Origin of the sequence: Mesorhizobium sp. WSM4307, assembly GCF_007003945.1 — a bacterium.
Classification (GTDB): Bacteria; Pseudomonadota; Alphaproteobacteria; order Rhizobiales; family Rhizobiaceae; genus Mesorhizobium.
The window spans coordinates 54,091-111,761 of the sequence record NZ_VFTB01000008.1; the positions used below are offsets into that span (position 1 = coordinate 54,091).

Sequence of the window (57,671 nt, forward strand, 5' to 3'; positions counted from 1 at the left end):
GGGGTAGGCGAGGAACGGGTGCTTGCCTTCGAAAATGTGGTAGTCGGTGCCACAGATGCCGACATGGCTGACCGCGACCAGCGCCCAGCCGGCAGGGGGCGCGCCGGGCGCGGGGCGGTCTTCCAGGATGAGTTCCCCGGGCGAGCGGCAGATAACGGCTTTCATGTCTCAGTCCGATTAGGTTTCCGACCTGTCTTCACGCCGGGCCGGAGATCGATTTCAGCAATGGTCACTTGCCGCCGCGGCGGCGCAGACCGTCGAAATAGACGATGACGATGATCAGCACGCCAGTGATGATGCGCTGCCAGAAGGCGTTGACGTTGAGCAGGTTGGCGCCGTTGTTGATGGTGGCGAGAATGAAGGCGCCGAGCAGCGGGCCATGCACCGAGCCGACCGCTCCGAACAGCGAGGTGCCGCCGATGACCGAGGACGCGATCGCCTGCAGTTCCCAGCCCTCGGCCTGGGTCGGGTTGCCGATGCCGATGCGCGAGGCCAGGAGCACGCCGACAAAAGCCGCGCACAGGCCCGACAGCGTGTAGGCCATGTAGATGGTGCGCTGGACATTGACGCCGGAGAGGCGCGAGGCCTCGGCATTCGAGCCGACCGAGAAGAGGTAGCGGCCCCAGCGGCTGTGATGCAGGAAAATGTAGGCCGGAATGCCGACCAGGATAACCATCCAGAACAGATTGGGCACGCCGAGGAAGGAGTTGCGCGAGAATTCCTGGAAGGCGTCATTGTTGATGGAGATCGAGTTGCCGTTGGTCATCAGAAGGCCGATGCCGCGCAGCGAGGTCAGCGTCGCCAGCGTGATGATGAAGGGCGGCAGGCCCATCTTGACGATGCCGAAGCCGTGGAACAGGCCGATGGCAACGCCGACCAGCAGCGTGATCGCGATGGCGAGGAAGACCGGTATGCCGGCGTTGATCAGCATCGCGGCAATGACGGTGGCAAAGCCGACCACAGCGCCGACGGACAGATCGATGCCGCCGGTGATGATGACGAAGGTCTGGCCGACCGCCAGGATGGCGATCATCGAACCCTGACGCAAAAGGTTCGAGATGTTGTTGGCCGAGGCGAAGCTCGATGTCGACAGCGACAGGATGACCCAGAGCAGCACCAGCAGCGCCAGCAGCGTCAGCCCGAACAGGGCGTTGTAATTGCGCTTGGATTTTTCGGCAGGGATCGCCTCGGTGCTCATATCTTTCCTCCCAGCTTTTCTTGTTTCTCGGCGAGCGCCTGTGTGAGAATTTCCTCGTGATCGGCGGTGCGGAATCCGTGTGTCGCCACCAGCTTGCCGCGGCGGAACACATGCAGCGTGTCGGCCAGCTCATAGACTTCCGGCAGGTAGGACGAGATCAGGATGATGCCGGCGCCCTTCGACAAGAGCGCGCCGAACAGGCGGTAGATTTCGGCCTTGGTGCCGACATCGACGCCGACTGTCGGCTCGTCGAAAATGAACAGCTTGGCGCCATGCGCCAGCCATTTGCCGATGACGATCTTCTGCTGGTTGCCGCCCGACAGGCTGGAGGCCAGCGCATGGCGTGTCGGCGTCTTGATGCGGAGATCGGCGATCTGGCGGTCGGCCTGGGCCTTCTCCTGCGCGCCGGAGATCAACAGGTTTTTGGAGATGCGCTTGTAGATCGGCAGGTTGAGATTGAGGCCAACCGGCAAATTGAGGCAAAGGCCCTGGTCGCGGCGGCTTTCCGGCGCCAGCGCCATGCCGAGCCTGATCGCATCGTGCTCCGAATTGACCTGAACCGGCTTGCCTTCCCACAGGATCTGGCCGGCCGATTTGCGATGGCGGCCGTAGAGCGTGGTGACGAATTCGCTGCGCCCGGCGCCGATCAGCCCGTAGAGCCCGACGATCTCGCCGGCGCGGACGGTCATCGAGACATTTTCGAAGCCCTTGCCCGACAGGTTCCTGGTCTCCACGATCGCGGCACCCGGCGTGAAGTGCTCCTTGTGATAGACCTGCTCGATCGAGCGGTTGATCATCAGCTTGACCAGTTCGGCATCGTTGGTCTCGGCGATGTTTCTGGTGCCGACCAGCGTGCCGTCGCGCAGCACGGAGACGCGATCGGCGAGCTCGAAGACCTCCTCCATGCGGTGGCTGATGTAGATGATGGTCACGCCCTCGGACTTCAGCCGACGGATCAGCGTGAAGAGCTGGTCGGCCTCCTTGCGGGTCAGGTAGGCGGTCGGCTCATCGAAGATCAGGAATTTGGTGCCGCGCACGGTGGCGCGGGCGGCGGCGATCAGCTGCTGCTGGCCGATGGTGAGGTCGCCGAGCATGACATGCGCCGGCAGGTCGAAGCCGAGATCGTCGATGATCTTCTGCGCTTCCTTGACCATGACGCGCTGCTGCAGGATGCCGAAGCGCGAATTCTCCTCGCCGAGGAACATGTTGGCGGCGACCGTCAAATGACGGCAGAGCACGACTTCCTGGTGCACGGCGTTGATGCCGAGCGCCATCGCCTCATGCGGGGTCGCCAGCGCCGCCGGATTGCCCTCCCAGATGACCTCGCCGGAGGTGCGCGGCATGACGCCGGTGAGAAGCTTGATCAGAGTGGATTTGCCGGCACCGTTCTCGCCGACGATGGCGTGGATTTCGCCCGACTTGAAGGCCAGCGTCACCGGCTTCAGCGCATGGGTGCCGGGATATTTCTTTTCGAGGCCGCGCAGTTCGAGGATCGTCCTGCCAGGCTCCAGCACAGGGGCGGGGTGCAGGTCTTGAGCCGTCGATGTCATGACAATCCTCCCTGATTGGCCTCACGATCTGGGCCCGCGGCGGGCTTCGAAATGCCTGCCAGGGCAACCTAGCCCAGGTTGCCCTATTTCCAAACGACGTCGCTGTCGTTTCCGGGGCACGAGGCCCCGGAAACAGTGCGTCTCAACCGAGGCTTAGTTGAGCTTCGGATTGAGCAGCGCGTCGATCTTGGGATCCTTCATGTTGGCCTTGGTGACAAGGTTGGCGCCAGTGTCGACATTGGCCTCGACCTTCTCGCCCTTCGAAGCGGCGAGCGCGGTCTTGATGCCGTCATAGCCCATCCGGTAGGGATCCTGGACGACGAGGCCGGAAATGACGCCGTCATTCAGGAACTTGATCAGCTTCTCGTCGCTGTCGAAGCCGATCAGGCCGACCTTGCCGGCAAGCTTGTTCTCGGCGATCGCCTGGCCGACGCCCTGCGCCATGATCAGGTTGGAGGCGAAGATGCCCTTCAGGTCCGGATTGGCGGTGATCAGGTCGGTCGCGATGTTGAGGCCGGTGGTGGCCTGGCCGTCGGCATATTTGTCGGCGATCAGTTCGAGGCCGGGATACTTGGCCTTGAGCTGTTCCTTGAAGCCCTGGGCGCGCTGCTCGAGCGAGCCGGCGCCAGGCAGTGCGGTGATCAGGGCAACCTTGCCTTCGACCTTGCCGCCATTGGCCGCGCCGATGGCTGCCGCAAGACCGTCCGCGGCGACGCGGCCGCCCTGGACGTTGTCGGTGGTCAGGAACGAGGTGAAGGCCTTGGAGTCGGCGCCGGAGTCGATGCCGATGACCTTGACCTTGGCCGCTGCCTCGTCGATCGGCTTGCCGAGCGCCTTGGCTTCGGTCGGCGCGATGACGACGGCGGCCGGGTTGCCGGCGACGGCGTTCTCGAGGATGGAGATCTGGCCGTTGACGTCGGTTTCAGCCTGGGCGCCGAGTTCCGGCACGTTGACGCCGAGATCCTTGCCGGCCTTGCGGGCGCCGGCGAGCACGATCTGCCAGTAGAAGGACGTGGTGTCCTTGACGATGATCGGAATGGTCACATCCGCCGCCGAAACCGGCGCTGAGTGCATGACGCCGGCGAGCATCGACGCTGCTGCCAGGGCCATGACGGCGCGGCGGTTGAGAATGCTGGTCACGAATTTCATAGGATACCTCCCTAAGTCGCCCGGTGAACGTTACGGAAGCTCCGTTCGGATAGGCGTGGCCCAAACAGAACTTTATCAATAAAAAACATTTACGCTGTTTTGATAGTGCATCGATCTGGACGATGCAAGCGGTGTTTCGCACCTGATTCCCATGTCAGGCACGGACACAATCACGCGCCCTTCCTCCCTGGACGCAGCCGAACGCTCCCGTTTCGTGAATACATGGAATATTAATTCCATCTGTTAGTCAATATGGAACATTCATTCTTTCCGCGGAGTCGCGCATTTGTGAAGCCGAGCCTCGCCCGTCAACGCTGGCGGACGCCGGCTTCACGCCAGGCCCTGCACCACCGTGTAGGGACGATATTTGGCGTATTCCGTCTCCGCCACGTTGATGTCGAGCAGTTCGAGGTTACGTGTCAGGTTTGCCAGTTTGGCGGTACCGGTCAGTACGGTGGCGACCACCGGCTCGTGCAGGGGAAATTGGAAGGCGGCGGCGGCCAGCGGGTAACCGCCTTCGCCGGCGATCTTCTCCATGGCGTCGACCCGATCGAGCATATCGCGGCTGGCGGGCTGGTAGTCGAAATGCGCGCCTTGCACCGGCCCGGTCGCCAATATGCCGGAGTTGAAGACGCCGCCGATCACCAGCGACGTCTGTTGCGCCCGGCACAGCGGCAGCAGTTCGGCTTCGGCGCTGCGGTCGAGCAAGGAATAACGGCTGGCAAGCAGGATGCAATCGAGCGGCGCCCGGCGCATCACGTCGAGGCAGATCTGGACTTCGTTGACGCCGAGACCATAGGCGGAAATCGTGCCGGCCCGCTTCAACCCCTCGAGTGCCTTGAGCCCGCCATCCATGAACTGGCGAAAGTGCTGCTTGGTCTTCTCGACGCCATGCGTGTAGGCGCCGATGTCGTGCACATACAGGATATCGATCTTGTTCAGCCCAAGCCGCGCATAGCTGAAGTCGACCGACCGCATGATGCCGTCATAGGAATAGTCGTAGTCGAGCGCGAAGGGCAGCGGATCGACATAGGAGTGGTCGGGCACCTGGTCTTCTGGCACCGGCCGGAACAGGCGGCCGACTTTGGTGGACAGCACGTAGGAATCGCGCGGCTTGTAGCGCAGGAAGTCGCCGAAGCGGCGTTCCGACAGGCCGAACCCATAGAAGGGCGCGGTGTCGAAATAGCGCAGGCCCGCCTCCCAGGCGCCTTGCAGCGTCTCCATCGCCGCCTCGCGTGAACAGGCGCGGTAAAGGCCGCCGATCGCGGCGCCGCCGAAGCTGACTTCGGTGACTTCGAGCGCCGTGCTGCCGATGCGGCGTTTTTCCATGCAAAACCCTCCCCGTTGCCGGCCGCTGTCCCGCCCGGCAGTTCTACCACATATGCGTTGAATTCAGAGCGTCGCGCCGAGATGCCAGGGCACGAACTCGTTGTCGCCATAGCCGAAATCCTCGCTCTTGGTCTTGCGGCCGGAAGCCGTCTCGACGATGAGTTCGAAGATCTCGCGGCCCATGCCGGCGATGGTCTTTTCGCCCGAGGCGATGACGCCGCAATTGACGTCCATGTCCTCTTCCATCTGGTGATACATGGTCGAGTTGGTGGCGACCTTGATCGACGGTGTCGGCCGGCAGCCGAAGCAGGAGCCTCGGCCGGTGGTGAAGACAATGACGTTGGCGCCGCCGGCGACCTGGCCGGTGGCCGAGACCGGGTCGTAGCCGGGCGTGTCCATGAACACCAGTCCGCTGCCGGTGACTTTCTCGGCATAGCCGAACACGCCATTGAGCGGCGTCTGGCCGCCCTTGGCGACCGCGCCGAGCGACTTTTCCAGGATGGTGGTGAGGCCGCCGCGCTTGTTGCCGGGCGAGGGGTTGTTGTCGATCGAGGCGCCATGCTTGGCGACGTGATCTTCCCACCACTTCACGAAACCGTCGAGCTTCTGCGCGATCTCCGGCGTTGCCGCGCGATAGGCGAGCAGATGCTCGGCGCCGTAGATTTCCGTGGTCTCGGAGAGGATGCCGATGCCGCCGACGCCGGCCAGGATATCGACGGCGGCACCCAGCGCCGGATTGGCGGTGATGCCCGACATGCCGTCCGAGCCGCCGCATTGCAGACCGACGACGATCTCGCTGACCGGAATCGGCTCGCGCTTCAACTGACCGACTTCCTCGGCGATCTCGGCCAGCACGGCCATCGCCTTCTCCACCGATTTGCGCGACCCGCCGGCGTCCTGGATGTTGAAATGGCGTTTTCCCGTGGCAACACCCTTCTGGCCATAGAGGGTGAGCTGGTTGACCTCGCATCCCAGGCCGACCATCAGCACGCCGCCGAAATTCGGGTGGCGGGCATAGCCGGCAAGCGTGCGGTGCAGCACCATCATGCCGTCGCCAGTGCCGCTCATGCCGCAGCCCTGACCGTGGACGATCGGCACGAAACCGTCGATGCCGGGATATTTCGGCAGCAAGGTCCGGTTGGCGGTGTCGGCGATGGAATGGCAGACCGTGGCCGAGCAATTGACGCTGGCGATGATGCCGATGAAGTTGCGCGTGCCGGCGCGGCCATCGGCGCGGCGATACCCCATGAAGGTGCGGGCGCGGTCGGCCGCTGTCGCATGCTCGGCCTCACTCGGCGGCACCACCGGCAGGCGGCCGGCCTCGAACACCAGATTGTGCGAATGGACATGCTCGCCCGGTGCGATGTCCTGCGTGGCGCGGCCGATCGCCTGGGCGTATTTGACCACGGCTTCACCGGCGGCAATCGGCTTGATCGCCACCTTGTGGCCGGGCTCGATGACGGCGGTGGCAAGCGCGCCGCCCGGCAGAGCCGTGCCGATCTCGATGCGGCCATTGGCAACGGCGACATTGTCGGCGGGGGACAGAAGAATGGTGTTCGAGACGTTCACGGGCGGTTTCCTGGGTGATCCTGGGATGCGCGGATTGACACGCGCTTGTTAAGAGTTAATGTCTTTTATCGTGAAAAAACAGTTTTGCGTCAATTGTTTTTTCGCGGGCGTTCAGCACGCCTCTGGCTGGCGGCGGCGCTGCAAACAATGGACCGTGCCCTGGCGAAAGCAATTCCTGCTTTTCAGGGTCATGGGAACGTCATATTGCGCTTCAAGCCGGCCGCCGCAAGCGCCGGCATGAATGGGTCAGGGGATGTCGAAGAGCAACAACGTCTACAAGGACGCCTATAACAGGTGCCTCAGGCTGCTCGACGAAACGCGCAGCCTGCCGTCGGAACCGGAACTGGGCACGCTGCTGGGCGTCAGCCGCACGACCGTGCGCAGCATCCTGGCGCGCATGGAGGAGACCGGGCTGATCGCCTGGAACAAGCGTGCCAAGACAGTGCTGCGCGATCCGCGACCCGACGATTTTTTCCCCGAGGAAGAGACAGACACACTGGCCGAAATCATCGAGCGGTCGTTCATGCGGCGCCTGCTCGCCGGCGGCGCCGAGGCCGGCATGCAGATCAACGAGCTTGAACTGGCGCGCGAGATCGGCGTCGGCACCACCAGCGTGCGCGAGTTCCTGATCCGCTTCTCGCGCTTCGGCCTGATCGAGAAGCGCCGCAACAGCCATTGGGTGCTGAAGGGCTTTACGCGGGCTTTCGCGCTCGAACTGACCGAGATCCGCGAGATGTTCGAACTGCGCTCGGCGGCTGCCTTCGCCGCCCTGCCGCAGGACAGCCCGGTTTGGGCCGATCTCGACCGCCTGGAGGACGAACATCGTCTGCTGGCACGAGAGATCGCCACGCGCTTCAACGCGTTTTCCGAGCTGGACGAGCGCTTCCACCGGCTCATCCACCGGGCCTCGCACAACCGTTTCATCGTCGATTTCTACGACGTCATCGCCATGATCTTCCATTACCACTACCAGTGGAACAAGGCGCAGGAGCGCGAGCGTAACGAAGTCGCGGTCGGCGAGCACCTTGCCTATATCGAGGCGCTCAAATCGCGCGACCTCGGCAAGGTCGACGCCGCCTGCCGCAAGCACCTGAAGTCGGCGCGCCAGACGCTGTTGACCTCCATCCCCTTGCAGAAATCCTGATCGCGCCGCGTTGCCGCAGCATCGAATTGGCGATTTTCGACCTGCCGCTGCCATGATAGGTATCCTTCCAAGAGTTGCTTGAAGAGGCAGATGGCTTGAACCGCCGGGGGAGACGCTGGAGCATGCCGACCGCGCTTGTCGCGGTCTGCCTGCTGCTGCTTCAGTCGACGCTCGGCGCGTTCGCCTTCGTAACCGGGCCGAATGCCTCGCAGCTCGACGCCTTCGGCAATGTCATCTGTACCCACGACGGTGCCACCCAGCTTCCCGGCGGTGACCAGCACCCGTCGCATCTGCCGGCCTGCTGCGCGCTTGGCTGCGGCATGTTTTCATCCGCCTTTGCGCCGCCGCCCGACGCCGGGCTGGCCCTGGCCAGCCTTGCATTCGAAGCGGTCGCCTTCGTTTTTCCGGCGAGCATCCACCTCGACTTCGCGCGCGAACGCTCGCCGTCGAATCCGCGCGCGCCGCCACTGGTGGCCTGAGCTTGCTCGCCCGGCGGAACCTTTCGCGGGCGCACCCATCCAAAGATCAAACGGCTCGCGACCGGCAACGGCGCGATAATCACTTCATGGAGCAATCATGTCCCATTCTTCCCCCATAGCGGCAGGCACTCTGTTCAGCCGCATTCTGTCCCACGTCCAGGAGCGTCTCGGCACTGCCGTGGTGGCCTTGGCAATCATGCTCGCCGGCGCCCAATCCGTCCTGGCGCATGAGTTCAAGGTCGGCGATATCGAGATCGGCCATCCCTGGTCACGCGCCACGCCGATGGGCGCCAAGGTGGCCGGCGGCTATTTCACCATTACAAACAACGGCAGCGCACCGGACCGGCTGCTGTCGATTTCGTCCGACATCTCGGACAAGGCCGAACTGCATGAGATGGGTGTCAAGGACGGCGTCATGACCATGCGGCCCGTTGTCGGCGGCCTGGAGATTCCACCCGGCGGCAAGGTCGTTTTGGGTCCCGGCAGCTATCATGTGATGTTCATGGATTTGAAGCAGCCACCCAAGCAAGGCGAGATGTTCGCCGCCACGCTGACCTTCGAAAAGGCCGGGACGGTGACGATCAAATTCGCCGTGCAGGCCATTGGCAGCGCGGCGCCCCAAGAAGACAACGACTGAACCGGCCGTCGTACCGATCAGAATTCTAGAGGGACCATCATGAACAAGTATCTTTTGGCGGCCGGGGCGATTCTGGCTTTGGGGACAAATGCCGCCTCCGCGCATATCACACTCGAAACCCAGGAAGCGGCGGTCGGCTCGACTTACAAGGCGGCGCTGCGGGTGCCGCATGGTTGCGACGGCAAGGCGACGACCGCCGTGCGCGTGCAGATCCCGGAAGGGGTGATCGCGGTGAAGCCGATGCCGAAACCCGGCTGGACGCTGCAGACCAAGAAGGGCAAATATGAAAAGTCCTATCAGCTCTATGGCCAAGCGGTGACCGACGGCGTCAAGGAAGTCGACTGGAGCGGCGGCAATTTGCCGGATGAATTCTATGACGAGTTCATCTTCCGCGCCACGCTGACGGCGGATCTGCCCGTCGGCCAGAAGCTCTATTTCCCAGTGGTGCAGGAATGCGGCGATGCCGTCGACCGCTGGATCGAGATCCCGGCGGCAGGGCAGGATGAAGACGCGCTGGAGACCCCGGCGCCCGGCATCAAGCTCACATCGAAGAAATAGTTTGTCCCCTGGCGCGCTCTGCTTGCCGGAGCGCGCCGCAGCCTCGTGGCCTGGCATGACCGCAACATCTTCCCGGATGGTCGATACCAATAGCAACCGCGTCGGCCGGATTGCCGGCGGACTGCTGGGCTTGCTCATGGCGGTTATCTTCGTAGCCTCGACCAGCCAGGCCTTTGCCCATGCCGCGCTGATCAAGACCGACCCGGCCGACGGCGCCGTGCTGGCGCAGGCTCCGGCACAGTTCTCACTGACCTTCAGCGAACCGGTTTCGCCCTTGGTGCTGACATTGGTGAAACCCGACGGCACGCCGGTTGGGCTGACATCCTTCCGCCTCACCGACCAGACGCTCGAGATCGACAATCCGCAAGCGCTCAAATCCGGCACGCATGTGCTGAGCTGGCGCGTCATTTCCGCCGACGGCCATCCGGTCGGCGGCTCGCTGCTGTTTTCGATCGGCGCACCAAGCGAACCACCCGCCGTGTCCGAAGCAGTCGACTGGCCGTCGCGGTCGGCGATCTGGATCGGCAAGATCTTTCTCTACATCGGTCTTTTCCTCGGTGTCGGCGGCGCCTTCGCCCTTGCCTGGCTGGCGGGCAACGGACGCGCCGGCCAGCGTTTTGTCGCGGCCGCGATCCTGTGCGGCCTGATGGCGGCACCCCTGTCGCTCGGCTTTCAGGGGCTCGATGCACTCGGAGCACCGCTCTCCCATCTGGCGCAGCCGGTGATCTGGCGGACCGGGCTCGGCACCTCCTTCGGCTGGACGGTGCTGGCCGCCCTGACCGCGCTGGGGCTCGGTTTGCTTTCGTTGGCCGGACCGCGTGTACTCGCCAGGCCATTGGCGCTCGCCGGCCTCCTTGGCGTCGGCGTCGCGCTTGCCGCCAGCGGCCACGCCAGCGCGGCCGAGCCGCAATGGCTGACGCGGCCGATGGTGTTCGTACACGGTATCGGCATTGCCTTCTGGGGCGGCGCGCTGGTGCCGCTCGCTCTCGCGCTGAAGCGCCAGACGCCGGGCGCCGTCGCGTTCCTGCGCCGGTTCTCCTGCGCGATCCTGCCTGTGGTCGCCGTGCTTGCCGCGGCCGGCATCGTGCTTGCCGTCATTCAGGTGCAGACGCCCTCGGCGCTGGCCGGCACCGCCTATGGCCGGCTGCTGCTGGTCAAGTTGGCGCTGCTGGTCTTTCTGTTCACGCTGGCCGCGGTCAATCGCTGGAAACTCACCGCTTCCGCCGAGGCGGGCGCTACGGAGGTGCAGCGCAGGCTCACCCGTTCGATCGGCGTCGAAATGCTAATCGTGCTGGCGATCTTCGGCGTTGCCGCGGGCTGGCGCTTCACGCCGCCCCCACGGGCGCTGGCGATCGCGGCGGCGCAGCCGGTCTCGCTCCACATCCATGCGCTGGAGGCGATGGCAGATCTCAGCATCACGCCAGGCCATGCCGGGCCTGTCGCGGCCTCGATGATCATCATGACCGGCGATTTCGGGCCGCTTGACGCCAAGGAGGTGACGCTGGTGCTGTCGAAGCCCGATTCCGGCATCGAGCCGCTGAAGCGCGCGGCGACGAAGCCCGGCGACGGCAGCTGGCGTGTCGACAACCTCGTCATTCCGGTTCCCGGGCGCTGGACTGTGCGCATCGACATCCTGGTCTCGGATTTCAAGATGGTGAAGATCGAAGCGCCTGTGGACGTCCGGCCGTAGCCGACAGATGTGATTGTTGTCGAACGGCCTGCATTGTGCAACCGCAACACAATTCGGCGAGGCGGTTGACGCGGCCCGAAAGGCCCGTCAATCATCCCGGGAAGAACGGGCATCCGGCAAAATCGCGGGCTCCAACCAACAAGATCCGAAAGCAGGGAAGAAACGATGGAAAAAGCCGAAATCGGCCTGATCGGCCTTGGTACGATGGGCTCCAACCTGGCGCTGAACATCGCCGAGCACGGGCACCGCATTGCCGTCTTCAACCGCACCCGGGCACGCACCGACGCCTTCGTCGAGAATGCCGGCGCGCTGAAGAACATGGTTGTGCCCTGCTACAGCCTGGAAGAACTTGCCGCCGCGATCCGGCCGCCGCGCCCGATCATCATCATGGTGCTGGCCGGCAAACCGGTCGATGAACAGATCGAAGCCTTGCGCGGCGTGCTGTCCGGCAATGACATCGTCATCGATGCCGGCAACGCCAATTTCCGCGATACGATGCGGCGCTTCTCCGAACTGTCCGGCTCGGGCCTGACCTTCATCGGCATGGGCGTGTCCGGCGGCGAGGAGGGCGCGCGCCATGGCCCGTCGATCATGGTCGGCGGCACGGAGGATTCGTGGAAGCGGGTCGAAAAAGTGCTGACCGCCATCTCCGCCAAGTTCAAGGACGAACCCTGTGCCGCCTGGCTCGGCACCGATGGCGCCGGCCACTTCGTCAAGACGATCCACAACGGTATCGAATATGCCGACATGCAGATGATCGCCGAAATCTACGGCATTCTGCGCGATGGCCTGGGCATGGGCCCGAAGGACATCGGCGCGGTGTTCTCCAACTGGAACAAGGGCCGGCTGAACTCCTACCTGATCGAGATCACCGCCAAGGTGCTCGCCGCCGACGATCCCAAGACCGGCAAGCCGGTGGTCGACATCATCCTCGACCGCGCCGGCCAGAAGGGCACCGGCAAATGGTCGGTCATCGAGGCGCAGCAACTCGGCATTCCGGCGACCGCGATCGAGGCGGCCGTGGCGGCCCGTGTGCTGTCGTCGATCAAGGACGAGCGGCTGGCGGCCGAGAAAGCCTATGGCAACATCGGGGTATCGAAGATTTCCGGCGACAAGGATGCGCTGCTGAAAGATCTCGAACTGGCGCTGTTCGCCGGCAAGATCGCGGCTTATGCGCAGGGTTTCGCGGTGATGAGCGGCGCCTCGAAGGAGTTCAACTGGAACCTGCCGATGCCAACCATCGCCAGGATCTGGCGCGCCGGCTGCATCATCCGCTCGCAGATGCTGGATACGATGGCCGAGGCCTTCAGCAGCGGCGGCGCTTCGACCAATCTCTTGATGGCGCCCGCTTTCATCAGCTTGATGCAGGAAGCGCATCCGTCTCTGCGGCGTATCGTGGCGAGGGCTTCCGAGGCCGGTGCGCCGGTGCCGGCGCTGTCTTCCGCACTTGCCTATTTCGACAGCTATCGCCAGGGCCGCGGCACCTCGAACCTGATCCAGGCGCAGCGTGACTTCTTCGGCGCGCATGGCTTCGAACGCATCGGCGAGCAGGGTGCCTTCCACGGTCCGTGGGGCAGTGGCGCTGCCGGTTAGTCCGGGGAGCGATTGTAGGCCAGGACCTCGCCCGGCACGCTGAGACTTTGCAGGGAGCCGGGTGCGGCGCCGCTGATCCAACCGAGCACGGAGCGGGCGAGTTCGGAGCCCGCCAGCCGGAAGTTCTCATTGACGATCAGCAGTTCGGGCCGGAACAGATGCAAAAGGTCCGATGACTGCTTGGAGACGATGTCGACGTCGCGGCCAAGCTTGAGGCCGGCATCCTCGATGCCGGCGACGAGCGCAAGGGTGGCGGCGGCGGCGCTGCTGACAAAGCCGTCCGGCCTGATGTCGCGGCGCATCAACTGCGCGGTCCTCGTCCTGATCTGTTCGATCGAATGGTCGATCGATACGGTGCTGAACGGGATCTCGCTGGCGCCAACCTCGCTCAGCGCATCGGCAAAGCCGTTTACCGTATGGCCGTAATAGGTCAGTCCGACGGGTGGCGTCAGCAAAGCAAGCTTGCGGCGTCCCATGCTCGCAAGGCGCCGTACGGCTTCGACCGCGAAGGCGTGATTGTCGAAATCATGATAGGGGTGGACCAGCCCCATCTCGGTGCGGCCATGCGTGGCAAACGGAATGCCGCGCTCCAGCATGTAGCGGGCCCGGGGATCGTTCGGCTGCGTGCGTGAAATGATGACGCCGTCGGCCGAGCCGGTCTCGACCAGGTAGCGTATCGGGTCGAGCGGATCCTGCGAGCGCGAATAGGGCGTGACGATCAGATGGTAGGGCGTGTCGGCAATGACTTCCGAGACGCCGTAGATGATGTCGGAGACGAAACTCATGATCTCCTGCTCGGTGTTGAGCACGAGGCTGATGACATTGGTCTTGCCGGTTCTGAGCCTGACGCCGGCGCGGTTCGGGCGGTAGCCGATCTGCTTGGCGACGAGCTGGACGCGGCGCCTGGTTTCGGCGCCGATCTCAGGGGCATCCTTCAAGGCGCGCGACACGGTGGTGACGCCCAGCCCGGTCATGAAGGCAAGCGTCTTCAGCGTTGGCCGCTCCTGCGCCGACGCTTCCTCGTTCTTTTCCGTATTCCGTCTGTCCATTCGTCCCGCCCATCAGGCGCATAGCAGCCGCAGGCCGGGTCGGCAATCGCCGTGATTGGCGGCGTGGCATGATTTCAAGCCCGGCAATCCGTCAATATACTGAAACGTTACAGATTGCCAATTGCACCGCGCTGGCGGGCGAATTCGCAGGACGACATGGAGTCGCGAATTCCCTTGAGAATCCAGAGCGAAACGCCGTCTTGGCGACGCTCTTTGCCGGCTTTCACGAACCTTTTCCTATTTTGCACGGCAATTGCTCATATTGCGGCGCACAACGACAAGCTCGCTCGGCAGATTTTATTCGCGACTCGAAAAAATATCGAACGGTCTCCACGCCTGGGGTTGCGTCATCCACGCAATTGCCGTATCGAAAATCTGTAACGTTTCAGATTCTGGGAGGAACCGAAATGCGATACAAACTTTTGACCGCTGCCCTGGCGGCCACGGCAGCGCTGCAGTTCGCCGGCCCGGCCGCCGCGACGGACCTGGAAGTCACTCATTGGTGGACTTCCGGCGGCGAGGCGGCGGCGGTTGCGGAACTCGCCAAGGCATTCGACGCCACCGGCAACCACTGGGTCGACGGCGCCATTGCCGGCTCCGGCGGCACGGCACGGCCGATCATGATCAGCCGGATCACCGGCGGCGACCCGATGGGCGCCACCCAGTTCAATCACGGCCGGCAAGCGGAAGAACTGGTGCAGGCCGGCCTGATGCGCGACCTGACCGATGTCGCCACCAAGGGCAAGTGGACAGAGGTCGTACGACCGAAGAGCCTGCTCGACAGCTGCACCATCGGCGGCAAGATTTATTGCGTGCCCGTCAACATCCACTCCTGGCAGTGGCTGTGGCTCTCGAACGAGGCCTTCCAGAAGGCCGGCGTGCCGGTGCCAAAGGACTGGAATGAGTATGTGGCCGCCGCCCCGGCGCTCGAGAAGGCAGGCATCGTGCCGCTGGCGGTGGGCGGGCAGGCCTGGCAGTCGTCCGGCGCTTTCGACGTGCTGCTTGCAGCGGTTGGCGGCACCGACACCTTCCTCAAGGTCTACAAGGACAAGGACGCCAAGTTCGCAGCCGGCCCCGAAGTCGCCAAGGTGTTCAAGGCGGCCGACGATGCGCGCAAGATGGCCAAGAACACCAATGTGCAGGACTGGAACCAGGCCACCAACATGGTCATCACTGGCAAGGCCGGCGGCCAGATCATGGGTGACTGGGCGCAGGGCGAGTTCCAGGTTGCCGGCAAGACCGCCGGCAAGGACTATACCTGTCTTCCCGGCCTTGGCCTGAACGAGGTCATTGCCACGGGTGGTGATGCCTTCTATTTCCCGGTGCTCAAGGATGCCGACAAGTCAAAGGCGCAGGAAGTCCTGGCCGAAACCTTGCTCGATCCCAAGACCCAGGTCGCCTTCAATCTCAAGAAGGGCTCGCTGCCGGTGCGTGGCGACGTCGACCTTAACGCTGCCAATGACTGCATGAAGAAGGGTCTCGCCATCCTGGCCAAGGGTGCCGTGATCCCATGGACCGATCAGCTGCTTTCGCAAGACAGCCAGAAGCAGAAGGAGGACCTGTTCTCCGAGTTCTTCGCCAAGCCCGAGATGACCGTGGAAGAGGCGCAGAAGCGCTTCGCCGACATCATCGCCACGGCGGACTGATACCGCCGGCAACTCCCTTCCTCCCGGTCCGGTGAACTCCAGGGCCGGGAGGGCGGGCTCGTACCCGATCCAGCATGGCTGCACCGATGAGCAAGAGCGAACGCCCGAGCCGACTGTTTCGCAATCTCAATGCGAAGGTCGCGTCGATCCCCATGATCCTCACCGCGCTGGTGGTATTCGTCGGCGGCACGGCGTGGACGGTGCTCTATTCCTTCACCAATTCGAAGCTGTTGCCGCGGCTGAATTTCGTCGGCCTCGACCAGTATTACCGGTTGTGGGCGACCCCGCGCTGGCTGATCTCGATCGAGAACCTGCTGATCTACGGTGTGATCTCGCTGGTTTTCTCGCTGGTGATCGGTTTCATCCTCGCTGCCCTGCTCGACCAGAAGATCCGTTTCGAGGATACGTTCCGCACCATCTTTCTCTATCCCTTCGCGCTCTCCTTCATCGTCACCGGCCTTGTCTGGCAATGGCTGCTCAATCCTGACTTCGGCATCCAGGGCGTGATACGAAACCTCGGCTGGACGAGCTTCGCTTTCGATCCGCTCTACAATTCCAGCATCGTCATCTACGGCATATCGATCGCCGCGCTCTGGCAGGGCACCGGGCTGATCATGTGCCTGATGCTGGCCGGCCTGCGCGGCATAGACGAGGATATCTGGAAGGCCGCGCGGGTGGACGGGATTCCGATGTGGAAGACCTATCTGTTCATCATCATCCCGATGATGCGACCGGTCTTCATCACCACGCTCGTCATCATCGCGTCCGGCATCGTCAAGGTCTACGACCTTGTCGTCGCCCAGACCAGCGGCGGACCCGGCATCGCCTCCGAAGTGCCGGCAAAGTATGTCTACGACTACATGTTTTTCGCCCAGAATCTCGGCCAGGGTTTCGCAGCCTCGACCATGATGCTGCTCTCGGTGATGATCGTCATCGTGCCGTGGGCCTATCTCGAATTCGGAGGCAGGAAGCGTGTCTGACCAAGCCGTTTCCCTGTCCGCGCCGTCCGGCGCCGTCCAAGCCGATGCCTCGGGACCGAGCGGACCGAAGCCGCGTCACATCTTCTCGCGCCGCAACATCTTCCTCTATGGCACGCTCATCGTGGCGGCGCTCTACTACCTCCTGCCGCTCTATGTGATGATCGTCACCTCGCTCAAGGGCATGCCGGAAATCCGCCTCGGCAACATCTTCTCGCCCCCGCTCGAGATCACTTTCGAGCCCTGGGTCAAGGCATGGTCGACGGCCTGCACCGGCCTTAACTGCGACGGACTTTCGCGCGGCTTCTGGAACTCCGTTCGTATCACCGTACCTTCGGTGATCCTGTCGATCGCGATCGCCTCGGTAAACGGCTATGCGCTGGCCAACTGGCGCTTCAAGGGCGCCGACACGTTCTTCATCATCCTGATCGTCGGTGCCTTCATCCCCTATCAGGTGATGATCTACCCGATCGTCATCATCCTGCGCGAGATCGGCCTCTATGGCAGCCTGAGCGGCCTGGTGATCGTCCATTCCATTTTCGGCATGCCGATCCTGACATTGCTGTTCCGCAACTATTTCACCTCCATGCCGGAGGAATTGTTCCGGGCAGCGCGTGTCGACGGGGCCGGTTTCTGGGGCATCTATCTGCGCATCATGCTGCCGATGTCGCTGCCGATCTTCGTCGTCGCCGTCATCCTGCAGGTGACAGGCATCTGGAACGACTTCCTGTTCGGCGTCGTCTACACGCGTCCCGACACCTATCCGATGACGGTTCAGCTCAACAACATCGTCAACTCCGTGCAGGGCGTGAAGGAATACAACGTCAATATGGCGGCGACCATCCTGACCGGGCTGGTGCCGCTCGTTATCTATTTCATTTCCGGCAGGCTTTTCGTGCGTGGCATCGCTGCCGGCGCGGTGAAAGGGTGATGATGGCTGAAATCGCGAACCCCAGCGTATCGATCCAGAACCTGTCGCTGAACTATGGTGCGGTGTCGGTCCTGCAGACACTCGACCTCGATATCGCCGAGGGCGAGTTCATCGTGCTCCTGGGACCCTCTGGCTGTGGCAAGTCGACCTTGCTCAACTGCATTGCCGGGCTGCTCGACATTTCGAAGGGCCGCATCTTCATCAAGGGGAAGAACGTCACCTGGGAAGAGCCCAAGGATCGCGGCATCGGCATGGTATTCCAGTCCTATGCGCTCTATCCGCAGATGACGGTGGAGAAGAACCTGTCCTTCGGCCTGCGCGTCGCGGGCCTGCCCAAGGACGAAATCGCCAAGCGCATCGCGCGCGCCGCGGAGATCTTGCAGATCGAACCGCTGCTGCAACGCAAGCCCTCCGCGCTGTCCGGCGGCCAGCGGCAGCGCGTGGCGATCGGGCGGGCGCTGGTGCGCGATGTCGATGTGTTCCTGTTCGACGAACCGCTGTCCAATCTTGACGCCAAGCTGCGATCCGAATTGCGCGTCGAAATCAAGCTGCTGCATCGCAGATTGCAGAACACCATGATCTACGTCACCCACGACCAGATCGAGGCGATGACCCTGGCCGACCGGATCGCGGTGATGAAGGGCGGGGTCATCCAACAGCTCGACGCGCCGCAAACGATCTACAACCGTCCGGTTAATCGCTTTGTCGCCGGATTCCTCGGTTCGCCGGCAATGAATTTCGTCGAGGGTCAACTTGCAGCCGGCGATGCCGCGGCGTTCACCGCCGACGGGGTTTCGATACCGCTCGCCCGCTATGAGTTCGACAAGGATCGCGGCAGCGCGGGCAAGCCCTGTGTGTTCGGCATCAGGCCCGAGCACGTCGCCTTTGGAGATGCGGCCAAGGCCATGCCGTTCACCGCCGAGTCATCCGTCGAGATCGTCGAGCCGATGGGCTCCGACACGCTGGTGTGGACCAAGCTCGGCGGCCGCAATTTTTCCTTCCGCGTCGAGGCGGAAAAGACGCTGCGCACCGGCGATCCAATCCGGATCGGCTTTGACCCCGCCCGCGCCTCGCTGTTCGACACCCCATCCGGCAACCGCCTATAGCCCCCCAAGCCCTCCTCCCAAGAACCCACCCTACCAAGCAGAACGGACAGAGACGATGAACTGGTCATTCCAACTTTACAGCGCCCGCAATTTTCAACCCTGGGAGGGCGTGCTCGCGACGCTCGGCAAGCTCGGCTACGCGCAAGTCGAAGGCTTCGGTGGCGTCTATGAAAATCCCAAGGCCTTCCGCGCGGAACTCGACAAGAACGGGCTTTCGATGCCGACCGGGCATTTCTCCATCGATGCGCTGGAGAAGGATTTCGACGGCGTGCGCAAAACGGCCGAAGCGCTGGGCATCAAACTTCTGATCTGCCCCTATCTGATGGCCGAGGACAGGCCGTCCGACGCCGCCGGCTGGCGCGGCTTTGGCGAGCGCCTGGCCAAGGTCGGCGAGGTCGCCTCGAAAGCCGGCTACGGCTTTGCCTGGCACAACCATGATTTCGAGTTCAAGGCCCTCGCCGACGGTTCGGTGCCGCAGGATCACATCCTGTCTTCCGCTCCCGATATCGGCTGGGAGATGGACCTTGCCTGGGTGGTGCGCGGCGGCGCCGATCCGCTGCCCTGGATCGAAAAGCACGGCAAGCGCATCGTCGCCGTGCATGTAAAGGATATCGCCAGGCCGGGCGAAGGGCTGGACGAGGATGGTTGGTCGGACGTCGGCCACGGCACGATCGACTGGGCCAACCTGATCAAGGTGTTGCGGGCCAAGAGCGCTGCAAAATACTTTGTCATGGAGCAGGACAACCCCAACGACATCGAGCGCTTCGCCAGCCGCTCGATCGCATCCGTCAAGGCTTACTAGGAACGATCATCATGGCAAAGAAACTGGGTATTGGCGTCATCGGCTGCGGCAACATCTCGAAGGCGTATTTCTCGCTGGCGCCGCTGTTTCGCGGCATCGAGATGCGCGCTTGCGCCGACATCAACATGGACGCGGCCAGGGCGCGGGCGAAGGAGTTCAACCTGCGCGCCGAAGCCGTCGAGGATCTGCTCAAGGCCGACGACATCGACATCATCGTCAACCTGACGATACCGGCGGTGCATTACGAGGTGTCGAAACGCGTGCTCGATGCCGGCAAGCACGTCTATTCGGAAAAGCCGTTCGTGCTCTCGCTCGAAGAGGGCCAGGACCTCAAGGCGCGGGCTGAAAAGAAGGGGCTGCGCATCGGCTCGGCGCCCGACACGTTCCTCGGCGGCGCGCACCAGCTGGTGCGTGAGCTGATCGATGAGGGCAAGCTCGGCAAGATCACCAGCGGCACCTGCCATGTCATGGGTCACGGCATGGAGCATTGGCACCCCAATCCGGATTTCTTCTTCCAGCCGGGCGCCGGACCGGTGCTCGATATCGGACCGTATTACATCACCAATCTGATCCAGCTGATCGGGCCGGTAAAACAGGTGGCGGCCTTTGCGACAACCCCGGCCAAGGAGCGGACGATTTCATCGAAACCGCGTGCGGGCGAAAAAATCCCGGTCAACACGCCGACGACGATCCATGGCCTGCTGGAATTCGAGAATGGCGCCGTGGTGACGTTGAACACCAGCTGGGACGTCTGGGCTCACGGCCACGCGCCGATGGAACTCTATGGCGAAGCCGGCACGGTGTTCGTGCCGGATCCGAATTTCTTCGGTGGCGACGTGCGCTTCACCGAAGAGGGCAAGCCGGTCAAGAAGCTGCCGAAATGGAAGCACCCGCTTGGCGTGCCCAACGAAATGCACGGCCAGGGCATGATGGCCAACTACCGCACGGCGGGTCTCGCCGACATGGCATTGGCAATAGTCGAGGGCCGGCCGCATCGTTGCTCGATGGAGCTGGCGCTGCATGCCGTCGATGTCATGACCGGCATCCTGCGTTCCGGCGAAACCGGCAAGTTCGTGGCCATGCAGACCACTTGCGAGCGGCCGGCGGCACTTGGCGTCAAGGCGGCCAAGGAACTGCTGGCGAAGAAGTAGGCGCAAGGATTATCGATAATTTTGAGTTGTCCCTCTCCCCGTTCGGCCGGGGAGAGGGTAAAAGGGCGCCGGGCCGTCTCACCGCCTTTGCGATGAAGCTGCCCGGTCTGTTCAGTTTCGAGGATCTTTTCCCATGCCCTATGTCGCCGCCGAAAATCGCTACGAAAAAATGATCTACAACCGCTGCGGGCGCTCCGGCCTCAAGCTGCCGGCGATCTCGCTCGGCCTGTGGCACAATTTCGGCAATGACACGCCGCACAAGACCAAGCAGGCGATCGTGCGCAAGGCGTTCGATCTCGGCATCACCCATTTCGACCTCGCCAACAATTACGGACCGCCGCCCGGCTCGGCCGAGACCGCTTTCGGCGAGATCCTGCGCACCGATTTTTCCGCCTATCGCGACGAGCTGATCATCTCGACCAAGGCCGGCTACGAAATGTGGGCCGGCCCTTACGGTGAATGGGGCGGGCGCAAATACATGCTGGCCAGCCTCGATCAGAGCCTGAGGCGGATGGGGCTCGACTATGTCGACATCTTCTACTCGCACCGCTTCGATCCCGACACGCCGCTGGAGGAAACCATGGGGGCGCTCGACCATGCGGTGCGCTCGGGCAAGGCGCTCTATGCCGGCATCTCGTCCTACAACTCGCAGCGCACCCGCGAAGCCGCCGACATCCTCAAGCGGCTCGGCACGCCCTGCATCATCCACCAGCCGAGCTATTCGATGCTGAACCGCTGGGTCGAGGAAGACGGCCTGCTCGACACGCTGGAGGGGCTCGGCGTCGGCTCGATCGTGTTCTCGCCGCTGGCCCAGGGCATGCTCACCGACAAATATCTTGGCGGCATCCCCGAAGGTAGCCGCGCCTCCCAGGGCAAGTCGCTGAAGTCGGCCTTCATCAACGACCGCACCATCGCCAACATCAAGGCGCTCAACGCCATCGCCGGCAAGCGCGGCCAGACGCTGGCGCAGATGGCGCTGGCCTGGGTGCTGCGCAAGGGCAAGGTGACGTCGGCGCTGATCGGCGCCAGCCGGCCGGAGCAGGTCGAGGACTGCGTCGGCGCCCTGAAGGTGCTCGACTTCAGCGATGCCGAATTGGCCGAAATCGATAGCTACGCGCGCGAATCCGACATCAATCTGTGGGCAGCCTCCGCCGAGCGCAAAGGCCCGCCGAGGAAATAGAGCTGTCGGACAAACCGGCAAATGAAAACGGCCCGGCAAATGAAAACGGCGGGAATCTCTCCCGCCGTTTTCACGACAAGCAAAATGTCGGGCAAAATGGCCAGGCCTTCAGGGCGTCTTCGGCTTCTGCGCGGTGCCCAGCCCGGCTTTCGGCTTTTCCGGCGCGGGAGCAAGGGTCTTCATCTTCGCCTCGATCCAGCCGCCGTAGTTGGCCAGCCGCGTGTAGATGCCATAGGCGTCCTTGTGGCCGCAGGCCGCACTGCCGTCGGCGGGACCTTCGCCCCAGCTGACGACGCCGACCTGAACCGGGCCGTCGGCGCCGGTCATGAACAGCGGGCCGCCGCTGTCGCCATTGCAGGCATCGCGCACACCGCTGGTGGTGCCGGCGCAGATCATGTTGCTGGTCAGGGGATCGGTCATATCGGCGGCAATCGCATTGGCGGCCGCATCGATGCCCTTTTCCGAATAGCGCATGCGGTGGGACAGATCGCCTAGTGCCGCCTTCAAATCATGCGCATAGATGGCCTTGATGCCGGTGTTGCAGGCGCTGTTCGGCTGCAGATCGAGGTCGGCGACCATCAGCGTTGTCGGGAACGTTCCGTCCTGCATCTTGCCCCAGCCGGTGACGGTGGTCTTGCCGGTGTCGGGTGTCGCCTCGCGGGTAAGCTTGATGGTCGGCGCATCGGCCGGCTCGGCAAGTCGGAGCAGGCCGAGGTCGTTGTCGAGCGTCTGCTCGCTGTAGCCCTCGTTGACGATAACCTCCACCACCTTGTGGCGCTTGCCTTCGCTGAGGTCGGTGGCGCCGGTCAGCACGGTCACTGAATCCGGTGAGATCGGCCGGCCCTTGTCGTTGAGGCAGTGCGCCGCCGTCAGCACCCATTGCGGGGCGATCAGGCTGCCGCCGCAGAATTGCGCATTGGCCTGCGACGCCGGGTTCTCGTCCAGCCTGGCGGTGGTGAGCAGCGCGACCTGGAACGGATAGGCGCCCTTTTCGGCCTGGTTGCCGCCATAGACCCGGTCGGCGCCGTCAGGATTCTCGGCGGCCGCCTTGGCCCTGGCCTCGGTCACCCGCTGCATCGGCGAGACCGCCGCTTCGGGTCTCGCGGTGCTTTCATCCGCCCGGCCTTGGTTGATCGATACGAAGGCAGCGGCAATGCCAAGCAGCGATGCGGCAACGATTGACCCGAACCGATTTGTGATGTGCACCTGAACCTCCTCAGACAGTTCTCCCGCGCGGATCGGACGCAGGGCATTTGTGCAAGGAGGTGTTGCCGGTTCAGCGACCCGCACGCGTGCCGTATCGAAATGGCGCGCGATCGGTCACGAAACCGAATCCCACTTTTGCTAACCGTGCCCGCGAGCAGAACCCGCACAAAATCCTATAGCCCCCCACGGGCTACGTGGAAGCGATTTGTCATTGCCAATCTTGGATTATTTTAGGCAGTATACCGTTGCAGAGTTTTTTTGGCGGGGGCCTTGAAAATGACAGCCTAGAACAACGCTCGCGGGGAATGCCAGCGAGCAGACTCATTTTTCGGCGTCACCACGATCTCGACAATATTTCTGTATTTTGATCCAGTCCTTGCTGACTTTTGGGAGAGTCTCACCATGACAAAACTGACAAACGCACTCATTGCGTCCGCTTTGCTTTCCACCGCAATGTGGACGGTCCCGGTTTTCGCCGCCGACCCTGGGTCCGCCAGTGCCGGCAATGGCGAAAGCATGCGGGACGTTACTTCGGGCGACTTCAAGGCGGGCCGAGCAAAACCGATCACGACACCACAGCTTACTGATGAAGACAGCCGCGCCGCGCCGCTCACCGACGAGAAGGCGGCTGTCAAATCCTATGGCATCGTCGGGCGTTCCGCCGATGGCAAGGAGATCAAGATCGAACCAAGCGAAGCGCTGCGCGAGCTCATCATCAAGGAACTGAACGCGCCGGCCAATGGCGGGGACGGGGCTGAGCGCAAGACCGAGGACCCCGGGCTCGGCGAAGGCGAGGCGGGGCGCCAGGTTTTCGGCCCCGATGATCGCGAGCAGGTCAAGAACACCAAGACCTACCCGTTCTCGGCCATCGGCTATCTGGAAGCCAAATCGACGAAGACGGGCAGCTATGGCAGCTGTTCTGCAACGCTGATCGGCCCGCGCACGGTGCTCACCGCGGCGCATTGCCTCTACAGCCATGAGGACAAGGACTGGCTCTCCGAGTATCTGTTCGTGCCAGGCCTCAACGGCAGCACTGCCGACGACGCACCGTTCGGCGCCTTCACCTATGAAAGCGCCTATGTGCTGCAGGGCTTCATCGACAACTACCAGGGCTATTACGGCTCGGTGATCCCGTGGGATCTCGGCATCATCACGCTGAAGCAGGATGTCGGCACCAACCTCGGCTGGCTGGGCTACGCCAATTATGACGATCTCGGCGACTTCACCGCCAACCTCGTCGGCTATCCCGGCGACAAGCCGATGGGCACGATGTGGAAGGCCAGTTGCGAAGTGCATGCCGAGAACATCGCTCCGGAGTATTTCCAGTATGACTGCGATACGTTCCCGGGATCGAGCGGCAGCTCGGTCTATGCCTACGACACCAAGTCCAAGCAGCGCATCATCACCGGCGTCAACGTGGCGGAAAGCCCCGACGCGAACACCGCCGTGCGCCTGAACGCCGCCAACGTCCAGTGGATCAACAGCCTGTACAAATAGGCGCTGCGCGCTCGCAGTGAAGACAAGGCGGCGGGTCAATCCTGCCGCCTTTTTCGTGCCGTTCCTTGCGCAGGGCTTCCCTTGCACGAGGCTCGCGCCCCGACTACGCTTGGCTTGCCAGGGGCGAGGCGTCCAGGGGGCTCAAGGGATGGGGCGGACAAGGGCAGTGTTCGGGATCGCGGCCGCAGCGATGCTGGGCGCGATGATGCTTTCACCGGCTTTTGCCGATCCCGCCCCTGTCGGCGGCGCCTGGGGGGAGCGCGTGCAGATCCTCTATCAGGCCGACACACGCTCGGTGCTGCGCAGGGCCGTGCGTGTCTGGGATTTCCATCCCGAGAAGAACCTCGACTTCGTCTGGGAGCCGGCGGTGGGCCAGTCGCCCGACAAGACGATCGCCGAGGACGGCACCGTCAACGGCAAGGGCAGGCTGGTGTGGCGGGTGCGCGGCTCCGCCAGCTATGATCCGAAGACGGTCTACTCCAGCTATTTCGGCGATGTCAGGAACGGCCGGCCCGACGGGCAAGGCAGGCTCGAACTGCGCTCGGGCGAGGTTTTCGAGGGGCATTGGCTTGGCGGAGAACTCAACGGCAAGGGTATCCATATCGATGCCGACGGCAACCGCTATGAGGGGCAGTTCGTTGACGGTATTGCGAATGGCGAGGGCCGGTTGCTGTCGAAGGCAGGCGAGATCTTTGCCGGCTCTTTTGTCGGCGGATTGAAGAATGGCAAGGGCACCACGCGGCTCGCCGGCGGCACGGTCTATGAATCGCAATGGGTAATGGGCAAGGAGGTCGGCGGCACGCGTCCCGACGTTCTGGCCGATGCCAGGGTCGGAGGCCTGCTCAAGGCGCAGGCCGGCGGCGGCGATGCCGACAAGGTCGAGATCGGCGTCATCGTCGACCAGCGCATGACCCAGCAGGCCGACATGAAATACCAGCACCTGGTGCGCGACGAGGACATCGCGATCTATCCGGAAGACAGCCTCTACAACGACGCCTGGAACGGCACCGGCACGGTCAACACCACAAATGTCTATGAAGGTGCGGACTGGGAGGACACGCCGGCCTTTGCCGAGGTCGACCTGAAGACGACGGACGAGTCCAGGGTCAAGCTCGACAGGCTGGAAATGAAAGTCGCCGCCAGCGACGCCTACCGCAAACCGATGCTGTCGATCTCGGAGCATTTCGGCTGCATCGGCTTTCGGCCCGATTTCTCGATCGTCAACAATGGCTGGGGCGACGCCAAGGGCATGAAGATGTCGATCCAGTTCACCACGGTGGACGAGGAAGGCAATCCGACCGGCCAACCAAGCCGCATGTTCACCAAGGACATCGGCGATTTCGGCGATGGCGTCGACGTGTCGATCAAGAGCGTGCTGGACGAGGCCGGCGTCGATACCGCGAGCCTTGAGACCGGGCGTTTCCCCTGTCCCTCGGTTGACAGCCTCAATGTCTGCCGCAGCCAGTTCACCAACAAGATCAAGTTCGGCGAGGTCGGCGACTATCTCGGCAATTTCAACCAGGCGATGACGCTGAACGCGATCGGCAAGTTGGACTATTCCTGGGTGGACGATCAGGGCAATGTCTACCAGCAGAGCGAGCCGTTCCGCGCCCAGATGACCATGGCGGTCTTCGAGACTCCGGAATCGATGGCCGAATGCGGCGATGGCGGTGGCGGCAGCCCGGAAGCGATGCGCTACCAGAACATAGAATTCCCGATCGGCAAGCACGACTACTCGATCGCCATGCCGGTGCGCGGCAACAAGAATGTCAGCGCCTATACGGCGCGGCTGAAGATGTGGTCGGCGATGTCGTCGATCCACAGTTTCAGCATCGCCGCGCATTTTGCCGACGGCAGCGTGCGCGAGAGCAAGCCGGTGACCTTCTTCTATTTCCGGCCGAAGCAGTCGCTGTTCGAGACCAGGACCGAGCCGGCGGCGTGCTACCTGCCGCGCCAGATGATCGGCTGCGGCTAAGGCATGTCAATATTCAGGTGAGGCCGTTTTCGACTGGGCCTGACCTGAATCTCAACACACCTTCCCGTCGAAAAAACGGCAGTTGCCTACTTTCGACCCATCTCGAAATAGTTGGGCAATGGGATGAGCCTGATGAAGATCGTGCCCTGGGGAAAGACACGCAGTTCCAGCATCGAACCTGAGGAGCGTTGCGCATTCTGGTCGAACAGGAAATTGCCGAGCGAGTAGACTTCCGCCACATCGCCGCCGGCGAGCGGGACGATCGCCTCGCTCGACACATGCGGATGGCCGCCGACAATGGCCGAGACGCCGCGCAATCGTATCTCATCGGCAAGCATCTCTTCGCGCGCCGACGGTTCGGTCTTGTACTCGCGGCCCCAATGGACGAAGGCGACCACCGGCCGCTGCGCATTCTCGTGCAGCAGCCGGTCGAGCAAGGCGGGGGTGAGCAGGTCGGTGTTCTTCGAACCGTTGGTGTCGATGTCGGTCAGGCCGACAAGGTCGAGATCGGCAAGCGCCAGCGTCTCACCATGGCCGAAATGTGGGATGCCGGCTTCGTCGAGTGCGCGCACCGTCTCGGCATAGCCGGACGAGCCGAGATCATAAGCGTGGTTGTTGGCGAGGCTGACGCCGGCGACGTGCAGCCGTTTCAGCATGCTGGCGGCGAGGTCTTCCGGCATGGCCAGCGTCATGTCGTCGATCGCTTCCGGTACGTTGGGCAGGATGACGCCTTCGAGATTGACGATCAGCGGCCGCGCTCCGGTCAGTGAAACGATGCTGTCGACGATCTTGTCGGCCACGCCGTCGCGGACCAGGATCTTCTTTATGGCGCGACCGAAATTCACGTCGCCGGCGAGATAGTAGATCCGGTCCTTTGGCCGCGCGGGGTTGTTGAAACCGGGACCGAAGGCGCCGAACAGCGCCACGACATAGCTGGTGGTGCGCTCGACATAGTCGGAGCTGTGTTCCTGCGAGTTCTCGTTGGCTACGACCAGTGGCTGGGCGCCGAACAGTTCGCGCTGCAGCCGGGTCTGGATGTAGAGCGCGCCGACGGAATCGGCATGATCGGGCTGGCGAAGGGCTGCGATGCCGTCGAGGGAGCCGGCGGCCAGCATATTCAGCGTCTGCTGGTCGAAGCGCCTGGAATCATGCTGCGGCAGATAGTGCGAGAAGTCGGTGGATTCGACGATCAGCGTGTCATGGTCGACAATCGGTTTCAGCGCCTCGGCCAGCCTGTCCCAGTCGCCGCGCTTCGCCTTCACCGACATCGCCACCGGCACGATCTTCGCCTCCGGGAAATAGTGGTGCAGGAAGGGCAGCATGGCGCGCATGCCATGCTCTTTGTCGAACAGGCAGGATTCCTCGACCATGTCGCCGTGGGCTTCGAGAAGGCGCACGGCATCGCTGTCGGCCGCCACCGGGCCAAGCACGGTGTCGAAGCCGCGTGCCGTGGTGGCGTAGAGCTTGTGCGTCTTGTGGAAATGGTCCGGAGACAGGATGACGATGCGCTTGTAGCGGAAACCCGACGCTGCCCTGAAGCCGAGTGCCACGAGGTCGACGGCCAGCAGGTGATGCGGCACCGTGATGCCGGTCAGCCGCTGGTTGGAGGGCTGGACAGTGGCGACGCTGGCGATGGCGTCCTTGAACAGCGTGGCGTCGTCGTAAAACGGCGGGAAGTTTTCGGTGCCGGGCGGGCAGACGATCGGGGCGGCCTGTGCCGTGCCGCCGAGAACCAGGGAGAATATGATGACCGTCAGCAGGCGGGCTATCACGGCTCGGCCAACACGATGTTCTCCACGCCGCCGACATAATAGAACGGTTTCTGCTTCGACGCGGTCAGCCGAACCACTTCGTGCGAGATGAAATCGGCGAGCCCGAACAGCGTGACGCCGCCATCCGAGGTCTTCGCCTTGCCGCGCAGGCCTTCGAGGACCGAATAGGTGAAGACGCCGTGGCCGAGCTCCGGCAATTCGGCGGCGGTGTTGTTGGCCGCGGTCGCCGAAAACACGACGATGCGCGCGTCCTGCGCGTCCTTTTCCAGGCGCGGATTGAAGGCGTTGGCCGCGTGGCACGTGTCGAGCAGCATGAAGCGCATTCCCTTGGCTCGCTCGACCGATTTCTGGATGTCACCCCAGTCAACGAGCGAAGAGCGCTTCCAGCGATCGGCATCCTGTTTGCGGCCGTCCGTCGGGATGAAATAGTAGTCCTCGTCGATGTTGATGCCATGGCCGGCGACAAAGACGATGGTGGTGTCGTGCTCGCCAGGCCTGTCGAGGAAATCGGCAAGCTGGTCGTCGATCGTGTGCGAGTCCGGCTCCATGATGTTGTCGGCGCTGGCGACGGTGTAGGTCTGTTGCGCCATGTCGGGGCTCTCGTCGAGCGCCTCGCGATTGACCAGAACCAGCGTCTCCATCGACGAGAACAAGGGCGCCGACTTCTGTGCAACCACCTTGAGGAATTCGGTAGCGTCGTCGACGGGGTAGCGCAAATCGCAGGCATGGCCGGAACAGGCGTCGGTCAGGAACGGATATTTGTCGACGCCGATTACCGCGACATAGAGCTTGCCCTTGGCCTCGGCCTTTTCGGTCTTCCTCGCCAGCGCCGTCACGCTGCGCTCGGTCAGATAGCCATATTCGTTGGTGCCGGTGATGCGGATGATGTTCTGGCCATCCTCGACCGGTACCTCGACTGTTGTCTTGTTGCCGTCGACCGAACGCGTGGCGATGTCGCCGACATTGCGGCTGTTCGACAGGATCGAGAAGCCGGCGACATCGGTTCCGGCTTCCTTGGCGCCCGTGATCTCGACGGCGACATAACCGTCGCGGACCTTGCTCTGGTCGTCGGCGAGGCGGATGCCGAATTCCGGTGGCTTGCGCTGCAAGAGCTTCTGCAACTCGTTGTCGACGCCCGGCCGCATCTCCTGGACTGCCTGTTTGGCGCTGCGCAGGATGATGGCGCGGCGCACCATTTCCGGGCTCCAGAGGTACTTCTTCAACTGGCGGGCGCGGATGAAGCGGCCTTCATGGTCACGGCCCTGGTTGACGTGCCAGCCGATCAGCTTGTCGCCCTCATCGGAGGAATAATAGTAGCCCTGCGGCATCCAGGCGATCCATTGCGAACCGGCAAAGAACATCGACACGATCAGCTCGTGCGTCTTCAGGTTCCACAGCCTCACGGTCTGGTCGGCGCTGCCGGTGACAAGCAGGCCGGCTTTCTCCGAGGCGACCATGGCGTTGATTTCGCCGGTGTGGCCGGTGAATTCGCCGGAGACCCTGGCGGTCGCGGCCTTGTATTCCAGCAGCGTGCCGTCACTGCCGCCGGTGATCAGGCCAAGCCCATTGTCGATCAGCGTGAAGGCCGAATGGGCAAAGCCGTTGGTGGCATCGTTCTCGATCGAGCGCACCACCTTGCCGCCATTGGCGATCTCCAGCACCGCGTTTTCCAGCGCGTCCTTGCCGCCCACTGTGGCGTGCAGCGACCACTTCCCATCGGTCAGCGCGGCGCGGGCAAACGAGCCGGGCTCGGTCAGCGGCTGCGGGTCGTCGAAGAACCGCTCGGTTGTGGGCAGTTCAAGCCTCTTGTCCAGCGCGCCCAGCTGTTCAGGGCAAGCCACGCGCTCGGGGCAGCGGTTGGCGTTGCCCCAGGCGATGATGCCGTTCGCCGCGTCGATGCCGATCGCGGTCACCGGTTCGCCCACTCCTTGGAGCAAGGCCTTGCGTTCGCCGGTCGCCGGGTCCCAGACCTGGATGGCGTTGCGGGTGCCGCCGGCCGTCGCCACCAGCGAGCCGTCGGCATTGGCGGCGCTGGCATAGACCGTGCCGTCATGGCCGCTGTAGTCGAGCAGCTTCTCGCCGCTGTCGGTGTTCCAGACGACGGAGCGGTGCTTGTCGGCGCAGCGATAGCCGCAGGAGGCGACCAGCCGCGATCCCTTGGCGAAGGTCAGCGAGCCGATAAGAAAATCCTGCTTCGGCATGGCGTGCGCCAGCGTGCCGTCGGCGGCGCGCCAGAGCTGGACCTGGCCGTCCTTGCTGCCGGTGGCAAACAGGCTGCCGTCCTGCGAGGTCGCCAGCGCCAGGACGCTGACGTCCCGCAAAGGCTCGGTCTCTGCCGGCAAGGCGATCTCGTCGCCCTTGGCGACATCCCACAGCCGGATGCCATTGTCGGTCGTAGTCGCCGCCAGCCGGGTTCCCGCGGCGGCGAAAGCCAGCTTGTCGATGTGCCAGGAATCGGCGTCGAGCTTCTTGTCCAGCGTCCAGCCGGTCGCTGATTTGTCGTCGAGCCGCCAGAGATAGACCATGCCGTCGCCACCACCGGCAGCCAGTGTCTTGCCATCCGGCGAGAAGGCGAGGTCGTAGGTCGCGTAGTCGGCGGCCTTGAGCACGGCCTTCATCTTGCCGGTGGCGAAGTCAAACAGCCTGATGTCGCCATAGGGCGGCTTGTCGCCGAGACCGGCGCCGAAATAGCCTCCTGCGGCGATCGTCCTGCCATCCGGCGAGACCGCGATGGCGAAAATCTTGCCGTCGCTGCCATTGCCGAGATAGCCGCGAATGGTGCGCAGCGTCACGCCGCTCTGCCAGTCCCAGATGCGGATGGTCTTGTCACCGGATGCCGAGACAACGTCCTCGCCGTCGGGTGTGAAGGCAAGATCGGCAATCCGGGCGGTGTGGCCGCCGGTGTCGATGTCGAGGTGGAAATCCGGCGCGTCCTCGGCGCGGGCGGCCGAGGCCGTGACCAAAACTCCAGCCATGGCCAGCCACCGGCAGGCATGCATGAGGCGCAAGGTGGTTCCGGGTTTCCCCATCGCTAATTGGCTTCGGCCGCTGGTTGCCCGTTGCCAACATAGGCCTCGATCGCCGTGGCAAAAGTCGGCGAACCTGCCTTGCGCTGCTTGTCGACATAGCCGGCAAAATAACTCCAGAACGAGACGGCGTAGTCGCGGAAATAGGCATCGGTCACCTTGCGTGAGCACAGGTCGCCGTCGACGCAGAAGGACAGCCGGTTGAGGAAATAGACGATGCGGTCGAAATTCTCGCTGAAGTCGGCGAGCGGCATGTCGCCGCCTGAAGCGCTCATCGCCTCGATGCCGATGCGCTGGCGGAACACCTGCTCCTCGGTCGGCGACGGGTTGGCGCTGAGCAGATTGTCGTATTTGGCGTTGAGGGCGGCAAGACGATCCTTCAACGCCCGCTGTGCCTGCTGGTAGTCCTTGGTTTCCCACAGCTCGACCAGTGACATCGTCTGCTCGACGCGCTTCTGCTCCTGGTTGGCCAGGAACTGGTAGACCGAGAATGCCAGGGTGAAGATGATGGCGAAACGCACCAGCAAGCCCGACCAGGCATAGACCAGCATGCGCCAGTCGCGATCGGTGAAGGGATTGCTCTCCTTCTTGATCTCATGGCTGCTCGGCCAGGGGAAACCTTCGGTGGTTTCCGGCAGCGACTCCTTCGCCGCCGGCGCCTTTGCGGGCGCGGCCACCGGTGTCTGCTTTGTCGTGCCCCCCGGCTTCTTCATTTGCAGCTGTCCAGTTCGATGGTGGCGGAGGGATCAAGCACGATGCCCGGCGCTTCAAGCTGCTTTTTCAGGCATACCAGCTGCGGACGCGAAACTATGAACTGCATGTCAGGCTCCGCCGGCGCCTTGTTGGGCGAGGGCAAGGCTTCGACGACGCCGCGCGAGGCGCAGCTCGAGAGATCGACCACCACCGCGTCACTGCTGGTTTTGGCGAACTGGTCGTACTGATCGAGGAAGCACGTCGCCAGTTCCGAATTAATGACCACCTGCCTGGCGCAAAGGCCGCAGCTGTCCTGTGCCGAGGCATTGGCGATCAGCAACAGGGCGCCGGCAAGTCCGGCAAGCGTTGCGCGCCAGGAGAAAAAAGACTTCTTCACAATCGATCCTACCTGCTTCGTCGGCCGCTGAGCCTTGGCCGCGGCTGGGATGTTCTCATATCGCGCCGATCGCGCAAGAGCCTGATATACCAGGCCGTGAGGCCTTGGGGCCGAAGCTCAGGCGCGCGGCACCGTCTCCATCGGGAAGATCATCACTGCCCCCTTCGGGCCGCTCTTGTCGGCAAGCCGCATCACCGAACGGGTCGGCGGCGCCATGCCGATATCGGCGAGCATGTCGGAGAAGCTGGCGGGGCCGAGGCCGCGCGTCATCGCCGCGACGCCGTCCTGCGCCAGGAAGCTCAGATCTTCCTTCTCGCTTTCCGGCGGCGCCTCGGTCAGCACCGCGATCATCCGTTCCATGCCGAAGCTGGTGTCGGTGAAGGCGAGCAGCCCTTCCTCCAGCGTGGCCTGCGGGGCCAGGCGTTCGGCGACGATGTGGGTGATCGAATAGTCGCTGCCGACATAGAGCACGTTGATGTCGACCAGCTGGTCCGAGCTGTTCTTGGCCAGCACATGCACCTCGTCGCCCGGCGAGACGCGCGGCACTGCGGAAGCCTGCAAGGGTTCGAGCCCGTCCTTGTCACGGCGCTTGACCTGGAACTGCACGTCGACATCCTCGGGCTTGTAGTCGGAGGCAGCCGCCAGCCGCGACAGCCCGGTGGCGCGGTAGATGGTGCGCAAATTCCTGGTCGTGGCGTCGGCCAGCTTCTGGCGGTCGTCCGGGTGGATGATAATCAGCGACGGCCTGCTGCCGTCCTTCAGCGTCACGTCGCCCGACGCCGGGAGGAACCACAGGGCCGGCTTGTCGCTGGCGTCCTTGCCGACGCCCGCAATGGCATTCTCACGCATCACCGCGAAGCGCAGCTCGGCGCTCTTGCCCGGGTCGACCAGTTCGATGTTGAAGCCGGTTTCCTTGGCCGTGGCCAGCTCGTCGAGAACCGAATTGACCAGTTCGGTTTCTTTTTCGAGTCCCTTGGTCGCGGCCGGCCGAGCGACCGTGAGCCTGTAGTCGACGGCGATCTCCGCCACCCGCGCATAGGCGTTGGCAGGAATGTCGGCCAGTTTGAGTGCCGGCTTCTTCTCGAACTCGACCGGCTCGACGCGGCTTTCAAGGTTCTTGGCCGACTCCACCTCGAGATAGCCGACCGCATCGGACAGCGACGACAGCGCCAAGGGCAGGATGGCAAGCTTGCTGCCAGGCGTGAGGCGATGCAGCAGGCCGGCGCCGATCGTCGCCTCACCGTCCTTGACGACGATTGGCCACTGCATGACGGCGTCGGTCTTGTCGGTGCCGAAGACGCGCGCGTCGAGTTCGCCCTCGAACAGCGGCGTCGGCCGGGTGCGGCTGTCGGCCGAATATTGCTGCAGCACGGCCTGGCCGAGCTGGCGAAAGGTGACGTTGGGGTTTTCAGCGAGCTTCGACAGGATGGTGAAGGTGAACAGGCCGAAGCGCGGCGCATCCGCCGTTCCCTTGGGCAGCGGCATCTCCGGCGTCGTCTCCACCGTCTGCGCGGCATAGAAGGCAACCAGCTTGCCCTTGGTGATCGCTTCGCCGCCAGTCGGCGTCAGGTTGAAGGCGGGCTTGCGCGCGCCATTCTCGTCGAGGCCGCGCGAGGCGCTTGCGACCGTGTCCTCATAGGCCTTGACGGCGGCCGCCCTGGCGGCCTCGTCGCCGCCGACCAGGTCGGCGAATTCGACCTTGCGCTCCAACTCGTCATCGACCTCGACGGCGCGCGTCGCGGTGCCGGAATGGCAGCAGTCGAAGACAGCCCAGACAAAGGCGCCCTTGTTGCGGATGGCGTCGAGCGCATCGCCGATCTCATTGTCGACCAGCGCGTTCGGCACGCCGGCATCGCGATTGATCCATTTCTCGATGTCGACGGGCAGGAAAATCTCGTCGAGTCCGTCGGTCTCGTCGCCCTTGACCCTTTCCGGCTGCTGGGCGCCGTGGCCGGACAGATGCAGATAGACGAAATCGTCGCGCTGAACCTTGGTCGCCAGGTCGGCGAGCGCCGCCTTGATCGCCGCATGGGTCGGCAGGCCTTTGGCGCCGGGCACGTCCTTGGCAAGCAGCGTGACGTTCTCGGGCGCGAAGCGCACGGGGTCGGGCACGTTCTTCAGCAGGTACTCATGCACCAGGCCGGCATCGTTCTTCGGCCCGATCAGCCAGTTCCTTTGTGGCAGGGCCGGATATTCGGTGCAGGCGACCAGCAGCGCGTGATAGGTGCGCGATGCCGCCAGCGCCCGAAACGAGAGCGTACCGGCCGCCATCAGCGCGGACGTGCCGACAAGCAGCGTCCGGCGTGTCAATCTGATCATATTGCTTCCCCAAGCCCGATCGAATTTCCCAAGCGAAACCACCCTCGTCGAGGATTTTGTCAGTATTTTGAATGTCGCTGCGCCAAAGAAACCTGCCGTCATCAAATGCGCGGGCACGTTATCATCGGCCCGGGACAACAACAGAAGAGTAGCAAAGACGACGGTTCGTCGCTATCTGAATGGGATCAGGCGGTTTGCGCGGGCAGACAGCGTGGAGATGGCGCAGGACAAGTTGGAACCGGACCATGGCGGCAAGGGATGTGCTGACGAAGAACCAGTTGTGCGTGCTCGAGAAGCTCGAGGCCGCCAGCGGACCGCTCAGCGCCTACACCTTGCTCGACCAGTTGCGCGAACGCGGTTTTCGCGCGCCGCTGCAGGTCTATCGCGCGCTGGACACGCTGGTGAAATCCGGCTTCGTGCACCGGCTGGAAAGCATCAATTCCTTCGTCGCCTGTGCCGAACCGCATGATCACAGCCATTCGATGACCGCCTTCGCCATCTGCGACACGTGCGGGCAAGTGACCGAGATGTCGGACCACGACGTCGACCACCGGCTGAACGAATGGGTCCATTCGACCGGCTTCGCCGCCAAGAAGGCGGTGATCGAGTTTCGCGGGACGTGCGCGAAGTGCCGGGCCGAGGCGGCTTAAGGTCTTCTCTTCGTAGGACGAAGCGGTGGCGCTAGTGCGCTTCGTCCCAGTTGTTCGCCGCCCGCGCATCAACATGCAGCGGTACTGACATCGACACCGCCGGCATCGCCGCGTTTTCCATGACATGGCGCACGACCGGGATCGTCGCCTCGACTTCGGCCTCGACCGTCTCGAAGATCAGTTCGTCATGCACCTGCAGGAGCATGCGGGCCGACAGCTTGGCCTTGTCCAGCGCTTCCTCCATGCGCACCATGGCGCGGCGGATGATGTCGGCGGCGGTGCCTTGCAGGCGGGCGTTGATCGAGGCGCGTTCGTTGAACGCGCGGATCGAAGGGTTGGACGACCTGATGTCGGGATAATGGATGCGCCGGCCGAAGATGGTTTCGACAAAGCCGTGCTCGCGGGCATAGGCCTTGGTCTCCTCGATATAGTCGCGGATGCCGGGGAAACGCTCGAAATATTTCTTGATGTAGTTGCTGGCCTCCTCGCGCGGAATGGACAGCTGGTTGGCGAGGCCGAAGGCCGAGATGCCGTAGATGATGCCGAAATTGATCGCCTTGGCGCGACGGCGGACTTCCGAAGGCATGCCCTCGACGGGCACGTTGAACATTTCCGACGCGGTGATGGCGTGGATGTCGGCGCCGTCGGCGAAAGCCTGCCGCAATTGCGGGATTTCGGCGACATGGGCGAGCACGCGCAGTTCGATCTGGCTGTAGTCGGCCGAGACCAGCCGGTTGCCCTTGTCGGCGATGAAGGCTGTCCTGATCTTGCGGCCTTCCGCGGTGCGCACCGGAATGTTCTGCAGGTTCGGATCGGAGGACGACAGCCGGCCTGTCGTCGTCGCGGCCAGCGCATAGGAGGTGTGGACGCGCCTGGTGTCGGGATGGATGAAGCCGGGCAGCGCGTCGGTATAGGTCGATTTCAGTTTGGTCAGCTGGCGCCAGTCGACGATCTTGCGCGGCAGTTCGTGGCCCTCGGCGGCAAGGTCTTCGAGCAGCTGCGCCGAGGTCGACCATTGGCCGGTCTTTGTCTTGGAGCCGCCGGGCAGGCCCATGCGGCCGAACAATATATCGCCGAGTTGCTTGGGCGAGCCGATGTTGATGCGCTCGCCGATGAGCTGGTAGATTTCTTCTTCCAGCCGGGCAGCACCCTGCGCCAGTTCGCCTGACAGCCTGGACAGGATCTGCCGGTCGACCGAAATGCCGCGCTGTTCCATGCGCGCCAGAACCGGCACCAGCGGCCGTTCCAGCCGCTCATAGACCGACACCAGGCCCTTGGCCGCAAGCCGGGGCTTCAACACCAGCCAGAGCCGCAGCGTGACATCGGCGTCCTCTGCGGCGTGCGCCGTCGCTTTGTCGATGTCGACCTGGTCGAAACCGACCGAGCTCTTGCCGGAGCCGGTCACGTCCTTGAGCCGGAGCGGGGTGTGGCCAAGCCATTTCTCGGCAAGCTGGTCCATACCGTGACCGTGCGGGGTACCGGCATCGAGCACGTAGGAGATCAGCATGGTGTCGTCAAACGGCGCGACATCGATGCCGTAACGGCTCATGATGACGAGATCGTATTTCAGGTTCTGCGCGATCTTGAGGACCGACCTGTCCTCGAGCAGCGGTTTCAGCACCGCCAGCGCCTCGCGGAGAGGTATCTGGTTTTCGAGCGCGCCGCCGCCGAGCAGGTCACCATTGCCGCTCTTGTGGGCGAAGGGAATGTAGGCGGCGCGGCCGGGCGCCGTGGCCATAGCCAGGCCGATCAGTTCGGCCTGCATCGGATCGGACGAGGTGGCCCTGACGTCAAAGGCGACAATGCCGGCCTCCGTCGCCTCGGCGACCCAGGCTTTCAAGGTCGCGATATCGCGAATGCAGGGATAGGCCGCCGTGTCGATCTTGCTGGTTGCCGCGCGCTCCAGCCGCAAGGCTGAGAGCAGGGAAGGAGTATCGCCTTGCTTGGCCTTGTCCGCCGTCGGTGCGGCGGTTGCCTCGCCGTTGGCCTGGCCCGTCTCGGCACTGCCGCGGGCCACAGCCGGCGCTCCGGCGCCGACATCGGCGCCGTGGGCGTTGTCGGCGCGCTCGACGGTCACCGCGACGGCCTGGACGTCGCCGGCCTCGGTGCCGGTCGCTTCGGCCACGCGGCGGGTCAGCGAGGTGAATTCCATGGTCTTGAGGAAGCCGATCAGCTTTGGCCCATCCGGCGCGTGCAGGATGAAGTCGTCCAACCCCTCGGCCACCGGCACGTCGTTCTTCAGCGTTACCAGCTGGCGCGAGATCAGCGCCTTTTCGGTGTTGGCAATGATCGATTCGCGCCTCTTATCCTGCTTGATCTCGCCGGCGCGGGCGAGCAGTGCGTCGAGGTCGCCGAACTGCTCAAGCAGCTGCGCCGCGGTTTTCGGGCCGATGCCGGGCACGCCGGGCACATTGTCGACGGAATCGCCGGTCAGCGCCTGCAGATCGACCATCTTCTCCGGCGGCACGCCCCACTTCTCGATGACCTCAGGGATGCCGATCTGGCGGTCCTTCATCGGGTCGTACATGCCGACCGTATCGCCGACCAGCTGCATCAGGTCCTTGTCGGAGGAGATGATGGTGGTGTCGCCGCCGGCCTCGCAGGCCAGCCGGCAATAGGTGGCGATGAGATCGTCGGCCTCGAAGCCTTCCATCTCGATGCAAGGCAGGTTGAACGCCTTGGTCGCCTGGCGGATCAGGCCGAATTGCGGGATCAGGTCTTCAGGCGGCGCCGAACGGTTGGCCTTGTATTCGGGATAGAGATCGTTGCGGAAGGTTTTCGAGGAATAGTCGAAGATGACCGCGAAATGCGTCGGCACGATGCCTACATCGGTGTTGCGGGCATCCTGCATCAGCTTCCACAGCATGTTGCAGAAACCGGAAACGGCTCCGACCGGCAGGCCGTCAGACTTGCGGGTCAGCGGCGGCAGTGCGTGGTAGGCCCGGAAGATGTAGCCGGAGCCGTCGATAAGGAAGAGATGATCGCCTTTTTTCATGCCGGCAGGGATAGCGCGGCGCGGTGGCTTGGTCCATGCCAAACACATTGCCAGGTATCGGTTCCGTCAACACCCTGACAGACCGGGGGATGCAGGCCCGATCACGGGCACGTTACAAAAGTGTAACGTTGGTGCCCTTGAATCGCCACGTTCAGAGACCCAAATAGACCTCATCGGCAGTTTTCGCCGAAGTCCGGAGCAAGGCCCGTCCCCCGCCTATCCCGGACAACTGCGGCAGCCTATCCCCCCTCTCCGGGCTGCCGCATCGTTTCGAGTATGAGGCCGCCGTGGTTCCCCCTCCACCACGGCGGTCTTTTTTGGCCTGCAGCAACCGACTCGCGCCGTGGTCCAATCGTCCCGGGCTTTTCGTTTCCCCACTCTGCCTTTACGGTTCCGGCACTGAATCGAAAGGCTTCACACATGTCCGCAGTTTCCCCCGTCCTCGACCGTCTCGACCAGAATCTCGACCAGAGCCTGGAACGCCTTTTCGGCCTGCTCAGGATCAAGTCGATCTCCACCGATCCGGCCTATGCCGCCGACTGCCGCAAGGCGGCGGAATGGCTGGTGGCGGAGCTCAAGCTGGTCGGCTTCGACGCCAGCGTTCGCGACACACCGGGACACCCGATGGTGGTTGCGCATCACGAGGGGCCGGCCGGTTCGCCGCATGTGCTGTTCTATGGCCATTACGACGTGCAGCCGGTCGATCCGATCGAATTGTGGGAAAGCGATCCGTTCGCGCCTGCCATTAAGCAGATCGGACCCGACCACAAGGTGATCACCGGGCGCGGCGCGGCCGACGACAAGGGCCAGCTGATGACCTTCGTCGAGGCTTGCCGCGCCTGGAAGCAGGTGCATGGCAATCTTCCGTGCCGCGTCACCATCCTGTTCGAGGGCGAGGAGGAATCCGGCTCGCCGTCGCTGAAACCGTTCCTCGAGGCCAATGCCGAGGAGCTCAAGGCCGATTTCGCGCTGGTCTGCGATACCGGCATGTGGGACCGTGAAACCCCGTCGATCTGCGTGGCATTGCGCGGGCTGGTCGGCGAGGAGATCACGGTTAAGGCCGCCGACCGCGACCTGCATTCGGGCCTCTATGGTGGGGCCGCCGCCAACCCGATCCGCATCCTGGCCAGGGTGCTGGCCGACATCCACGACAAGGATGGCCACATTACCGTTCCGGGCTTCTATGACGGCGTCGAGGAAACGCCGACGCAGGTGCTGAAATCCTGGGAGACGCTCGGCGAAACGGCCGAGACCTTCCTCGGGCCTGTCGGCCTGTCCATCCCGTCGGGCGAAAAAGGCCGCTCGGTGCTGGAATTGACATGGGCGCGGCCGACCGCCGAGTTCAACGGCATCATCGGCGGCTATACCGGCAAGGGCTTCAAGACGGTGATCGCGGCGGAAGCTTCGGCAAAAGTGTCGTTCCGCCTCGTTCACAAGCAGGATCCAGCCAAGATCCGCGCCGCCTTCCAGAAATTCGTCAAGGAGCGCATTCCGGCCGACTGCTCGGTCGAATTCCATCCGCATGGCGGCTCGCCGGCGATCCAGCTTTCCTACGACTCGCCATTCCTGGCCAAGGCCAAGACCGCGCTGTCCGACGAATGGCCCAAGCCCGCGGTGACGACCGGCAGCGGTGGCTCGATCCCCGTGGTGGGCGACTTCCAGACCTATCTCGGCATGGAATCGTTGCTGGTCGGCTTCGGCCTCGACGATGACCGCATCCACTCGCCCAACGAGAAATATGAGCTCTCATCCTTCCACAAGGGCCAGCGCTCCTGGGCCCGTATTCTCGATGCTCTGACGCGTTGAGTGGCGGAAAAGACGTTTTCCTGTTGATTTTTCACCTGATCGCGGCGAGGACGGGGAACGCCGCGACCGGAGAAGACCATGGCCGACATCCGTTTCCACAAGCATGATTTGCCCGACCTTTCGCATTACAATGTCGGGGCGGTGGCCATCGACACCGAGACGCTGGGTCTGAACCCGCATCGCGACCGGTTGTGCGTGGTGCAGATATCGCCTGGCGACGGCAGCGCCGACGTCATCCAGATCGCACCCGGCCAGAAGAAGGCGCCGAACCTCGTCAGCCTGCTGAAGAACCGCGGCGTGACGAAGCTGTTCCATTTTGGACGCTTCGATCTTGCCGTGCTCTACAATGCCTTCGGGGTGATGCCCGAACCGGTGTTCTGCACCAAGATCGCCTCGCGGCTGACCCGCACCTATACCGACCGGCACGGGCTGAAGGACATCTGCTTCGAGCTTCTCGGCGTCGGCCTGTCCAAGGCGCAGCAATCTTCGGACTGGGCGGCCGAAACGCTGTCGCCCGAGCAGCTCGAATATGCCGCCTCCGACGTGCTCTATCTGCACCGGCTGCGGGATGTGCTGGCCGGGCGGCTGGCGCGCGAGGGGCGGACAAAGGAGGCCGATGCCTGCTTCCGCTTCCTGCCGACGCGGGCCAAGCTTGACCTGATGGGTTGGGGCGAAGAGGATATCTTCGCGCACAGCTGACCGCCTTCGCGACATCCGCGCCCGACGGCCGGTTGGGAACCAGATGCCAGCCGTCGCGTTTCTGTGGGCTGGAAAAGGGGATGACATGGCCGACAGAAAGCCGATTGCAACCGCGCCGACCGATGGCTCCAAGGTCACAGTCACCTGGAAGGACGGCGACGGCGTCATCAACGAATCCATCGGGCAATATCGCGATGATGGCTGGTGGGTCTACACCGACAGCCACACGCAAAAGAAGGTCGAGCCGACCAGCTGGCGGCCCGCTTCCAGCGACGACGATTAGCTTTGACACAATCCCCGAGGGAAAGCGCTGCGCGCTTTTCCCGGGAAAAACCGCTTTACCCTTTTCCTGGAATTGCTCCAGCGAGCGCCGCTGGCGGGGCCAGCTGCTTTCGAATAGCCTGAAGCCGTTGATATCGGGGCCGATTCGGAGCCTTTCGCTCCGCGCTCGCCCCCTTGCTCGGAGGAAATCGCCATGGGCGTAGAAAGCCTTCTCGTCTTCATCATCATCGGTGCCATCGCCGGCTGGCTTGCCGGTCTCATCGTTTCCGGTTTCGGCTTCGGCCTCATTGGCAACATCATCGTCGGCATCGTCGGCGCGTTCATCGCCGGCTGGCTGTTACCGCGGATCGGCTTCTCCATCGGCGGCGGCATCATCGCTTCCATCATCCACGCCACGATCGGCGCCATTATCCTTCTGGTGCTGGTCAAGGTCCTGAAACGAGCCTGAGGCTCGAAACGACAAAGGGCGCGCCATGAAGCAGAATACGCTCTATCTCATCATTGGCGCGCTCGTCGTCGTGGTCATCGCGCTCGGCGTCTATGTCTACCGCGAGCAGACCAAGCCGAAGGGCGTCGAACTCAAGATCGACGACAAGGGCATTTCGATCCAGCAGAACTGAGTTCCCGTCGACGGGGCGCGGCGTCAGGCCCGACACCGGGCGCGCCGGCGTCCTGCAGCACGCCGGCTATCCGCATGGCGTGCGCTTTACAGGCCATGATCGGCACATCGCCGTCGCCGGCAGCCGGATGGTGGATGTCTATGACGGCGACGGTGACTGGAGCGGGCATCGCACGCCGGCGCGCTAGGTGAGCATGCTCGACGAGGACGCCTTCCTGCGCGGCAGGGCCAGCCCCGAGGAAGGCGGCCCGAAAGGCCTTGATATCGACCGGTCGAACAGCGTCGTGGCGATGACCTGCGAGGAGCAGACGCTGGCCCTTTTCGCGCTGTGGTCGATACGCGGAGGAGTTGAAAACTGCCGGCAAGACGGGGCCATAGCATCGGCGTAGTGCCGGAAGCGCCATTATCCCGGCATGGAATTAGAATGACGGATCGGCGCTCTGGCGCTATAATGCGGATACAGGGCGTTTGGGATCAACCAACCTATTGCTAGGAGGTTGCCATGAAACACCAAACACTAGACCAACTGCATGCAGTGGCCGAGGTCAACACACAGCTGGTAATGAGCCGAACCCAACGTCTCATACGTTGGGCCGAGCTTCTTGAACGTGAGCCCAGCCGGCTCCTGATGGCGCTTGCCGGGACCGAATACCGCGCGCCGGCGGAACGCGATGTCATGCGAGCCGATAGCTCGCCGATAGCGGTTGCCTTCACTGACCCCATATTGCACGACGAGGGTCTGAAAGACGACAGTTATGGCGAAGCCAAGCGCTTCTTCGAGCTGACCGACCACCAACTGCACGAGATCGTCTGCTACTGCCATGTCGGCGAGGTTATGCAATCGTCGAGGGCAGCGCTCTCGGTTCGTGCGGCGATCGGCTGATGTCCACCAGGTGATTGCCTGGTGACGGGTGATTTGGGGTGCGGTCGAACGCGTAGCCGCGACCATTTGCGATCGCGCCCCAACATGGAACATGTCCGCGACCGCCTGGGTCACGGCTGAGAATGGTTCGGGCCTTGGCGCCCGGACAAAATGCCACGGCGAGGATTGTTCCATCGCGGCGGGCGCGATCGTTTGCCAGCACCAAAATCAGGGGCTCGAACAACGCGATGACCGCAGGCCCAAGGCATTTGATTATCAATCGCCTCGAATTTTTCCGACTTAACCCGCCCTTAAATCGCCGCATCTACTCTGCAACCGGAGCGCCATTGGCACCGGGGACAGCAAGCGCAGCGCATGGCGAACCGCAGAGACAGCCGCATCGAGCCCAGTTTCGAGGGACCGCCGCAGGCGCGATCCCAGCCGGGTCTTTCGGTGAGCGAGGAGGACCGCGTCGTGCCGAGCAACCGCAAAGCCTCCGCAAAACGCAAATCGTCGAAGGCGAAATCGTCGCGCGGTGGGCGCGGCAGGAGCCGGCGCGGCCTTTTCGGCGTGCTCGGCCGTCTGTTCTACTGGTGCTTCGTGCTTGCCATCTGGGGCGGCATCGCGGTGGCGGGCGTCGTCGTCTATTACGGCGCCAAGATGCCGGCGGCCACCACCTGGTCGATCCCCGACCGTGCCCCCAACATCAAGATCGTCTCGGCCGATGGCCAGTTGCTCGCCAACAGGGGCATGAGCGGCGGCGAAGCCGTCGGCCTGCACGAAATGTCGCCTTACATTCCCGAAGCCGTCATCGCCATCGAGGACCGCCGGTTCTATTCGCATTTCGGCGTCGATCCGATCGGCCTGTCGCGCGCCATGGTGACCAACCTCATGGGCGGGCATTTCTCGCAGGGCGGTTCGACGCTGACGCAGCAATTGGCCAAGAATCTGTTCCTGAAGCCCGACCGCACGCTGGAGCGCAAGGTGCAGGAGGTGCTGCTGGCGCTGTGGCTGGAGCACAAGCACACCAAGGACCAGATCCTCGAAATGTACCTCAATCGGGTCTATTTCGGCTCCGGCGCCTTTGGTGTCGAGGCGGCTTCGCGGCGTTATTTCGGCAAGAGCGCGCGTGACGTCACGCTCTCGGAAGCGGCGCTGCTCGCGGGCTTGCTGAAAGCGCCGTCGCGGCTGTCGCCGGCGCGCGATCCGAAGGCCGCGGAGGAGCGTTCGCAGCTCGTGCTCGCGGCCATGCGTGAAGAGGGCAAGATCAGCGACAAGGAGCTGAAGACGGCGCTCAGCGCGCCGGCGACGCGCGCGCCGTCCTATTGGACCGGCTCGGAAAACTATGTCGCCGACACCATCATGGAAGAACTGCCCGACCTGATCGGCGACGTGCGCGGCGACATCGTCATCGACTCCACCGTCGACCTGAACCTGCAGAAACTCGCCGAGCAGTCGATCCGCCGGCTGATCGACGAAAGCGGCAAGAAGCTCAACGTCACCCAGGGCGCGCTGGTGTCGATCGACGATTCCGGCGCGGTGCGCGCCATGGTCGGCGGCTACGACTATTCGACCAGCCAGTTCGACCGTGCCTCCGAGGCGCGGCGGCAGCCCGGCTCGGCGTTCAAGCCGTTCGTCTACATGGCGGCACTGGAAGCCGGCCGCACGCCTGACAGCATCCGCAACGACGCGCCGATCAAGATCGGCAACTGGACGCCGGACAATTACGGCGGCAAGTATTTTGGCAAGGTCACGCTGGCGACGGCACTGGCCAAGTCGCTGAACTCGGTCGCCGCGCAGCTGACCATGGAGGTCGGGCCAAACGCGGTGCTGGAAGCGGCGCACCGCATGGGCATCCAGTCCGAACTGCAGGCCAACACCTCGATCGCGCTCGGCACCTCGGAAGTGACGCCGCTGGAGCTGACGTCGGCCTATGTGCCGTTCGCCAATGGCGGCTACAAGCCCGACATCCACTTCATCCGCCGCATCACGACCGCCGAGGGCAAGGTGCTCTACGACAGCGCCGGCGGCAGCGCACCGCGTGTGGTGAAACCCGAGATCGTCGGCATGATGAATTCGATGATGACCGGCACCGTCGAGGTCGGCACGGCCAAGAAGGCGGCCTTCGCCTGGCCGTCGGCCGGCAAGACGGGCACCAGCCAGAATTCGCGCGATGCCTGGTTCGTCGGCTATACCGCCAATCTCACCACCGGTGTGTGGTTCGGCAATGATGATGGCACGGCGATGAAGAAGGTCACCGGCGGCGCGCTGCCGGCGCAGGCCTGGCACGAATTCATGGTTGCCGCACATGAAGGCGTACCGGTGCGGCCGCTGCCCGGCACCTGGAAGTCGACGCCGGCCGATACGATAGTGCCCGACGACATACCGTCGGCCGACAACAACCAGCCAGCGCCGGTTCCGTCAGCCTCGGTTGGCCAGCAGGCGCCAGCCGCACAGGCAACCCAGGCGCCGGCGCCGGCCCGGGTGGCGCGGCCTGCCCAGACCGTCGACGCGGATGGCTTCAACATGCCAGCGGATGATGGCACCACTGCTTCGGTCGGCCATCCGGTGCCGCCGGGCAATGTTGGCGGTCCGTTGAAGAAGAGGAAGCAGACCTCGATCCTGGATATTCTGGGCGGCGGCTGACGGCGATCGCCCCGGCGGTTCGCAGCGGCGTCAATCCGCCTCTCGCCAGCGCCACGGTGTTCGGCTACACCTCCGGCCGGAGACCGTGACATGGCCGAACTCGACACCAGAAAAACCATCGTGCTGACCGGCGCCAGCCGTGGCATCGGCCATGCCACGGTCAAGCGCTTTTCGCGCGAGGGCTGGCGCGTCATCACCTGTTCGCGTCAGGCTTTCGCCGAGGATTGCCCGTGGCCGGCAGGTCCCGAGGACCACATCAAGGTCGACCTTGCCGATCAGGAAGATGTCGGCATCGCCGTCTCGGAAATCCGCCATCGGCTGGAAGCACATGGCGGCCAGCTCAATGCTCTGGTCAACAATGCCGGCATTTCGCCCAAGCTGAAGGACGGCAACAGCCGCATGAACTCGATCGACACGCCGATGCATGTCTGGCGCGACGTGTTCCAGGTCAATTTCTTCGCGCCGATCATGCTGGCGCGCGGCCTGTTCAAGGAGCTGGCGACGGCCAAGGGCTCGATCGTCAATGTCACCTCGATCGCCGGCACCCGCGTGCATCCCTTCGCCGGCACCGCCTATGCGACATCGAAGGCGGCTCTCGGCTCGCTGACGCGCGAGATGGCGCATGACTTTGGCCCGCACGGCATCCGCGTGAACGCCATTGCACCCGGCGAGATCGACACGGCGATCCTGTCGCCAGGCACGGAAAAGATCGTCGAGACGATCCCGCTGAGAAGGCTGGGCACCACGGCCGAGGTCGCCGACATCATCTTCTTCCTATGCTCGCAGCAGGCGTCCTATGTGACGGGCTCGGAAATCCACATCAATGGCGGCCAGCACGTGTGAGCAAGCCGACTTCGGCTGGGGTTGCTCATCCGGCCATGGTGAGAACAGCTTTGCCGCTGAAGCTGCGCTGCCGCAGGGCTTCAAGGGCCTGGGCAATATCGGTCCACGGCACGGTCAAGGCGATGCGGGTCTCCAGCCGGCCGGCCGCGGCCAGGGCGAGCAGCGCGGCGATATCGGCGCCAATGCCTGAGCCGGACGTGTAGTAGGCGAAGGTCTGAAGCCGCGCCCCCTCATGGCCCGGAACGAACTGGCGGAAGCCGATGGGCGTGAGCTCGCCACTGCTTGAACCGAGCATGACGATGGTCCCGCCGGGCGCGACGCGTTCGATCGCGCGGGCGAGGCTTTCGCCGCCGACCGACTCGGTGATCAGCGAAAATGGTCCCTCGGCCTGCTCGATCGCCTCGACCACCTGCTCGGCGCCGAGATCGCGGAGATCGCCGGCATGCCGGACGGCGGCGATGGCAGTCACGGAAGCGCCTTGCGCACGGGCGATCTGGATCTGGAAACGGCCGACCGCACCGCTCGCGCCGGTGATCAGCACCCGTTGGCCGGCCAGATCACCGCCATGGCGCAAGGTCCTCAGCGCTGTCGTGCCCGCCACGGGGAGCGTGGCCGCGGAAACGTAGCTGACCTCATCCGGCAGGACGGCGAGACGTTCAGTCGGAACGGCGACGCGTTCGGCCCAGCCGGCCTCGTCGACCAAAGCCACGACGCGGGTGCCCACGGCCGGCCCGGAACCATCGGCTGCCGCTCGCTCCACGACCCCGACGATGTCCTGGCCGGGTATCCAGCCGTCCGGGCGTATGGTGAGCAGGCGCAGTTCGCCGCGGTTCAACGAGGTTGCGCCGACGGCGACCAGAGCCTCGTTCGCGCAAGGCTGTGGCTCGTCCACCTCGGCGAGTTTCAGTCTGACGGCATTGTCGGAAGAGATGGTGAGGGCGAGCATGGGGTACACCTTTGCCGATTGGCGAGAACGACCAAGCCTATCGATTTGTGCTGACGAACAATCTGGATATAAGGGCAATTCATCGCTAAAAACCGTCAATGATGAGACAGCCGCTTCGCTACCCATGGCTCGATTTCGACGTCGATGACGTCCTTGCTCCGGCGATCGCCGTGCGCGTCGACGTCACCGAGAACAAGGCCGAGGTGTCGGATCATTGGCATCGCAAAGGGCAACTCGTCTTCGCGCTTGGCGGCGGCGTCACCTGCCGCGTGCCCAGTGGCCTCTGGATGGTGCCGCCCCATTGCGGCGTGTGGGTGCCAAGCCGCATGCAGCACAGCAACATCGCGACGGCCAATGCGCGGATTTTCTTCGTCTATATCGAGCCGGGCGCGGCTGTGCTGCCGGATCGGTGCTGCACACTTTCGATCTCGCCGCTGCTGCGCGAACTGATCATCGAACTGTCGGACTGCGCGCCTGATGACGCGCGCTGTGCTTTCCTGGGAAGCGTCCTGCTGGCCGAATTGCCCGATATGCCTGTCCAGCAACTGCATCTGCCGATATCCTCCGAACCGCGCCTGAAGCGGATCGCGGAAGCACTGGCGAACGATCCTGCCGATCGCAGCACGCTGGCCGAATGGGCCAAGCGTGTCGCGCTCAGCGAGAGCAGTCTTGCTCGTCTTGTCGTCAAGGAGACAGGCTTGAGCTTTGGCCGCTGGCGCCAGCAATTGCACCTGATCGTTGCGATCAGGGAACTGGCTTCGGGCGCCAGCGTTCAGCGGGTTTCGGGCGATCTCGGCTATGAGTCCGTCACAGCCTTCATCACCATGTTCAGGAAGGCGCTCGGCAAGCCTCCCGCACAGTATCTCAGCAGCATCGCACGCAATGGCGGGTCAGCATTCGTGCCGTGATCAGGCGGCGGACGGTTCGGTCGCAGATGGCTTGTGACCGAGTACCTCCTCGACGATGCCGCGCGCGATTTCGCGCTCGCCCATGATCACCGTGTCGGCGCCGAGCCCCTTGAGATGCTCGACCTCGGCATCGGAATGGGCCCGGGCGACGACGTTGACGCCGGGGTTGGCGGCGCGCGCCCTGAGCACGATCTGGCCGGCTTCGAACGCATTGGGGATGGCGAGGATCAGCCGGCTGGCGCCTTCGGGATTGGCGGCGGCGAACACTTCGGCGTTGGCGGCATTGCCGGCGACGCTCTCGACGCCATCGGCCTTCAGCTTGGCCAGTGTCTTGTCGGCGTCCTCGATGACGAGGAAGGGCAGCTCTGCTTCTTTCAGCGCCGCGCCGACAAGGCCGCCGACACGGCCATAACCGATCAGGATGGCATGGCCGGTAAGCGCCGTCTTCGGCGGAGGGCCGTCTTCCTGTTGGGCTGTTGCGACGACCGAGGCGACCTGGCCCGGTTCGGTCGCCGGACCGACCGGCTTGGCGTCCGCCGGCGGCGCCGTCCTGGCGGCGCGGGCCTCCAGCCACGGCTTCATCCAGTCGATGACCAGGAACATCAGCGGGTTGAGCACGATCGACAGGATGGCGCCGGCCAGGATCAGGTCGCGGCCCTGTTCGGGCAAGAGTTTCAGCCCGACGCCGAGTTCGGCCAGGATGAAGGAGAATTCGCCGATCTGGGCAAGGCTGGCCGAAATCATGAGGGCTGTCGCCAGGGGATAGCCGAAGACGACGACGATGGCGAACGCCGCCAGCGACTTGCCGATGACGATAATGGCCAGTGTCGCCAGGATCGGCAGGCCGTTGCTGAGCAGGCTGAACGGGTCGAACAGCATGCCGACCGAGACGAAGAACAGCACCGAGAAGGCGTCGCGCAGCGGCAGCGATTCTTCGGCCGCGCGGTGGCTAAGCTCGGATTCGCTCATGATCATGCCGGCGAAGAAGGCGCCGAGCGCCAGCGAGACGCCGAACAGTTTCGCCGCGCCGAAGGCGACGCCGAGCGCAATGGCGAGCACCGAGAGACGAAACAATTCGCGTGACCCGGTATGGGCGACGTAGTGCAGAATCCAGGGGATCACCCGGCGGCCGACCACCAGCATGACGACGACGAAGGCGGCGACCTTGGCGAGCGTGATGCCGACGACGCCCCAGATGCCGTAGCCGGCCGGCAGCGACAGCATGCCGCTCGAGTGGACATCGGCCTGTTCCTGGCCACCGAGCACGCCGGCAAGGGCCGGCAGCAGCACCAGGGCCAGCACCATGGCCAGATCCTCGACGATCAGCCAGCCGACGGCGATGCGGCCGCGTTCGGTCTCGATCAGCCGGCGTTCCTGAAGCGCGCGCAGCAGCACCACGGTCGAGGCGACCGACAGTGCCAGGCCGAACACCAGCCCCGCGCCCATCGACCAGCCGAGCATCCAGGACAGTCCGGCGCCGAGTGCCGTGGCAAAGCCGATCTGGACGATGGCGCCAGGCACGGCGATGGCGCGGACCGACAACAGGTCCTTCAGCGAGAAATGCAGGCCGACGCCGAACATCAAGAGGATGACGCCGATCTCGGCCAGTTCGTTGGCAAGGCCGGCATCGGCGACGAAACCAGGCGTATTCGGCCCGACCAGGACGCCGGCTACGAGATAGCCGACCAGCGGCGGAATGCGGAAACGGTTGGCCAGAGCCCCGAAGACGAAAGCCAGCCCCAGACCGGCGACGATGGTGGCGATAAGGGGCGTGTCATGCGGCATTGTCTATGGAGCGCCTTTCAAGTTTGCGATGTCGGATGTGCGCCGCCCTAAGCCGCCGCCTGTTTTGCAATATGGTGGAAGGGGTGACGGTGATGCAACCCGCAGGTGCGAAAATCGACGGTGCGGCGGCAAAATGCTCGACCGGCGGCCGAGAGGCCGCCGGTCCGTTTTGCACTCACTGTTGCGTTGGCTTTGGGATCCATCGCCTGCGGTCAGGCTGCTTGCAGCATGGCCTCGATCTCGGAGATGGCGTGGTTGGTCATGGTTTTTGGAATTTCAGCCGACACCTTGTCACCGACCGCTTTGTGCAGCTTCTTGCGCATGGCGCCGAGCATCACCGGCGGGGCGACAAGCACGATGCTGTCGAACTCACCACCATGGGCGAGCTTGTAGAGCCGGGCCGCGATCTCTTCCGCGAAGCGTTCCTTGCCGATACGGTGCCAGTCGGTATCCTCGACGGCGCTGCGGTGTACGGACGGGCCGTCATTGTACCGGCCGGGGCTGTCGCTTCCCTGTTCGCGGGTGGGCGGGTTGTCCTGTTCCATCACCTGCACGACTTCGAGATTTGGAAACTTGTTGTCGCCGGCATTCTTGAGCAGGAGCGCTTTTTCACCGTCGGCCACCAGGACCCAGATGCCGTGCCTCAGTTTGATCGTGTCCATGAAAGCGCTCCTTTTGATGAATGGCTACGCTTCGGAACGCGTATCAACCCGGCAACGTTCCACCCCCCTACGGCGAAGCGACGGCGGTGCCGCCAACGGTTGAACAGGCGATCCATCAGTGGGCGACTTTAATCTACTGAATTGGTAGAAATTAGAAAAAACTGTTTTGCCAGATAGAGGGCAAGTGGCTAAAAAGACCTGAAATCAAGGCTCGTTTCAGCGGCTTGAATCCGCCCGCACCGAGGATGTGGAATATTTTTCTCCTGCCTTTCGCAGTTGCGAAAAAGCGATTGCCTGCCATCGCAGGATGCGCGAGTGCTTTGCTTCTGGTTTTTCGCGCCGGGGCGTAAAACTGCGACACTGTTCCTGGATTGCTTTTCCCATGCCGCAGGCCAATGCCAAGCTCAATGCCTTCCCCGTCTTCGTGCGGGTCGAGGGCGAAGCCGTGGCCATCGTCGGCGCCGGCGAGGAAGCCTTGGCCAAAGCGCGGCTGATCGGACAGTCGAGCGCGGTGTTACGCATCATCGCCGAAAATGCCGAGCCGGAGCTGCTTGCCTTTATCGCCCAGTCCGGCGCCCACCATGTCGCGGCAGCTTATGACGCTTCGCAGCTGGAAGGCGCGGTCATGGTGTTTGCCGCCAGCGGCGACGAGGCGCTCGACCGCCGTGTCGCAGCCGATGCGCGCGAACTGGGCATTCCGGTCAATGCCGTCGACCGGCCGGAACTCTGCGACTTCTTCACTCCGGCGCTGGTCAACCGTGCGCCGGTCGCCATCGCCATCGGAACGGAAGGCGCCGGCCCGGTGCTGGCCCAGATGCTGCGCAGCCGCATCGATCAGATGCTGTCGCCATCGCTCGGTTCGCTGGCGACGCTCGCCGCCTCCCTGCGTGGGGCAGCCGAGAAATTCCTGCCGAAAGGCAATGCCCGCCGGCGCTTCTGGAACAGCTTTTTCCAGGGTGCGCCTGCCCATGCCATGGAAGCCGGCCAGCTGTCGCAGGCGCATGACGCGGCGGTGGATCTTCTGCTATCGAACGCACCCGCTTCGGGCCACATCGCGCTGGTTGGCGCTGGTCCGGGCGCCGAGGATCTGCTGACGTTGCGTGCCCATCGTCTGCTGATGGAAGCCGATGTCATCGTCCATGACGCGCTTGTGCCGGAGGCGGTCGTCGCCATGGGCCGCCGCGATGCCGAGCGCCTGCCGGTCGGCAAGCGCAAGGGTTGCCACAGCAAGAGCCAGGCCGAAATCAACGCGCTGCTGGTGGAGCTTGGCCGGCAGGGCAAGCGCGTGGTGCGGCTGAAGTCGGGCGATCCGCTGGTGTTCGGCCGCGCCGGCGAGGAAATGGCGGCACTGCGCGATGCCGGTATCGCCTATGAGGTGGTTCCAGGCGTCACCGCTGCCTTTGCCGCCGCCGCCGATTTCGAACTGCCGCTGACCTTGCGCGGCGTCTCCTCGTCCATGGTCTTCACCACCGGCCACGACCTCAAGGGCAATTCGTTGCCCGACTGGGCCAAGCTCGCGATTTCCGGCGCCACCGTCGCCGTCTATATGGGCCGCTCCGTCGCTGCCGAGGTTGCCGGCCGGCTTATCGAAGCCGGCCTGTCGTCGGACACGGCGGTGGCCGTGGTCGAGAATGCCAGCCTTGCCAACCGGCGCCGTTTCCACGGCACGTTGGCCGACCTGCCATCGCTGGAAGCGCGTGGCGATCTTTCCGGGCCGGTAATGACCATCATTGGCGATGCGGTCGCCGGCGCCAACTTCGAACGGTCCGAACCGCTTGCGGCAGCACACAGGAATGAAGGCGCGGCCAAAGCCACCAGCGAGAGAGTTCAGCCATGAAGATACTGACCGCCAACCGCCTGACGGATGGCATCGCCGTCTGGTACGCCGATGGCGGCTGGGCCGAGACGGTGGGCCAGGCCGATCTTGCGCATGACAAGGCGGCCGAGGATCGCCTCGAGGCGATCGGCGCCAAGGCTCATGCCGACAATGAAGTGGTCGACGTCAATCTGATCGACGCGGAAGTCGTCGACGGTGTCGTCGAGCCGGTGCGGCTGCGTGAAAAGATCCGCGCCGCCGGCCCGACCATCCGCGGCGATCTCGGCAAGCAGGCCGAGCGTGCGGCATAGCCAGGTTTGAGTGAAACGGGCGGACGCGCCCTGAAAGACGAAGCATGTACCGTTACGATGAGTTCGACCACGATTTTGTCCAGGCCCGCGTCGCCGAGTTCAGCGACCAGGTCCAGCGCCGGCTGTCCGGCGAGATATCAGAGGACCAGTTCCGGCCGCTAAGGCTGATGAACGGCGTCTACCTGCAGCTGCACGCCTATATGCTGCGTATCGCGGTGCCCTATGGCACGCTGAACGGCAAGCAGCTGCGCATGCTCGGTCACATCGCCCGCAAATACGACAAGGGCTACGGCCATTTCACCACGCGCCAGAACATCCAGTTCAACTGGCCGGCGCTGTCGGACATTCCGGCGATCCTGGCCGATCTGGCGAGCGTCGAGATGCACGCCATCCAGACCAGCGGCAACTGCATCCGCAACGTTACCGCCGACCACTTCGCCGGCGCCGCCGCCGACGAGGTCGCCGATCCGCGTCCCTATGCGGAGATCCTGCGGCAATGGTCCTCGGTGCATCCGGAATTCTCGTTCCTGCCCAGGAAATTCAAGATCGCGGTGACCGGGGCAGAGCGCGACCGAGCCGCCATCCAGACGCATGATATCGGCCTGCACCTGAAGAAGAACGCCGCCGGCGAGCTTGGCTTCGCCGTCTATGTCGGTGGCGGCCAGGGCCGCACGCCGATGGTGGCAAGGAAAATTCGCGACTTCCTGCCGGAAGCCGATCTTCTGTCCTACTGCACGGCGATCCTGCGCGTTTACAACCTCTATGGCCGCCGCGACAACAAGTACAAGGCACGCATCAAGATCCTGGTGCACGAGACCGGCGTCGAGGAAATCACCCGCCAGGTCGAGGCCGAGTGGCAGGAGTTGAAGGACGCCGAGCTGAAGCTGCCGGATGCCGATATCCGCGCCATCCAAGCCTATTTCGCGCCGCCGGCGCTCACCGATCGGCCGGAAGGCGACCAGGCGGTCAAGCTGGCGCGCCTCGATTCCAGGGGCTTTTCGGAGTGGCTCGACCAGAATGTGGTGACGCATCGTCATCCCGACTACGCGGCGGTGACGATCTCGCTCAAGGGCATCGGCGAGGTGCCGGGTGATGCTTCGGACAGCCAGATGGAGGCGGTCGCCGACATCGCGGAAAAATACGCCTTCGACGAGCTGCGCGTAAGCCATGAGCAGAACCTGATCCTGCCGCATGTGGCGCGCGCCGACCTCAAGGCGGTCTATGACGCGCTGGTCGATATCGGGCTGGCGACGGCCAATTCCAATCTGATATCGGACATCATCTCGTGCCCGGGCCTCGACTACTGCGCGCTGGCCACCGCACGCTCGATCCCGATCGCGCAGGAAATCTCGCAACGCTTCGCCTCGCTGGAGCGGCAGCGCGAGATCGGCGAACTGAAGCTGAAGATCTCCGGCTGCATCAATGCCTGCGGCCATCACCATGTCGGCCATATTGGCATCCTCGGCGTCGAGAAGAAGGGCTCCGAGCTCTATCAGGTGACGCTGGGCGGGTCGGCCGACGAGAACACGTCGGTCGGCGAGATCATCGGCCGCGGCTTCTCGTCGGAAGAGATCACCGACGCCATCGAGCAGATCGTCGAGACCTATCTCGGCCTTCGGCTCAACCCTCAGGAAAAATTCATCGACGCCTACCGCCGTGTCGGTCCCGCGCCGTTCAAGGAGGCGCTCTATGCTGGCGAAACCAAGGCCGCTTGACCATATAGCCGACGCTGATGACGGCGTCGCCGCCAAGGCGGCGGGACTTGACGCGCTCTACGGCCATCTGAAGCCGCTCGAGATCATCGAGCGCTCGGCCCGCGAACTGTTTCACGACGAGATATCAGCCGTGTCGTCCTTCGGGGCGGATTCGGCCGTGCTGCTGCACATGATCGCCGAGATCGACCGCACGCTGCCGGTCATCTTCCTCGACACCGGCAAGCATTTCGAAGAGACGCTCGGCTACCGCGACGCGCTCGTCGCCGATTTCGGGCTGACCAACATCCAGGTCATCAAGCCCGAGGAGGCGGCGCTCGCGCGGATCGACCCGACGGGCAATCTGCACCAGAGCAACACCGATGCCTGCTGCGACGTGCGCAAGGTCGAGCCGCTGGCGCGTGGCGTGGCACCCTTCCGCGCCTGGTTCACCGGCCGCAAGCGTTTTCAGGCCTCGACGCGGGCAGCGCTGCCGGTGTTCGAGGCGGTCGGCCCGCGCATCCGCATCAATCCGCTGGCGCACTGGACGACCTCGGACCAGGCCGACTACATGCGGGCGCATGCGCTGCGCGAGAATCCCCTGGTCGCTTATGGCTATCTGTCGATCGGCTGCTTTCCGTGCACGCAACCGGTGCAGCCGGGCGAGGATGCGCGCAGCGGCCGCTGGGCCGGTCATGCCAAGACCGAGTGCGGCATTCACCTGTCGGGACTGGAGAAGTCGCTGACCGACGCATCACTATAGGGTATGCTGATATCCAGCCGGCCTGCGAACGGCGACCTCCCCGGAGGCCGCCGGTTTTGTGCGGGAGGGGCTCTCAGCGGACCTGGATCTTGGGACTTTAGGAATTTTGATGACCGAAACGACGACACCGGAGACCCGGCTCTGGACCCCGCAGGGTTTTCGCGAGGACGAGTGGGCCCATGCCGAAAGTGCCGACGCGCTTTCGGGCAATGGCCGCTTCATCCTGCCGCTGCAGGCGTTCCTCAACCTTGATCCCGAGGTGCGCCGGTCCGCCAAGGAGCGGCTCGGCGTGGTGCTGCAGCCGGGCGATCAGCTCGAGAAGATAGCCGACCTGCTTGACCAGCTGTCGCTGGTGGCGCTGGTCTTCCCGGCCTTCAGCGATGGGCGCTCCTTCTCCAAGGCCGAACTGCTGCGCGGCCGCTACCACTTCGAGGGTGCCGTTCGCGCCACCGGCCAAGTGCTGGTCGATCCGTTGCCGCATATGCTGCGTCTCGGCTTCGACGAGTTCGAGATTTCCAACCCGGTGCTGCTGAAGCGCCTGCAAGAGGAACGCACCGGCGGCTTGGGGCTTTACTACCAGCCAGCCGCCGTGCCGGAGCCCAAGGGCCCGAAATATTCCTGGCGGCGCGTTCGCAGCTGACGTTGGGGTAATTCCACCCATCTTTACATAGGCCGTAATCGAGCCTTCTCTTGGTCATCCGGACGGAAACATCCGCCGGGTGCGAGGGAGGAAGTCATGGATTTCGACTATGTCATCGCCGGCGGCGGGTCCGCCGGGTGCACGCTTGCCGCGCGGCTGTCCGAAGATCCATCGAAAACGGTCTGCCTGATCGAAGCCGGCGGCGCGGGCAGCAACCTGCTTATCCGCGCGCCGGCAGGCATCATTGCATTGTTGCCGGGCCGGCCAAAGATCGACAACTGGGCGTTCGAGACGGTGCCGCAGCAGGGCCTTGGCGGCCGCAAGGGTTACCAGCCGCGCGGCAAGGCGCTGGGCGGATCCAGCGCCATCAATGCCATGCTCTATACGCGCGGGCACCGCGGCGATTACGACGAATGGGCCGAACTCGGCTGCGACGGCTGGTCATGGGACGAGGTGCTGCCGTATTTCCGGCGGGCGGAAGGCAATCAACGCGGCGCTGATGCCCTGCATGGCGGTGACGGGCCGCTGCGGGTTGCCGAGCAGCAAGAGCCACGTCCGCTCTCCCGGGCCTTTGTCGAGGCCTGCGGCGAAAACCAGATCCGGCGCAACGATGATTTCAACGGCGCCGAACAGGAAGGTGCCGGACTTTACCAAGTGACGCAATTCTGGGGCGAACGTCGTAATGGCGAGCGCTGCTCGGCGGCCGCTGCCTATCTGCGACCGGCCATGAACAGGTCGAACCTTACCGTCATCACTGGTGCGCATGCCACGGCGGTCATCCTCGATGGCAAGCGCGCCACCGGCGTGCGGTATCGCGCGGGGAAGGGCGAAGCCATCGCGAAAGCCAGGCGCGAAGTGATCGTCTGTGGTGGCGCCTTCGGTTCGCCTCAGCTCCTGTTGCTATCGGGCATTGGTCCGGCCGCCGAGCTTGCCATGCATGGCATTCCGGTCATTCATGAACTGCCCGGTGTTGGCAAGAACCTGCAAGACCATCTCGATTTCATCATGGGCTGGACGTCAAGGGATGCCGACATGATGGGCATCGGTCTGCGCGGCCTACCTGGCCTGCTGCGGCACATGCTGCGCTGGCGGAAAGATGGCGGCGGTATGATCGCCACGCCCTATGCCGAAGGCGGTGCCTTCCTCAAATCCGATCCGGCGATGGAACGGCCCGACCTGCAACTGCATTTCTGCATCGCGATCGTGGATGATCATGGCCGCAAGCTGCATATGGGATATGGCTTTTCTTGCCATGTCTGCGTGCTGCGGCCACATTCGCGCGGCGAGGTCGGGCTGTCGACTCATGATCCCATGGCACCACCGCGCATCGATCCGCGCTTTCTTTCGGACGAACGCGACGCCGGGCTTTTGCTCAAGGGTGTCAGGATGATGCGCGGTATCCTGGAGGCGCCGGCGCTGGCCAGATATCGCCACAAGGAAATCTACACCGCCGGTGTTTCGAGCGACGCGGAGTTGATGTCCCACATCCGTGCCCGCGCCGACACGATCTATCACCCGGCCGGCACCTGCAAGATGGGCGTCGACGACCTGGCGGTGGTCGATCCGCAATTGCGGGTCCACGGGCTTGAAGCCTTGCGGGTCGTCGACGCCTCGGTGATGCCGACGCTGATCGGCGGCAACACCAACGCTCCGACCATCATGATTGCCGAGAAGGCGGCGGACATGATCAAGGCCGCCGCCTGACCGCGGCTCTGGTCGAACCAGCGAAGCTATTTTCGTCCGCCGAGAAGCGCCTTCGGTCGTGAAGGCGGAAAACTGGTCATACCAATTTGGCAATTTGCGCTTTCCCTGCGACCCTCCTGCCCTTAGGATAGGGAACATTATTTCGAGACCCGAAATAAATTTGGCCACAAGGGAGGAACCAGAAATGGCTGGCAAGAAAATATTGATGCTCGTTGGCGAGTTCAGCGAGGAGTATGAGATTTTCGTCTTTGAACAGGCCATGCATGCCGTCGGCCACATCGTGCATGTCGTCTGCCCGGACAAGAAGGCCGGCGATATCCTCAAGACTTCGCTGCACGATTTTGAAGGCCACCAGACCTACACGGAAAAGCCCGGCCACGACTACATCCTCAACAAGACGTTCTCCGAGGTGGACCCGGC

At 63.7% G+C, this 57,671-nt stretch carries 50 protein-coding genes (2 of these 50 only partly in view); 33 read left to right on the plus strand and 17 right to left on the minus strand.

Going from position 1 to position 57,671, the window contains the following annotated elements:
* From FJV83_RS19995 to FJV83_RS20020, 6 genes are all read right to left on the minus strand, one after another.
* A protein-coding gene (locus tag FJV83_RS19995) for a zinc-binding alcohol dehydrogenase family protein (RefSeq protein WP_095772427.1) crosses the window boundary here: on the minus strand, positions 1-165 show its 5' portion. The gene continues 852 nt to the left of window position 1, outside the view; only the first 165 of its 1,017 coding nucleotides appear in the window; it begins with the start codon at positions 163-165; the stop codon falls past the left edge of the window.
* Positions 166-229: 64 nt separating this feature from the next.
* A complete protein-coding gene (locus tag FJV83_RS20000) occupies positions 230-1,198 on the minus strand; it encodes an ABC transporter permease (RefSeq protein WP_095772428.1) in 969 nt (322 codons plus the stop codon).
* Positions 1,195-2,748: a sugar ABC transporter ATP-binding protein gene (locus tag FJV83_RS20005; protein ID WP_095772429.1), complete on the minus strand. Its 1,554-nt coding sequence runs from the start codon at positions 2,746-2,748 to the stop codon at positions 1,195-1,197. Before FJV83_RS20005 ends, FJV83_RS20000 begins: the two co-directional genes overlap by 4 nt.
* 153 nt (positions 2,749-2,901) lie before the next feature.
* Positions 2,902-3,897 (minus strand): ABC transporter substrate-binding protein, encoded by a 996-nt coding sequence (locus tag FJV83_RS20010; RefSeq protein ID WP_095199574.1) that lies wholly within the window; start codon positions 3,895-3,897, stop codon positions 2,902-2,904.
* 330 nt (positions 3,898-4,227) lie between these two features.
* Positions 4,228-5,226: an aldo/keto reductase gene (locus FJV83_RS20015; RefSeq protein ID WP_142884578.1), complete on the minus strand. Its 999-nt coding sequence runs from the start codon at positions 5,224-5,226 to the stop codon at positions 4,228-4,230.
* Positions 5,227-5,289: 63 nt separating this feature from the next.
* A complete protein-coding gene (locus FJV83_RS20020) occupies positions 5,290-6,795 on the minus strand; it encodes an altronate dehydratase family protein (RefSeq protein WP_142884577.1) in 1,506 nt (501 codons plus the stop codon).
* Positions 6,796-7,048: 253 nt separating this feature from the next.
* Here FJV83_RS20020 and FJV83_RS20025 point away from each other — a divergent pair, with 253 nt between their 5' ends.
* From FJV83_RS20025 to gndA, 6 genes are all read left to right on the plus strand, one after another.
* The gene (locus FJV83_RS20025; RefSeq protein ID WP_095787101.1) at positions 7,049-7,939 is read left to right on the plus strand and encodes a GntR family transcriptional regulator; all 891 of its coding nucleotides are present in this window, start codon (positions 7,049-7,051) and stop codon (positions 7,937-7,939) included.
* A 122-nt stretch (positions 7,940-8,061) separates the two neighbouring features.
* Positions 8,062-8,418 carry a DUF2946 family protein gene (locus tag FJV83_RS20030; RefSeq protein WP_142884576.1) on the plus strand — a complete coding sequence of 119 codons (357 nt, stop codon included), beginning with the start codon at positions 8,062-8,064 and terminating at the stop codon, positions 8,416-8,418.
* A gap of 97 nt (positions 8,419-8,515) precedes the next feature.
* Positions 8,516-9,055 carry a copper chaperone PCu(A)C gene (locus FJV83_RS20035; protein WP_095772435.1) on the plus strand — a complete coding sequence of 180 codons (540 nt, stop codon included), beginning with the start codon at positions 8,516-8,518 and terminating at the stop codon, positions 9,053-9,055.
* Positions 9,056-9,094: 39 nt separating this feature from the next.
* Positions 9,095-9,613, plus strand: coding sequence for a YcnI family protein (locus FJV83_RS20040; protein WP_142884575.1), 519 nt, complete (start codon positions 9,095-9,097; stop codon positions 9,611-9,613).
* A gap of 55 nt (positions 9,614-9,668) precedes the next feature.
* A complete protein-coding gene (locus FJV83_RS20045; protein WP_142884574.1) occupies positions 9,669-11,303 on the plus strand; it encodes a copper resistance CopC/CopD family protein in 1,635 nt (544 codons plus the stop codon).
* A 165-nt stretch (positions 11,304-11,468) separates the two neighbouring features.
* Entirely contained in the window at positions 11,469-12,896 is a 1,428-nt protein-coding gene (gene gndA / locus FJV83_RS20050; protein ID WP_095792574.1) for an NADP-dependent phosphogluconate dehydrogenase, read from the plus strand.
* Here the strand turns inward: gndA and FJV83_RS20055 are convergent.
* Positions 12,893-13,945, minus strand: a complete 1,053-nt coding sequence (locus FJV83_RS20055; RefSeq protein WP_095772439.1) for a LacI family DNA-binding transcriptional regulator — start codon at positions 13,943-13,945, stop codon at positions 12,893-12,895. The two genes, gndA and FJV83_RS20055, sit on opposite strands and share 4 nt — an antisense overlap.
* Before the next feature lie 407 nt (positions 13,946-14,352).
* Between FJV83_RS20055 and FJV83_RS20060 the strand changes: the two genes are divergently transcribed.
* The 7 genes from FJV83_RS20060 (at position 14,353) to mgrA (ending at position 21,738) form a co-directional block, all read left to right on the plus strand.
* Complete coding sequence (locus FJV83_RS20060) at positions 14,353-15,591, plus strand: ABC transporter substrate-binding protein (protein ID WP_095787095.1); 1,239 nt, start codon at positions 14,353-14,355, stop codon at positions 15,589-15,591.
* Between the two features lie 86 nt (positions 15,592-15,677).
* Positions 15,678-16,571, plus strand: coding sequence for a sugar ABC transporter permease (locus FJV83_RS20065; RefSeq protein ID WP_027047408.1), 894 nt, complete (start codon positions 15,678-15,680; stop codon positions 16,569-16,571).
* Positions 16,564-17,499: a carbohydrate ABC transporter permease gene (locus tag FJV83_RS20070; protein WP_095772441.1), complete on the plus strand. Its 936-nt coding sequence runs from the start codon at positions 16,564-16,566 to the stop codon at positions 17,497-17,499. The genes FJV83_RS20065 and FJV83_RS20070 overlap by 8 nt, the downstream gene beginning before the upstream one ends.
* A gap of 2 nt (positions 17,500-17,501) precedes the next feature.
* Positions 17,502-18,605 (plus strand): sn-glycerol-3-phosphate ABC transporter ATP-binding protein UgpC, encoded by a 1,104-nt coding sequence (ugpC, locus tag FJV83_RS20075; RefSeq protein ID WP_142884625.1) that lies wholly within the window; start codon positions 17,502-17,504, stop codon positions 18,603-18,605.
* A gap of 55 nt (positions 18,606-18,660) precedes the next feature.
* Positions 18,661-19,407, plus strand: a complete 747-nt coding sequence (locus FJV83_RS20080; RefSeq protein ID WP_095772442.1) for a sugar phosphate isomerase/epimerase — start codon at positions 18,661-18,663, stop codon at positions 19,405-19,407.
* Between the two features lie 11 nt (positions 19,408-19,418).
* Complete coding sequence (locus tag FJV83_RS20085) at positions 19,419-20,558, plus strand: Gfo/Idh/MocA family oxidoreductase (RefSeq protein ID WP_142884573.1); 1,140 nt, start codon at positions 19,419-19,421, stop codon at positions 20,556-20,558.
* A gap of 133 nt (positions 20,559-20,691) precedes the next feature.
* Positions 20,692-21,738: an L-glyceraldehyde 3-phosphate reductase gene (gene mgrA / locus FJV83_RS20090; RefSeq protein WP_142884572.1), complete on the plus strand. Its 1,047-nt coding sequence runs from the start codon at positions 20,692-20,694 to the stop codon at positions 21,736-21,738.
* A gap of 108 nt (positions 21,739-21,846) precedes the next feature.
* On the opposite strand, the gene FJV83_RS20095 is transcribed toward mgrA, so the two are convergent.
* The gene (locus FJV83_RS20095) at positions 21,847-22,944 is read right to left on the minus strand and encodes a trypsin-like serine protease (protein ID WP_142884571.1); all 1,098 of its coding nucleotides are present in this window, start codon (positions 22,942-22,944) and stop codon (positions 21,847-21,849) included.
* A gap of 402 nt (positions 22,945-23,346) precedes the next feature.
* Here FJV83_RS20095 and FJV83_RS20100 point away from each other — a divergent pair, with 402 nt between their 5' ends.
* Positions 23,347-24,441, plus strand: coding sequence for a serine protease (locus tag FJV83_RS20100; RefSeq protein ID WP_142884570.1), 1,095 nt, complete (start codon positions 23,347-23,349; stop codon positions 24,439-24,441).
* Between the two features lie 166 nt (positions 24,442-24,607).
* Positions 24,608-26,416: a hypothetical protein gene (locus FJV83_RS20105; RefSeq protein ID WP_246691890.1), complete on the plus strand. Its 1,809-nt coding sequence runs from the start codon at positions 24,608-24,610 to the stop codon at positions 26,414-26,416.
* 86 nt (positions 26,417-26,502) lie between these two features.
* Here the strand turns inward: FJV83_RS20105 and amrB are convergent, their stop codons facing one another.
* From amrB to FJV83_RS20130, 5 genes are all read right to left on the minus strand, one after another.
* Positions 26,503-28,188: an AmmeMemoRadiSam system protein B gene (gene amrB / locus FJV83_RS20110; RefSeq protein WP_142884568.1), complete on the minus strand. Its 1,686-nt coding sequence runs from the start codon at positions 28,186-28,188 to the stop codon at positions 26,503-26,505.
* Positions 28,185-31,163: a caspase family protein gene (locus FJV83_RS20115; protein ID WP_246691891.1), complete on the minus strand. Its 2,979-nt coding sequence runs from the start codon at positions 31,161-31,163 to the stop codon at positions 28,185-28,187. Before FJV83_RS20115 ends, amrB begins: the two co-directional genes overlap by 4 nt.
* 56 nt (positions 31,164-31,219) lie before the next feature.
* Complete coding sequence (locus tag FJV83_RS20120; RefSeq protein WP_142884567.1) at positions 31,220-31,927, minus strand: hypothetical protein; 708 nt, start codon at positions 31,925-31,927, stop codon at positions 31,220-31,222.
* A complete protein-coding gene (locus FJV83_RS20125; RefSeq protein WP_142884566.1) occupies positions 31,924-32,304 on the minus strand; it encodes a hypothetical protein in 381 nt (126 codons plus the stop codon). Before FJV83_RS20125 ends, FJV83_RS20120 begins: the two co-directional genes overlap by 4 nt.
* 117 nt (positions 32,305-32,421) lie before the next feature.
* Positions 32,422-34,623 carry a caspase family protein gene (locus FJV83_RS20130; RefSeq protein WP_246691892.1) on the minus strand — a complete coding sequence of 734 codons (2,202 nt, stop codon included), beginning with the start codon at positions 34,621-34,623 and terminating at the stop codon, positions 32,422-32,424.
* Positions 34,624-34,868: 245 nt separating this feature from the next.
* Between FJV83_RS20130 and FJV83_RS20135 the strand changes: the two genes are divergently transcribed.
* Positions 34,869-35,273, plus strand: a complete 405-nt coding sequence (locus FJV83_RS20135; RefSeq protein WP_095772451.1) for a Fur family transcriptional regulator — start codon at positions 34,869-34,871, stop codon at positions 35,271-35,273.
* A gap of 31 nt (positions 35,274-35,304) precedes the next feature.
* Here the strand turns inward: FJV83_RS20135 and polA are convergent, their stop codons facing one another.
* Positions 35,305-38,268: a DNA polymerase I gene (gene polA / locus FJV83_RS20140; RefSeq protein WP_185973274.1), complete on the minus strand. Its 2,964-nt coding sequence runs from the start codon at positions 38,266-38,268 to the stop codon at positions 35,305-35,307.
* 420 nt (positions 38,269-38,688) lie between these two features.
* On the opposite strand from polA, the gene FJV83_RS20145 reads away from it, so the two are divergent.
* From FJV83_RS20145 to FJV83_RS20185, 9 genes are all read left to right on the plus strand, one after another.
* Positions 38,689-40,074 (plus strand): M20/M25/M40 family metallo-hydrolase, encoded by a 1,386-nt coding sequence (locus tag FJV83_RS20145; protein ID WP_142884565.1) that lies wholly within the window; start codon positions 38,689-38,691, stop codon positions 40,072-40,074.
* A gap of 78 nt (positions 40,075-40,152) precedes the next feature.
* Positions 40,153-40,773, plus strand: a complete 621-nt coding sequence (locus tag FJV83_RS20150; RefSeq protein ID WP_095787082.1) for a ribonuclease D — start codon at positions 40,153-40,155, stop codon at positions 40,771-40,773.
* 85 nt (positions 40,774-40,858) lie between these two features.
* Complete coding sequence (locus tag FJV83_RS20155; protein ID WP_095772455.1) at positions 40,859-41,056, plus strand: hypothetical protein; 198 nt, start codon at positions 40,859-40,861, stop codon at positions 41,054-41,056.
* Between the two features lie 192 nt (positions 41,057-41,248).
* On the plus strand, positions 41,249-41,503 hold the full coding sequence (locus tag FJV83_RS20160) for a GlsB/YeaQ/YmgE family stress response membrane protein (protein ID WP_019861233.1): 255 nt from the start codon (positions 41,249-41,251) through the stop codon (positions 41,501-41,503).
* Positions 41,504-41,528: 25 nt separating this feature from the next.
* Entirely contained in the window at positions 41,529-41,675 is a 147-nt protein-coding gene (locus FJV83_RS20165; protein WP_019861232.1) for a hypothetical protein, read from the plus strand.
* Between the two features lie 187 nt (positions 41,676-41,862).
* On the plus strand, positions 41,863-42,063 hold the full coding sequence (locus FJV83_RS20170) for a hypothetical protein (RefSeq protein ID WP_142884564.1): 201 nt from the start codon (positions 41,863-41,865) through the stop codon (positions 42,061-42,063).
* A gap of 113 nt (positions 42,064-42,176) precedes the next feature.
* The gene (locus FJV83_RS20175; protein WP_095772457.1) at positions 42,177-42,557 is read left to right on the plus strand and encodes a hypothetical protein; all 381 of its coding nucleotides are present in this window, start codon (positions 42,177-42,179) and stop codon (positions 42,555-42,557) included.
* Positions 42,558-42,911: 354 nt separating this feature from the next.
* Positions 42,912-45,182, plus strand: coding sequence for a transglycosylase domain-containing protein (locus FJV83_RS20180; RefSeq protein ID WP_095787081.1), 2,271 nt, complete (start codon positions 42,912-42,914; stop codon positions 45,180-45,182).
* Between the two features lie 90 nt (positions 45,183-45,272).
* Positions 45,273-46,025 (plus strand): SDR family oxidoreductase, encoded by a 753-nt coding sequence (locus FJV83_RS20185; RefSeq protein ID WP_019861229.1) that lies wholly within the window; start codon positions 45,273-45,275, stop codon positions 46,023-46,025.
* Positions 46,026-46,050: 25 nt separating this feature from the next.
* Here the strand turns inward: FJV83_RS20185 and FJV83_RS20190 are convergent, their stop codons facing one another.
* On the minus strand, positions 46,051-46,971 hold the full coding sequence (locus FJV83_RS20190; protein WP_142884563.1) for a zinc-binding dehydrogenase: 921 nt from the start codon (positions 46,969-46,971) through the stop codon (positions 46,051-46,053).
* Between the two features lie 101 nt (positions 46,972-47,072).
* Here FJV83_RS20190 and FJV83_RS20195 point away from each other — a divergent pair, with 101 nt between their 5' ends.
* Positions 47,073-47,879: a helix-turn-helix transcriptional regulator gene (locus FJV83_RS20195; RefSeq protein WP_142884621.1), complete on the plus strand. Its 807-nt coding sequence runs from the start codon at positions 47,073-47,075 to the stop codon at positions 47,877-47,879.
* Here the strand turns inward: FJV83_RS20195 and FJV83_RS20200 are convergent, their stop codons facing one another.
* Positions 47,880-49,664: a cation:proton antiporter gene (locus tag FJV83_RS20200; RefSeq protein ID WP_142884562.1), complete on the minus strand. Its 1,785-nt coding sequence runs from the start codon at positions 49,662-49,664 to the stop codon at positions 47,880-47,882. It lies immediately after the preceding gene.
* 212 nt (positions 49,665-49,876) lie between these two features.
* Positions 49,877-50,326: a host attachment protein gene (locus tag FJV83_RS20205; RefSeq protein WP_142884561.1), complete on the minus strand. Its 450-nt coding sequence runs from the start codon at positions 50,324-50,326 to the stop codon at positions 49,877-49,879.
* A 382-nt stretch (positions 50,327-50,708) separates the two neighbouring features.
* On the opposite strand from FJV83_RS20205, the gene cysG reads away from it, so the two are divergent.
* The 7 genes from cysG to FJV83_RS20240 all read left to right on the plus strand — a co-directional run.
* A complete protein-coding gene (gene cysG, locus FJV83_RS20210; RefSeq protein ID WP_142884560.1) occupies positions 50,709-52,163 on the plus strand; it encodes a siroheme synthase CysG in 1,455 nt (484 codons plus the stop codon).
* Positions 52,160-52,453 carry a DUF2849 domain-containing protein gene (locus FJV83_RS20215; protein WP_095772463.1) on the plus strand — a complete coding sequence of 98 codons (294 nt, stop codon included), beginning with the start codon at positions 52,160-52,162 and terminating at the stop codon, positions 52,451-52,453. The genes cysG and FJV83_RS20215 overlap by 4 nt, the downstream gene beginning before the upstream one ends.
* Before the next feature lie 44 nt (positions 52,454-52,497).
* The gene (locus tag FJV83_RS20220) at positions 52,498-54,168 is read left to right on the plus strand and encodes a nitrite/sulfite reductase (RefSeq protein WP_142884559.1); all 1,671 of its coding nucleotides are present in this window, start codon (positions 52,498-52,500) and stop codon (positions 54,166-54,168) included.
* The gene (locus FJV83_RS20225) at positions 54,143-54,907 is read left to right on the plus strand and encodes a phosphoadenylyl-sulfate reductase (RefSeq protein WP_095787076.1); all 765 of its coding nucleotides are present in this window, start codon (positions 54,143-54,145) and stop codon (positions 54,905-54,907) included. Before FJV83_RS20220 ends, FJV83_RS20225 begins: the two co-directional genes overlap by 26 nt.
* 109 nt (positions 54,908-55,016) lie before the next feature.
* The gene (locus FJV83_RS20230) at positions 55,017-55,547 is read left to right on the plus strand and encodes a DUF934 domain-containing protein (protein ID WP_142884558.1); all 531 of its coding nucleotides are present in this window, start codon (positions 55,017-55,019) and stop codon (positions 55,545-55,547) included.
* 96 nt (positions 55,548-55,643) lie between these two features.
* Complete coding sequence (locus FJV83_RS20235) at positions 55,644-57,251, plus strand: GMC family oxidoreductase N-terminal domain-containing protein (RefSeq protein ID WP_142884557.1); 1,608 nt, start codon at positions 55,644-55,646, stop codon at positions 57,249-57,251.
* Between the two features lie 184 nt (positions 57,252-57,435).
* Positions 57,436-57,671, plus strand: the beginning of a protein-coding gene (locus FJV83_RS20240; RefSeq protein ID WP_095772468.1) for a DJ-1/PfpI family protein. 385 nt of this gene lie beyond the right edge of the window; only the first 236 of its 621 coding nucleotides appear in the window; the start codon lies at positions 57,436-57,438; the stop codon falls past the right edge of the window.

Coding starts and splice junctions, on each gene's coding strand:
- FJV83_RS20010 (WP_095199574.1), bottom strand. CDS start 3,897: ATGAAATTCGTGACCAGCATTCTCAACCGCCGCGCCGTCATGGCCCTG.
- FJV83_RS20185 (WP_019861229.1), top strand. CDS start 45,273: ATGGCCGAACTCGACACCAGAAAAACCATCGTGCTGACCGGCGCCAGC.
- FJV83_RS20000 (WP_095772428.1), bottom strand. CDS start 1,198: ATGAGCACCGAGGCGATCCCTGCCGAAAAATCCAAGCGCAATTACAAC.
- FJV83_RS20150 (WP_095787082.1), top strand. CDS start 40,153: ATGGCCGACATCCGTTTCCACAAGCATGATTTGCCCGACCTTTCGCAT.
- FJV83_RS20045 (WP_142884574.1), top strand. CDS start 9,669: ATGACCGCAACATCTTCCCGGATGGTCGATACCAATAGCAACCGCGTC.
- FJV83_RS20215 (WP_095772463.1), top strand. CDS start 52,160: ATGAAGATACTGACCGCCAACCGCCTGACGGATGGCATCGCCGTCTGG.
- FJV83_RS20225 (WP_095787076.1), top strand. CDS start 54,143: ATGCTGGCGAAACCAAGGCCGCTTGACCATATAGCCGACGCTGATGAC.
- FJV83_RS20060 (WP_095787095.1), top strand. CDS start 14,353: ATGCGATACAAACTTTTGACCGCTGCCCTGGCGGCCACGGCAGCGCTG.
- FJV83_RS20195 (WP_142884621.1), top strand. CDS start 47,073: ATGAGACAGCCGCTTCGCTACCCATGGCTCGATTTCGACGTCGATGAC.
- FJV83_RS20235 (WP_142884557.1), top strand. CDS start 55,644: ATGGATTTCGACTATGTCATCGCCGGCGGCGGGTCCGCCGGGTGCACG.
- FJV83_RS20230 (WP_142884558.1), top strand. CDS start 55,017: ATGACCGAAACGACGACACCGGAGACCCGGCTCTGGACCCCGCAGGGT.
- FJV83_RS20200 (WP_142884562.1), bottom strand. CDS start 49,664: ATGCCGCATGACACGCCCCTTATCGCCACCATCGTCGCCGGTCTGGGG.
- FJV83_RS20135 (WP_095772451.1), top strand. CDS start 34,869: ATGGCGGCAAGGGATGTGCTGACGAAGAACCAGTTGTGCGTGCTCGAG.
- FJV83_RS20180 (WP_095787081.1), top strand. CDS start 42,912: ATGGCGAACCGCAGAGACAGCCGCATCGAGCCCAGTTTCGAGGGACCG.
- FJV83_RS20025 (WP_095787101.1), top strand. CDS start 7,049: ATGTCGAAGAGCAACAACGTCTACAAGGACGCCTATAACAGGTGCCTC.
- FJV83_RS20030 (WP_142884576.1), top strand. CDS start 8,062: ATGCCGACCGCGCTTGTCGCGGTCTGCCTGCTGCTGCTTCAGTCGACG.
- gndA (WP_095792574.1), top strand. CDS start 11,469: ATGGAAAAAGCCGAAATCGGCCTGATCGGCCTTGGTACGATGGGCTCC.
- FJV83_RS20220 (WP_142884559.1), top strand. CDS start 52,498: ATGTACCGTTACGATGAGTTCGACCACGATTTTGTCCAGGCCCGCGTC.
- polA (WP_185973274.1), bottom strand. CDS start 38,268: ATGAAAAAAGGCGATCATCTCTTCCTTATCGACGGCTCCGGCTACATC.
- FJV83_RS20100 (WP_142884570.1), top strand. CDS start 23,347: ATGACAAAACTGACAAACGCACTCATTGCGTCCGCTTTGCTTTCCACC.
- FJV83_RS20005 (WP_095772429.1), bottom strand. CDS start 2,748: ATGACATCGACGGCTCAAGACCTGCACCCCGCCCCTGTGCTGGAGCCT.
- FJV83_RS20115 (WP_246691891.1), bottom strand. CDS start 31,163: ATGGCTGGAGTTTTGGTCACGGCCTCGGCCGCCCGCGCCGAGGACGCG.
- FJV83_RS20130 (WP_246691892.1), bottom strand. CDS start 34,623: ATGATCAGATTGACACGCCGGACGCTGCTTGTCGGCACGTCCGCGCTG.
- FJV83_RS20190 (WP_142884563.1), bottom strand. CDS start 46,971: ATGCTCGCCCTCACCATCTCTTCCGACAATGCCGTCAGACTGAAACTC.
- FJV83_RS20080 (WP_095772442.1), top strand. CDS start 18,661: ATGAACTGGTCATTCCAACTTTACAGCGCCCGCAATTTTCAACCCTGG.
- FJV83_RS20085 (WP_142884573.1), top strand. CDS start 19,419: ATGGCAAAGAAACTGGGTATTGGCGTCATCGGCTGCGGCAACATCTCG.
- ugpC (WP_142884625.1), top strand. CDS start 17,502: ATGGCTGAAATCGCGAACCCCAGCGTATCGATCCAGAACCTGTCGCTG.
- FJV83_RS20175 (WP_095772457.1), top strand. CDS start 42,177: ATGAAACACCAAACACTAGACCAACTGCATGCAGTGGCCGAGGTCAAC.
- FJV83_RS20065 (WP_027047408.1), top strand. CDS start 15,678: ATGAGCAAGAGCGAACGCCCGAGCCGACTGTTTCGCAATCTCAATGCG.
- FJV83_RS20165 (WP_019861232.1), top strand. CDS start 41,529: ATGAAGCAGAATACGCTCTATCTCATCATTGGCGCGCTCGTCGTCGTG.
- FJV83_RS20205 (WP_142884561.1), bottom strand. CDS start 50,326: ATGGACACGATCAAACTGAGGCACGGCATCTGGGTCCTGGTGGCCGAC.
- FJV83_RS20040 (WP_142884575.1), top strand. CDS start 9,095: ATGAACAAGTATCTTTTGGCGGCCGGGGCGATTCTGGCTTTGGGGACA.
- FJV83_RS20055 (WP_095772439.1), bottom strand. CDS start 13,945: ATGGACAGACGGAATACGGAAAAGAACGAGGAAGCGTCGGCGCAGGAG.
- FJV83_RS20145 (WP_142884565.1), top strand. CDS start 38,689: ATGTCCGCAGTTTCCCCCGTCCTCGACCGTCTCGACCAGAATCTCGAC.
- mgrA (WP_142884572.1), top strand. CDS start 20,692: ATGCCCTATGTCGCCGCCGAAAATCGCTACGAAAAAATGATCTACAAC.
- FJV83_RS20120 (WP_142884567.1), bottom strand. CDS start 31,927: ATGAAGAAGCCGGGGGGCACGACAAAGCAGACACCGGTGGCCGCGCCC.
- FJV83_RS20015 (WP_142884578.1), bottom strand. CDS start 5,226: ATGGAAAAACGCCGCATCGGCAGCACGGCGCTCGAAGTCACCGAAGTC.
- FJV83_RS20160 (WP_019861233.1), top strand. CDS start 41,249: ATGGGCGTAGAAAGCCTTCTCGTCTTCATCATCATCGGTGCCATCGCC.
- cysG (WP_142884560.1), top strand. CDS start 50,709: ATGCCGCAGGCCAATGCCAAGCTCAATGCCTTCCCCGTCTTCGTGCGG.
- FJV83_RS20155 (WP_095772455.1), top strand. CDS start 40,859: ATGGCCGACAGAAAGCCGATTGCAACCGCGCCGACCGATGGCTCCAAG.
- FJV83_RS20035 (WP_095772435.1), top strand. CDS start 8,516: ATGTCCCATTCTTCCCCCATAGCGGCAGGCACTCTGTTCAGCCGCATT.